At 71.3% G+C, this 57671-nt stretch carries 50 protein-coding genes, 1 other RNA gene and 1 pseudogene (2 of these 52 only partly in view); 26 read left to right on the forward strand and 26 right to left on the reverse strand.

Annotated elements, in window-relative coordinates:
- A protein-coding gene (locus AQJ54_RS09470) for a pyridoxamine 5'-phosphate oxidase family protein (protein WP_062235913.1) crosses the window boundary here: on the forward strand, positions 1-331 show its 3' portion. It extends 119 nt beyond the left edge of the window; only the last 331 of its 450 coding nucleotides appear in the window; the start codon falls outside the window, past its left edge; the stop codon is at positions 329-331.
- A 116-nt stretch (positions 332-447) separates the two neighbouring features.
- Here AQJ54_RS09470 and AQJ54_RS09475 read toward each other — a convergent pair whose 3' ends face one another.
- Positions 448-2724 carry an ATP-binding protein gene (locus AQJ54_RS09475; RefSeq protein WP_062235915.1) on the reverse strand — a complete coding sequence of 759 codons (2277 nt, stop codon included), beginning with the start codon at positions 2722-2724 and terminating at the stop codon, positions 448-450.
- Between the two features lie 104 nt (positions 2725-2828).
- Here AQJ54_RS09475 and AQJ54_RS09480 point away from each other — a divergent pair, with 104 nt between their 5' ends.
- Positions 2829-3662, forward strand: a complete 834-nt coding sequence (locus tag AQJ54_RS09480; protein ID WP_062025195.1) for an alpha/beta fold hydrolase — start codon at positions 2829-2831, stop codon at positions 3660-3662.
- 5 nt (positions 3663-3667) lie between these two features.
- Here AQJ54_RS09480 and AQJ54_RS09485 read toward each other — a convergent pair whose 3' ends face one another.
- Positions 3668-4366: a YoaK family protein gene (locus AQJ54_RS09485; protein ID WP_062025193.1), complete on the reverse strand. Its 699-nt coding sequence runs from the start codon at positions 4364-4366 to the stop codon at positions 3668-3670.
- Between the two features lie 104 nt (positions 4367-4470).
- On the opposite strand from AQJ54_RS09485, the gene AQJ54_RS09490 reads away from it, so the two are divergent.
- Positions 4471-5721, forward strand: coding sequence for an alpha/beta hydrolase family protein (locus tag AQJ54_RS09490; protein ID WP_079069797.1), 1251 nt, complete (start codon positions 4471-4473; stop codon positions 5719-5721).
- Between the two features lie 46 nt (positions 5722-5767).
- Here the strand turns inward: AQJ54_RS09490 and AQJ54_RS09495 are convergent, their stop codons facing one another.
- The 7 genes from AQJ54_RS09495 to AQJ54_RS09525 form a co-directional block, all read right to left on the reverse strand.
- Positions 5768-6187: an aggregation-promoting factor C-terminal-like domain-containing protein gene (locus tag AQJ54_RS09495; RefSeq protein WP_062025190.1), complete on the reverse strand. Its 420-nt coding sequence runs from the start codon at positions 6185-6187 to the stop codon at positions 5768-5770.
- A 285-nt stretch (positions 6188-6472) separates the two neighbouring features.
- Complete coding sequence (locus tag AQJ54_RS09500) at positions 6473-7291, reverse strand: ECF transporter S component (RefSeq protein WP_062235921.1); 819 nt, start codon at positions 7289-7291, stop codon at positions 6473-6475.
- Between the two features lie 47 nt (positions 7292-7338).
- Entirely contained in the window at positions 7339-9069 is a 1731-nt protein-coding gene (locus AQJ54_RS09505) for an ABC transporter ATP-binding protein (RefSeq protein WP_062235924.1), read from the reverse strand.
- Positions 9066-10253: an energy-coupling factor transporter transmembrane component T gene (locus tag AQJ54_RS09510; protein WP_079069835.1), complete on the reverse strand. Its 1188-nt coding sequence runs from the start codon at positions 10251-10253 to the stop codon at positions 9066-9068. The genes AQJ54_RS09505 and AQJ54_RS09510 overlap by 4 nt, the downstream gene beginning before the upstream one ends.
- 187 nt (positions 10254-10440) lie before the next feature.
- A complete protein-coding gene (locus AQJ54_RS09515) occupies positions 10441-11070 on the reverse strand; it encodes an SCO2322 family protein (RefSeq protein WP_062235926.1) in 630 nt (209 codons plus the stop codon).
- The gene (locus AQJ54_RS09520) at positions 11067-12242 is read right to left on the reverse strand and encodes an SCO2321 family membrane protein (protein ID WP_062235929.1); all 1176 of its coding nucleotides are present in this window, start codon (positions 12240-12242) and stop codon (positions 11067-11069) included. The genes AQJ54_RS09515 and AQJ54_RS09520 overlap by 4 nt, the downstream gene beginning before the upstream one ends.
- Before the next feature lie 299 nt (positions 12243-12541).
- Positions 12542-13588, reverse strand: coding sequence for a Strvi_7410 family MBL fold metallo-hydrolase (locus AQJ54_RS09525; RefSeq protein ID WP_062235932.1), 1047 nt, complete (start codon positions 13586-13588; stop codon positions 12542-12544).
- Positions 13589-13764: 176 nt separating this feature from the next.
- Between AQJ54_RS09525 and AQJ54_RS09530 the strand changes: the two genes are divergently transcribed.
- The 3 genes from AQJ54_RS09530 (at position 13765) to AQJ54_RS09540 (ending at position 16466) form a co-directional block, all read left to right on the forward strand.
- Positions 13765-15222: an aldehyde dehydrogenase gene (locus AQJ54_RS09530; RefSeq protein ID WP_062235935.1), complete on the forward strand. Its 1458-nt coding sequence runs from the start codon at positions 13765-13767 to the stop codon at positions 15220-15222.
- Between the two features lie 4 nt (positions 15223-15226).
- A complete protein-coding gene (locus AQJ54_RS09535; protein WP_062235937.1) occupies positions 15227-15460 on the forward strand; it encodes a ferredoxin in 234 nt (77 codons plus the stop codon).
- Between the two features lie 142 nt (positions 15461-15602).
- Positions 15603-16466, forward strand: coding sequence for a tetratricopeptide repeat protein (locus AQJ54_RS09540; RefSeq protein ID WP_062235940.1), 864 nt, complete (start codon positions 15603-15605; stop codon positions 16464-16466).
- Between the two features lie 42 nt (positions 16467-16508).
- On the opposite strand, the gene AQJ54_RS09545 is transcribed toward AQJ54_RS09540, so the two are convergent.
- Entirely contained in the window at positions 16509-17144 is a 636-nt protein-coding gene (locus AQJ54_RS09545) for a TetR family transcriptional regulator (RefSeq protein ID WP_132836328.1), read from the reverse strand.
- A 227-nt stretch (positions 17145-17371) separates the two neighbouring features.
- Between AQJ54_RS09545 and AQJ54_RS09550 the strand changes: the two genes are divergently transcribed.
- Genes AQJ54_RS09550 through AQJ54_RS09560 form a run of 3 tightly spaced genes read left to right on the forward strand, consistent with a single transcriptional unit; the run spans position 17372 to position 20609 of the window.
- Entirely contained in the window at positions 17372-18805 is a 1434-nt protein-coding gene (locus tag AQJ54_RS09550; protein WP_062235946.1) for a glycosyltransferase family 4 protein, read from the forward strand.
- Positions 18799-19542 (forward strand): class I SAM-dependent methyltransferase, encoded by a 744-nt coding sequence (locus AQJ54_RS09555; protein ID WP_062025170.1) that lies wholly within the window; start codon positions 18799-18801, stop codon positions 19540-19542. The genes AQJ54_RS09550 and AQJ54_RS09555 overlap by 7 nt, the downstream gene beginning before the upstream one ends.
- Positions 19539-20609 (forward strand): prenyltransferase/squalene oxidase repeat-containing protein, encoded by a 1071-nt coding sequence (locus tag AQJ54_RS09560; RefSeq protein ID WP_062025168.1) that lies wholly within the window; start codon positions 19539-19541, stop codon positions 20607-20609. Before AQJ54_RS09555 ends, AQJ54_RS09560 begins: the two co-directional genes overlap by 4 nt.
- Positions 20610-20691: 82 nt before the next feature.
- On the opposite strand, the gene AQJ54_RS09565 is transcribed toward AQJ54_RS09560, so the two are convergent.
- The 6 genes from AQJ54_RS09565 to AQJ54_RS09590 all read right to left on the reverse strand — a co-directional run bounded on the left by AQJ54_RS09565 (position 20692) and on the right by AQJ54_RS09590 (position 27200).
- Positions 20692-20985 (reverse strand): hypothetical protein, encoded by a 294-nt coding sequence (locus AQJ54_RS09565; RefSeq protein ID WP_028810033.1) that lies wholly within the window; start codon positions 20983-20985, stop codon positions 20692-20694.
- Between the two features lie 40 nt (positions 20986-21025).
- Positions 21026-22036 (reverse strand): LLM class F420-dependent oxidoreductase, encoded by a 1011-nt coding sequence (locus AQJ54_RS09570; protein ID WP_062235949.1) that lies wholly within the window; start codon positions 22034-22036, stop codon positions 21026-21028.
- A gap of 390 nt (positions 22037-22426) precedes the next feature.
- Entirely contained in the window at positions 22427-23263 is an 837-nt protein-coding gene (locus AQJ54_RS09575; RefSeq protein ID WP_062235951.1) for a DUF5336 domain-containing protein, read from the reverse strand.
- An 86-nt stretch (positions 23264-23349) separates the two neighbouring features.
- Positions 23350-24258 (reverse strand): N-acetylmuramoyl-L-alanine amidase, encoded by a 909-nt coding sequence (locus tag AQJ54_RS09580; RefSeq protein WP_062235954.1) that lies wholly within the window; start codon positions 24256-24258, stop codon positions 23350-23352.
- A 22-nt stretch (positions 24259-24280) separates the two neighbouring features.
- Positions 24281-24934: a class I SAM-dependent methyltransferase gene (locus AQJ54_RS09585; RefSeq protein ID WP_062025161.1), complete on the reverse strand. Its 654-nt coding sequence runs from the start codon at positions 24932-24934 to the stop codon at positions 24281-24283.
- Between the two features lie 532 nt (positions 24935-25466).
- Entirely contained in the window at positions 25467-27200 is a 1734-nt protein-coding gene (locus tag AQJ54_RS09590) for an MFS transporter (protein WP_062235957.1), read from the reverse strand.
- Between the two features lie 136 nt (positions 27201-27336).
- On the opposite strand from AQJ54_RS09590, the gene AQJ54_RS09595 reads away from it, so the two are divergent.
- From AQJ54_RS09595 to AQJ54_RS09605, 3 genes are all read left to right on the forward strand, one after another.
- The gene (locus tag AQJ54_RS09595) at positions 27337-28806 is read left to right on the forward strand and encodes an MFS transporter (protein ID WP_062235960.1); all 1470 of its coding nucleotides are present in this window, start codon (positions 27337-27339) and stop codon (positions 28804-28806) included.
- Between the two features lie 151 nt (positions 28807-28957).
- On the forward strand, positions 28958-29497 hold the full coding sequence (locus tag AQJ54_RS09600; RefSeq protein WP_062025155.1) for a SigE family RNA polymerase sigma factor: 540 nt from the start codon (positions 28958-28960) through the stop codon (positions 29495-29497).
- Positions 29494-30315 carry a hypothetical protein gene (locus AQJ54_RS09605; protein WP_062025154.1) on the forward strand — a complete coding sequence of 274 codons (822 nt, stop codon included), beginning with the start codon at positions 29494-29496 and terminating at the stop codon, positions 30313-30315. The genes AQJ54_RS09600 and AQJ54_RS09605 overlap by 4 nt, the downstream gene beginning before the upstream one ends.
- Before the next feature lie 30 nt (positions 30316-30345).
- On the opposite strand, the gene AQJ54_RS09610 is transcribed toward AQJ54_RS09605, so the two are convergent.
- Together AQJ54_RS09610 and AQJ54_RS09615 are read right to left on the reverse strand one after the other, a co-directional pair.
- Positions 30346-30978, reverse strand: coding sequence for a response regulator transcription factor (locus AQJ54_RS09610; protein ID WP_062237081.1), 633 nt, complete (start codon positions 30976-30978; stop codon positions 30346-30348).
- Positions 30979-31680: 702 nt separating this feature from the next.
- Positions 31681-33135, reverse strand: coding sequence for a sensor histidine kinase (locus tag AQJ54_RS09615; RefSeq protein ID WP_062235963.1), 1455 nt, complete (start codon positions 33133-33135; stop codon positions 31681-31683).
- A gap of 356 nt (positions 33136-33491) precedes the next feature.
- Here AQJ54_RS09615 and AQJ54_RS09620 point away from each other — a divergent pair, with 356 nt between their 5' ends.
- The 3 genes from AQJ54_RS09620 (at position 33492) to AQJ54_RS09630 (ending at position 36501) form a co-directional block, all read left to right on the forward strand.
- Positions 33492-34349 carry a MaoC/PaaZ C-terminal domain-containing protein gene (locus tag AQJ54_RS09620; protein WP_062235966.1) on the forward strand — a complete coding sequence of 286 codons (858 nt, stop codon included), beginning with the start codon at positions 33492-33494 and terminating at the stop codon, positions 34347-34349.
- 115 nt (positions 34350-34464) lie between these two features.
- Entirely contained in the window at positions 34465-35541 is a 1077-nt protein-coding gene (locus tag AQJ54_RS09625; RefSeq protein WP_062235968.1) for a Zn-dependent alcohol dehydrogenase, read from the forward strand.
- A 12-nt stretch (positions 35542-35553) separates the two neighbouring features.
- On the forward strand, positions 35554-36501 hold the full coding sequence (locus tag AQJ54_RS09630) for a 3-oxoacyl-ACP reductase (RefSeq protein ID WP_062235970.1): 948 nt from the start codon (positions 35554-35556) through the stop codon (positions 36499-36501).
- Between the two features lie 78 nt (positions 36502-36579).
- On the opposite strand, the gene AQJ54_RS46055 is transcribed toward AQJ54_RS09630, so the two are convergent.
- Positions 36580-36732: a hypothetical protein gene (locus tag AQJ54_RS46055; protein WP_020140036.1), complete on the reverse strand. Its 153-nt coding sequence runs from the start codon at positions 36730-36732 to the stop codon at positions 36580-36582.
- Positions 36733-36828: 96 nt separating this feature from the next.
- Positions 36829-38250 (reverse strand): hypothetical protein, encoded by a 1422-nt coding sequence (locus AQJ54_RS09635; RefSeq protein ID WP_428843776.1) that lies wholly within the window; start codon positions 38248-38250, stop codon positions 36829-36831.
- A gap of 425 nt (positions 38251-38675) precedes the next feature.
- Here AQJ54_RS09635 and AQJ54_RS09640 point away from each other — a divergent pair, with 425 nt between their 5' ends.
- The 3 genes from AQJ54_RS09640 to AQJ54_RS09650 are packed head-to-tail and all read left to right on the forward strand — an operon-like array spanning position 38676 to position 41482.
- On the forward strand, positions 38676-39533 hold the full coding sequence (locus tag AQJ54_RS09640) for a Nif3-like dinuclear metal center hexameric protein (protein ID WP_062235976.1): 858 nt from the start codon (positions 38676-38678) through the stop codon (positions 39531-39533).
- Entirely contained in the window at positions 39530-40273 is a 744-nt protein-coding gene (locus AQJ54_RS09645; RefSeq protein WP_078616839.1) for a zinc ribbon domain-containing protein, read from the forward strand. Before AQJ54_RS09640 ends, AQJ54_RS09645 begins: the two co-directional genes overlap by 4 nt.
- Positions 40274-40285: 12 nt before the next feature.
- Positions 40286-41482 carry a bifunctional RNase H/acid phosphatase gene (locus AQJ54_RS09650; protein ID WP_062235979.1) on the forward strand — a complete coding sequence of 399 codons (1197 nt, stop codon included), beginning with the start codon at positions 40286-40288 and terminating at the stop codon, positions 41480-41482.
- Here the strand turns inward: AQJ54_RS09650 and AQJ54_RS09655 are convergent.
- Positions 41465-42142 carry a bifunctional 4-hydroxy-2-oxoglutarate aldolase/2-dehydro-3-deoxy-phosphogluconate aldolase gene (locus AQJ54_RS09655; RefSeq protein WP_062235981.1) on the reverse strand — a complete coding sequence of 226 codons (678 nt, stop codon included), beginning with the start codon at positions 42140-42142 and terminating at the stop codon, positions 41465-41467. The genes AQJ54_RS09650 and AQJ54_RS09655 overlap by 18 nt on opposite strands.
- Positions 42143-42173: 31 nt before the next feature.
- Positions 42174-42956: a peroxide stress protein YaaA gene (yaaA, locus tag AQJ54_RS09660; RefSeq protein WP_062235984.1), complete on the reverse strand. Its 783-nt coding sequence runs from the start codon at positions 42954-42956 to the stop codon at positions 42174-42176.
- Between the two features lie 63 nt (positions 42957-43019).
- Here yaaA and AQJ54_RS09665 point away from each other — a divergent pair, with 63 nt between their 5' ends.
- The 5 genes and pseudogenes from AQJ54_RS09665 to rnpB all read left to right on the forward strand — a co-directional run bounded on the left by AQJ54_RS09665 (position 43020) and on the right by rnpB (position 47384).
- Entirely contained in the window at positions 43020-44468 is a 1449-nt protein-coding gene (locus AQJ54_RS09665) for an RNB domain-containing ribonuclease (protein WP_062235987.1), read from the forward strand.
- A gap of 116 nt (positions 44469-44584) precedes the next feature.
- A complete protein-coding gene (locus AQJ54_RS09670; RefSeq protein ID WP_062235990.1) occupies positions 44585-45163 on the forward strand; it encodes a Uma2 family endonuclease in 579 nt (192 codons plus the stop codon).
- A 44-nt stretch (positions 45164-45207) separates the two neighbouring features.
- Entirely contained in the window at positions 45208-46035 is an 828-nt protein-coding gene (locus AQJ54_RS09675; RefSeq protein WP_062235993.1) for an AraC family transcriptional regulator, read from the forward strand.
- Positions 46036-46054: 19 nt separating this feature from the next.
- Positions 46055-46837: pseudogene (locus AQJ54_RS47740) on the forward strand (DMT family transporter); the annotation flags it as partial.
- Positions 46838-46979: 142 nt separating this feature from the next.
- An RNA gene (gene rnpB, locus AQJ54_RS09685) (RNase P RNA component class A) lies at positions 46980-47384 on the forward strand.
- An 87-nt stretch (positions 47385-47471) separates the two neighbouring features.
- Here rnpB and AQJ54_RS09690 read toward each other — a convergent pair.
- Positions 47472-48146 carry a hypothetical protein gene (locus AQJ54_RS09690; RefSeq protein WP_062235999.1) on the reverse strand — a complete coding sequence of 225 codons (675 nt, stop codon included), beginning with the start codon at positions 48144-48146 and terminating at the stop codon, positions 47472-47474.
- 96 nt (positions 48147-48242) lie between these two features.
- Here AQJ54_RS09690 and AQJ54_RS09695 point away from each other — a divergent pair, with 96 nt between their 5' ends.
- The 3 genes from AQJ54_RS09695 to AQJ54_RS09705 all read left to right on the forward strand — a co-directional run bounded on the left by AQJ54_RS09695 (position 48243) and on the right by AQJ54_RS09705 (position 52299).
- Complete coding sequence (locus AQJ54_RS09695) at positions 48243-49199, forward strand: GIY-YIG nuclease family protein (RefSeq protein WP_062236002.1); 957 nt, start codon at positions 48243-48245, stop codon at positions 49197-49199.
- Positions 49200-49270: 71 nt separating this feature from the next.
- Positions 49271-51094, forward strand: coding sequence for a DUF4357 domain-containing protein (locus tag AQJ54_RS09700; protein WP_062236004.1), 1824 nt, complete (start codon positions 49271-49273; stop codon positions 51092-51094).
- A complete protein-coding gene (locus tag AQJ54_RS09705; protein WP_062236007.1) occupies positions 51091-52299 on the forward strand; it encodes an McrC family protein in 1209 nt (402 codons plus the stop codon). The genes AQJ54_RS09700 and AQJ54_RS09705 overlap by 4 nt, the downstream gene beginning before the upstream one ends.
- A gap of 174 nt (positions 52300-52473) precedes the next feature.
- Here the strand turns inward: AQJ54_RS09705 and AQJ54_RS09710 are convergent, their stop codons facing one another.
- The 3 genes from AQJ54_RS09710 to AQJ54_RS09720 all read right to left on the reverse strand — a co-directional run.
- Positions 52474-55938, reverse strand: coding sequence for a type ISP restriction/modification enzyme (locus AQJ54_RS09710; RefSeq protein WP_062236009.1), 3465 nt, complete (start codon positions 55936-55938; stop codon positions 52474-52476).
- A gap of 412 nt (positions 55939-56350) precedes the next feature.
- Positions 56351-56917: a Uma2 family endonuclease gene (locus AQJ54_RS09715; RefSeq protein WP_062025128.1), complete on the reverse strand. Its 567-nt coding sequence runs from the start codon at positions 56915-56917 to the stop codon at positions 56351-56353.
- A 306-nt stretch (positions 56918-57223) separates the two neighbouring features.
- Positions 57224-57671: the final stretch of a serine/threonine-protein kinase gene (locus AQJ54_RS09720; RefSeq protein WP_062236012.1), read on the reverse strand. 1139 nt of this gene lie beyond the right edge of the window; 448 of the gene's 1587 nt are visible here — the last part of the coding sequence; its start codon lies beyond the right edge, outside the window; it ends in the stop codon at positions 57224-57226.

The raw sequence follows: 57671 nt of genomic DNA on the forward strand, positions 1-57671 counted from the left end.
GTGCCGGGAGTTCTTCTGGGTGTCCTCGCCGGACGTCACCCACTCGCGGAACATCGCCGTACGGCCCCGGGTGGGGATCGTCGTCTTCGACTCGTCGGCGGAGATCGGCACCGGGCAGGGGGTGTACATGTCCGCCGTCGCCGAGGAGCTGGTGGACGGGGCCGAGAGGGCGCTGGAGGTGTTCTCGCGGCGGTCGCTGCTGCACGGCGGGCGGGTGTGGACCCTCGACGACGTGCGCGGTGACTCCGGGATGCGGCTCTACCGGGCGGTGGCCGAGGCGCACTCCATGCTGGCGAAGGACGGGCGGCCGGATCACCGGGTGCGGGTGTAGCGGGCTTCACCACGAGGTCCACGGCGGGCTCCGCCACGGGTTCACGACGAGGTCCACGGCGGGCTCCGCCAGGAGGTCCGCCGCGGGTCCGGGAGCCGCCGCTCCAGCCCGTCCCCTCAGTCGGCACCCCCCAGCTCTGCGATCTCCGCCGCCGTCCGCTCCGCGGACAGCACGTCACCCACCGACAGGAACAACCCGTGCGCCCGGCCCAGATGCTCGCGCGCCTCCGTGAGCTCGCCGCAGTGGCGCAGGGCCGTGGCGAGGCCCGTGAGGGACTGGGCCTGGAGGCGGTCGAGGCCGCCGTGGGAGAGGGGCGTGGTGACGGCACGGTAGGCCGCCACCGCCTCGGGCCAGCGCTCCAGGGCCAGCAGGTCGCTCGCTATCTCGTACCGGAGCAGGGCCTCGACGTACGCGTCCAGGCCCGGTACGTCCCCCACGGAGGTGCCGAGCAGCGCCCGGTGCAGGGTCAACGCCTCCGCCGCGCGGCCGGATTCACGCAGCGCCTTGCCGAGGACCCGCTGGGAGACCGCCTTGCCCGCCGAGTCGCCGGTCTTCTCGAACAGCCGGGTGGCCCGCGCCGCCGCCTCCGCCGCCTCCGCGGGCCGGGACAGCCCCATACAGGCCCCGCTGATGTACGACCACGACCAGGCCTGCTGACCGAGGTCACCGGTCTCCGAAGCCAACTCCAGTGCCTGTCGGGCCAGTTGCTCGGCCCGCTCGTACTGGGAGGCGCCCACCGAGTGGGCCCAGGCGAGACAGTTGAGCTGGTGGGCCTCGGCCGCCCGGTCCCCGAGGGCGGCCGCGGACCGGGCGCCGTACGAGAAGAGGGTCCGCCACTCCGGCCACTGGCCCCAGCGGTCGGAGAACCAGTACAGGGTGCGCGAGACATGCAGGATCTCCGCGTGCCGGTCCGCCGCGAACAGCACCGGCAGGGCGCCCGCCCAGTTCGCGCGTTCGGCCGTCAGCCACTCCTCCGCCGCCTGCGCGGACCGGGGCGTGAAGGCCGGGACCTCGCCCGGCCACGGCTGCGGCGCACCCGGCGCCTCGAACCGGCGGCCCGCCGCCGAGGCCGACCGCAACAGCCAGTCCGCCATCCGCAGCCGCACCTCCCGGACCACCGACTCCGGCTCCTCGGCGTCCAGTTGCTCCCGCGCGAAGAGCCGTACGAGATCGTGCAGGGCGTACCGCCCGGGTACCGTCTCCTCCAGCAGGCCCCGGTCGACCAGCAGGTCCAGGGAGTCCTCGGTGGCCGACAACTCCTCACCGGTCAGCACCGAGGCGAGTTCGGGGCCGGTGTCATGGCCCGGGACCAGGGCGAGTCGGCGCAGCAACCGCCGGTGCTCGTCGGTGAGTTGGCCCCAGGAGAGGGCGAGTGCGCTGCGCACGGCGAGGTCGCCCGCCACCAGCCCGCTCAACCGGCGCTCCTCGTCGGCGAGTTGCTCCACCAGGCGGGCCGGGGTCCAACTCGGGCGGCTGGAGAGGCGGTTGCCGACGATCCGCAGGGCCAGCGGGAGATGGCCGCACAGCTCGGTCAGCCGGGTGATCGCCTCGGACTGGCCGTCGGTGCGCGGGGCGCCGAGGATCCGCTCCAGGAGCCGCGCCGACTCCCCGCCGCTGAGTCCGCCGAGCCTGATCCGCCGTACGCCTTCGAGGCCGGCCAGCGGCCGTCTGCTGGTGACCAGCACGAAACTGCCCTCGGCGTCCGGCAGCAGCGGCCGGGTGAGCGCCTCGTCGGCCGCGTCGTCGAGGACGATCAGCGCCCGCCGGCCGGCGAGCGTGGTCCGGTACAGCGCCTCGCGGGCGACCGGGTCCACCGGGATCCGGTCGGGCGGCTGGCCGAGCGCGGTGAGCAGCAGGACCAGCGCCTCGGCGGGCGGCAGCGGGGCCTCGCTCATCCCGTGCAGCTGGACGCAGACGCTGCCGTCCGGGAAGGCGCCGCTCAGCCGCCGTACCGCCTCCGCGGCCAGGGTCGTCTTGCCCTGCCCGCCCGGCCCGAACAGGATCGCGGCCCGCGTGCGGGTGCCGGTGGCGAGCGCCTCCAGGTCCGCCAGTTCCTGCCGCCGGCCGGTGAAGTCCGGGACGGTCCGCAGGAGGTACGGCGGGGCCGGCGCCGCCGCGCGCTCCCGGCCGGTGTCGGCCAGCCGCTGGAGGCGCTCACGCTGCTCGGCGTCGAGGAGGAGGGCGCCGGCGAGTGCCTCGACGGTACGGCGCTGCGGGCCACGGCTGCGGCCGCGCTCCAGGTCACCGAGGGCGCGCACACTCACCCCGGACGCCTCGGACAGCTCCTCCAGGGTCAGCCGGGCGGCCCGGCGCAGGGAGCGCAGCATCACACCGAAAGCGGTGCCGCCCTGGGGCACCTCGGACTGCGGGACTTCGGGAACATGACTGGTCATCACGACAATTAGAACAAGCGCGCGCTACTTCCGCCTGCACTTCTGCCTGGTGACCATGGACGGTTCCTGGTGAGCTGGAACCTCGCCCAAGGGAGAGGAACCCCATGCCGTACATCACCGTCGGTGAAGAGAACAGCGCCCCGATCGAGCTCTACTACGAGGACCACGGCACCGGACAGCCCGTCGTGCTGATCCACGGCTACCCGCTCGACGGCCACTCCTGGGAGAAGCAGCTGCCCGCGCTCCTGGAGGCCGGCCACCGGGTCATCACCTACGACCGCCGCGGCTTCGGCCGCTCCTCGCAGCCCACCACCGGCTACGACTACGACACCTTCGCCGCCGACCTCGACAAGGTCCTCACCACCCTGGACCTGACCGACGCCGTCCTCGTCGGCTTCTCGATGGGCACCGGCGAGGTCGGCCGCTACCTGGGCACCTACGGCTCGCGCCGGGTCGCGAAGGCCGCCTTCCTGGCCTCTCTGGAGCCCTTCCTGCTGAAGACCGACGACAACCCGACCGGCGTGGACCAGTCGGTGTTCGACGGCATCCTGGACGCGGTCACCAAGGACCGGTACGCCTACTTCGACGCCTTCTACCAGGACTTCTACAACCTGGACGAGACGCTCGGCAGCCGGATCAGCGAGGCGGCCGTGCGCGGCAGCTGGAACGTGGCCGCGGGTGCCTCGGCGCACGCCTCGGTGGCCTGCGTGCCGACCTGGATCACCGACTTCCGGGCCGACGTGGCGAAGATCGACGTACCGGCGCTGATCCTGCACGGCACCGGCGACCGCATCCTGCCCATCGACGCCACCGGCCGGCCCTTCCACGCGCTGCTGCCCTCCGCCGAGTACGTCGAGATCGAGGGCGCACCGCACGGCCTCCTGTGGACGCACCACGAGGAGGTCACCTCGGCGCTGCTGGCCTTCCTGGCCAAGTAGGCGGGCTACTCGCGCCCCGAGGCGGCCACCGCCAGCACGGCCACCAGCCCTGCCGCGATCGCCAGCGGCAGGGCCAGGCCTTGGTGGAGCACCAGCCACGCGCCCGCCCCGGCCCCGACGACCATCGCGACCACCGATGCCGTACGGCGCGGGGAGCGGGTGCCGGGGCCGCCGCCCGCGCGCGAGTCGGCGGCGAGTCCGGTCAACGTCATGGTCAGCACGGTCGTCGTCAGGTCAGGGATGCCGAGCCTGCGGACCGTGGCGTTGCGCAGGCCCATCGCGAAGGCCGTGACCGCGATCAGGGTGTAGGCGGTGGCCGTGGCGCCGGGCGCGGCGTACGCGACCACGGCCGAGACGCCCAGCAGGACCGCCTCGGCGGCGAGCGTGAGCCGGGCCCAGGTGCGCCGGGAGCCGGAGCCGAGCCGTACGGCGACCCGGCCGCCCGCCATCGCGCCCACGACGAAGGACCCGAGCGAGGTCAGGGTGTGCGCCACCGAGAAGCCGGGGGCGCCGGCCGCCGCGAACCCGAGCACGACGACGTTGCCGGTCATGTTCGCGGTGAAGACGTGCTCCAGGCCCAGATAGCTGACCGCGTCGATCAGCCCGCTGACCACCGTCAGGCCCAGCAGCACGGGCACCAGCCGCAGTCCGCGCGCCTCGGGGTCGTCGGCCGGCTTCGTGCCGGTGCCGCTCTGTTCGCTCATCGGGTCTCCGGGCAGCCGGACGGTCGGGGTGCACCCAAGTCCACCACGGAAGCGGGGGACTCTCGGATGCCGGGGTGTGCGGCGCGTCCGTAGCGTCGACGGGCATGAGGGATGACACGCGGAAAGACAAGGGAAAAGGGGCGGGCCGGCGGACCCGCAGGGCACTCGCCGCGGCCGCGGCCCTGATGCTGGCCGGGCTCGTCGTGGCCCCGGTGGCGGTCGCCGCGGACGGACGGGCGCGGCCGGCGCCGCGCGGTGGGCTGCTGTCCGTCACGCCGGTCGCCGACCGGGACGCCGGGCAGGTCAGGGCGTTCCTGACGGGGCGGGACGTTGACGCCGACGTGGTGCGGTACGGCGTACGGGCGTACCGGCTGACCTACCGGACCGTCGACCCGCACGGGGCGCCCACCACGGCGACCGGTCTGCTGACGCTGCCGACGGGCGGCCCGCGCCGCCTCGACCTGGTCTCCGACACCCACGGCACGATGGTCGACCGCGACTACGCGCCTTCGGTGAGCGAGGACTTCGGGCGCATACCGTCGTATCTGAACGCGAGCGCGGGGCGCGCGGTCGCCGCCCCCGACTACCTCGGCCTCGGCGAAGGGCCGGGGCCGCACCCGTACATGGACACCGCCTCGTCCGTGACCACCTCCGTCGACATGCTGCGGGCCGCCCGGACCGCCGCGGACCGGCTCGGCCGCCCGCTCACCGGGGACCTGTACGTGACGGGGTTCTCCCAGGGCGGCCAGGTGGCGATGGCGCTGGGGAAGGCGCTGGACGGGGGCGCCGACCGGCACTTCCGGCTCAGGGCGCTCGCCCCGGTCAGCGGCCCGTACGACCTGGAGGGCCAGGAGATGCCCGCGCTGTTCGACGGCCGGGTCAACGACGTCAGCGGGGTCCTGTACACCGCGTACTGGCTGGTCGCGCAGAACCGTCTGCACCCGCTCTACAAGGACCCCTCCGAGGCGTTCCGCGCGCCCTGGGCGAGCCGGGTCGAGCGTCTCCTCGACGGCGGCCACGAGCAGGAGGACGTCGTCAGGGGACTCGCCCCCTCGGTGCGGAAGCTGCTCACGCCTGCCTTCCACGAGCGGCTGCGGCACCCGTCCGGCGCGGTGCTGGACGCGATGCGCGCCGCCGACCACACGTGCGACTGGAAGCCGGAGGTGCCGGTGCGGCTGTACGCCGCGGCCGGGGACACCGACGTGCCCCTCGCCAACACCCGGACATGCGCCCGCACCCTCGCAGGTCAGGGAGCGAGGGTGCGGGTGGTCGATCAGGGGGCCGTGGACCACTTCGGGTCGGTCGTGGTGTCGGCCCCGCAGGTGGTGCGGTTCTTCGACGGGGTACGGCGGTGAGCCTGCCGGTGTTTTCCGGCTCTACGGCGGTGCCGGGCGCGTCGGCTCAGTACCAGCCATTGGCCTGCCAGAAGGCCCAGGCGCCGGTCGGGCTGCCGTAGCGGGAGTTCATGTAGTCGAGACCCCACTTGATCTGGGTCTTGGGGTTGGTCTTCCAGTCGGAGCCGGCGGAGGCCATCTTGGAGCCGGGGAGGGCCTGGACCAGACCGTAGGCACCGGAGGAGGAGTTCGTCGCGTTGACGTTCCAGCCGCTCTCGTGCTCCACGATCTTGCTGAAGGCCGCGTACTGGGCGGCGTTCGGGATCAGCTGGTGCGCGATGGCCTTGGCCTGGGCGGAGGAGCTGGTCGTGGCCGCATGGGCCGGCGCCGCGGTCAGGACCAGGCCGGCGGTGGCGGCGGCCATCGCGGCGGTGGTGATGGCCTTCTTCGGGGAAGCGATGCGGCGGGCGATGCGGGAGACGGACACGGAGAACCTTTTCTTCGGGGACGGTGGCGTCGCTCGCGGTCCCGGGGGACATGCGTCGGCGCCGAGGCCCGTGGGCTTGTCGGCGCCGTGCGACGTCGTCCACAGAAACAGGTTCGAAAGTCGTCCGCAAAGACCCCTTTTACTAGTGGTGGTCGAATCGCCGGGAATGACCGCCTGTGTGATCCGGCTCGCAAAGCGCAGGTCAGAGGGGATGCGTCATGGGCGTTATGTCCGGTATTCACCTACTGTTCCGCTTAGTAAGTGAGCTGCGTCATGTGGGGCGCTTCACCGCTCGGGCCCCTCGAATGTGACCTGGGCCTCGAAGGCGGCCCGGCGGGTGGCCCGGCGCAGCCCCCTGAGGAGGGCCGGGCCGATGGTCAGTGTCAGGACGACGGTGACCAGGGCCCGGCCCAGGTCCCAGCCGAGCGAGGTGGCCAGGCAGTACGCGACGAAGCGGGCCAGGTTGGCGGGGACGCCGGCGTGCGGGTCGAAGGCGATGTTCGAGGCGAGGGCGCCCATGAAGGGCCAGCCGGCCATGTTCATGGCGGTGCCGTAGGCGAAAGCGGCGAAAAAGCCGTACACGGCCAGGATCCCGACCTCGGCGCGGCCCGGGGCGCGGGCGGGCACCGGCAGCAGGCCCGCACCCATCGTGAACCAGCCCATCGCCAGCATCTGGAACGGCATCCACGGGCCGACCCCGCCGGTGAGCAGGGCGGACGCGAACATCGTGACGTTGCCGAGCACGAAGCCGAAGCCGGGGCCGAGGACCCGGCCGCTGAGCACCATCAGGAAGAACATCGGCTCGATACCGGCGGTGCCCGCGCCGACGGGCCTGAGGGCGGCCCCGGTCGCGGCGAGCACGCCGAGCATCGCCACGGCCTTGGGGCCCAGGCCCGACTCTGCGATCGCCGCCGCGACCACCGCGACGAGGAGCACGAGCAGTCCGGCGAAGAGCCAGGGGGCGTCCTGGGTGTGGCTGCCGACCTGCGAGTCGGGCGGGGCGAGGAAGGGCCAGCCGAAGGCCGCGACGCCCACGGCGCTGACGAGGGCGAGGGTGAGGAGGGAGCGGGGGCCGAGGTGGACGGCACGGGGTGTGCGAGACATGCCGGGGGTCGGGTTCGCGGCAGGGCCTTTCCCGCCTGGAGCCCGGGTCATGACAGGGCCTTCCGTACCTGGGCCACCGTGAGCCAGCGCTGCGGGGCGAGGATCTTGCTGACCTGAGGGGCGAAGGACGGCGAGGACGTGATGACCTCCGCCGCCGGACCGTCGGCGATCACCTCGCCCTCGGCCAGCAGGATCACCCGGTGGGCGAGCTCGGCGGCGAGTTCCACGTCATGGGTGGCCAGCATGATCGCGTGGCCGGCGGCGGCCAGGTCCGTCAGCAGGCCGACCAGGCGGGCCTTGGCCGCGTAGTCCAGGCCGCGGGTCGGCTCGTCCAGGAGCAGCAGGGGCGGGCGGGCGGTCAGGACGACGGCGAGGGCGAGGGCGAGACGCTGGCCCTCGGAGAGGTCCCGGGGGTGGGTGTCGTCGCTCACACCCGGGAGCAGGTCGGTCACCAGGGCACGGCAGGTGCCGGGGGCCGCGGCGGCGTCCTTGTCGGCGGCCCGGCACTCGGCGGCGACTGTGTCGGCGTAGAGGAGGTCCCGGGGTTCCTGCGGGACGAGGCCGACTCGGCGGACGAGGTCCCGGGGCGGGGTGCGGTGCGGCGGGGCGCCGCCCACCTGGACCGTGCCGGTGCTCGGTGCCACGAGCCCTACGAGGGTGTTGAGGAGGGTGGACTTCCCGGCGCCGTTGCGGCCCATGAGGGCGATGGTCTCGCCGGGGCGGACGGTGAGGTCGATGTGGCGCAGGGCATGGACGTGGGCTCGGCGGACGGAGAGGGCTGTGACGTCGGCGATGTGAACGGTCGCGGGCGGGGTGGGGCGGGTGCGGAACGCCCGCCTTCGGCGGGGCGTTCCGGGGTTCCCACCCGCACCACCCGTTTCGGTCTCGTGGTCGGGTGCGGGTGGCCCCTGTGGGGCGGGGCCGCCGTCGGCGGCTGCGGGTGCGTTGTCTTTCGGTATCCGTCCGGCCAGTTGGTCCCTCAGGTCCCCCGCCCTGCGGCGGGCGTCCCGCACTGTCAGCGGCAGGGGGTCCCAGCCCGCCAGTCGGCCCAGGTCCACCACCGGCGGGTACACCGGGGACTCGGCCATCATCTCTGCCGGGGTGCCCATGCGCAGGCGGGCGCCCGGGGCCGGGAGGAGGGCGACCTGGTCGGCGTACTGGATGACGCGTTCCAGGCGGTGCTCGGCCATGAGGACCGTGGTGCCGAGGTCGTGGACCAGGCGCTGGAGGACGGCCAGGACCTCCTCGGCCGCCGCGGGGTCCAGGGCCGAGGTCGGTTCGTCCAGGACCAGGACCTCGGGGTGCGGGGTGAGGACCGAGCCGATCGCCACCCGCTGTTGCTGGCCGCCGGAGAGGGTGGCCAGGGAGCGGTCACGGAGCGGGGCGAGGCCCAGCAGGTCGAGCGTCTCCTCCACCCGGCGGCGCATCACCGCCGGCGGCAGGCCCAACGACTCCATGCCGTATGCAAGTTCGTCCTCGACCGTGTCCGTCACGAAGTGCGACAGCGGGTCCTGGCCCACCGTGCCGACCACGTCGGCCAGTTCACGCGGCTTGTGGGTGCGGGTGTCACGGCCGGCCACCGTGACCCGGCCGCGCAGGGTGCCGCCGGTGAAGTGCGGGACCAGTCCGCTGACCGCGCCCAGGACCGTGGACTTGCCGACGCCCGACGGGCCCACGAGCAGCACCAGTTCACCTTCGGGCACCTCGAAGTCGACACCCTGGACGGTGGGTTCGGCGGCCCCGTCGTACGTCACGGAGACGTCCTCGAAGCGGATCACGGCGACGGCTCCTTGGGGGCGGGGGCGAGGAAGGCCGGCAGGAGGCCCAGCAGGACGGCCGCGGCGGGCCACAGCGGGAGGGTGGGCGCGACCAGCGGGACCACACCGGGGTTCAGGGCGGCCGGGTCGGTGACGCCCGCGACGGACATCGCCGCCGCGACGGCCGCGCCGGAACCGGCGACCAGCAGGGAACGGGCGGTCCAGCGGTCCGGCCGGTAGCGCGTGCGCGGGGTGCGGCGGCCGCCCAGACGCAGCCCCGCGAGGGCGGCGGTCAGCCCGGCGAGGAGGACGGGGAGGCCGTACGTGCCGCCTTCGGCGGTGAGCAGCCCGTACGTTCCCGCGCAGACCCCGAGCAGACCGCCGAGGGTGAGGGCCGTGGTCGTACGGCGGACGCCGGGCGGGACCTCGGCGGTGCGGCCGTAGCCGCGGGCGTCCATCGCCGCCGCGAGGGCGACCGAACGCTCCAACGCGCCCTCCAGGACCGGGAGTCCGACCTGGAGGAGGCCCCGCAGACCGGTGTCCGGGCGGCCGCGGAGACGGCGGGCGGCGCGCAGCCGCTGGACGTCGGCGATGAGGTGGGGGGCGAAGGTGAGCGCCACGACGACGGCGACGCCGAGTTCGTACAGCGCGCCGGGGAGGGACTTGAGGAGGCGGTGCGGGTTGGCGAGGGTGTTCGCCGCGCCCACGCAAATGAGGAGCGCGGCCAGTTTCAGACCGTCGTAGAGGGCGAAGACGAGGGACTCCGCGGTCACCCTGCCGCCCAGCCGGATGCCCTGCGCCCAGTCGGGGAGGGGGAGTTCGGGCAGCGTGACGAGGACGTGGGTGCCGGGGATCGGTGAGCCGAGGGTCACGGCGAACAGGAGGCGGACGAGGAGGACCGCGAGGGCGAGCTTGAGGAATGCGGCGTAGGAGCGGGACCAGGGGGAGGGGCGGCGGCAGGTGGCCACCACGTAGGCGGACACGGCGACGAGGAGGGCGAGGAGCAGCGGGTTGCCGGTCCGGGTGGCCGCGACACCGAGCGAGAGGGCCCAGAGCCACCAGGCACCGGGGTGGAGGGCGACGGGGCGGGGGGTCCGGTTGGGGACGGGGCGCGAGGGCTGATTGGCGGCGACGGGGCGAGAGGGCTGATCGGGGTCGGGGCGGGGGGTCCGGTGGGGGGCGGGGCGAGGGGGCTGGTCGGCGATCGCGGGGCGAGAGGCCTGGTCAGCGACGACGGGGCGAGGGGGCTGGTCGGGGATGGGACCATGGGGCTGGTCGGGGTCGGGTTGCGAGGGCTCGTCGGCACCGCTGCCCGGCCGCGCGCCGATTCCTCGAAGCCTCGCGTCGGAGGACGCCCCGGTGCCGTGACCGTGGGGCGAGGGCCCGGCGTGGTCACGCATCGCGGCGGCGCCTCGCCTGCCAGGTCGCCGCCGCAGCCAGGGCCAGCACGGCCGCCGCTCCCGCCCACAGCCCCAGGGACGGCCCGCCGTCGTGCTTCTTCTCGGCGGTGGCCGGCTTCTTCGCCCCGGTCACCGCCTCGCCGCAACCCGCCTGCGGGTACCCCGAGATCGCGCACAGCAAGGCGTTCGTGCCGTACCGGAGCGGTTTCGCCACCGCCGCCAGGGCCTCCGCCGTCGTCGCGTCACGGTCCACCACCGCGCACGCGTCCCGCCGCACCGGGGGCCGCTCGCCGGAGGGCGCGTCCGCGGCCGTGCCGAAGTCGATGACCAGGGCGACGCGCTTGCGGCCCGCCTGGGTCGGCGTGTGCGCGCAGATCGTCGCGAAGGACGCCCTCCCGCGCGGCTTGGTCGCGTCCGACGAGTCCTCGCTCACCGCGAAGCGGAAGCCCTGGACGTCGCCGTCGGAGGGAACCGCGGTCGAGGGCCCCTGCGTGGCGTACGTCCAGGTCGTGCCCGTGCGGTCCCAGAAGGACCAGTAGCGGTAACCGGTGGCGTGAGCCGGGCTCGTGGTGGCGAGGAGCAGCCCCGCGAGGATGGCGAGGAGGGCCGCCCGGCGGATCACGGCCGCTTCCTCTTGTTGCGGCCGCTGATGAGGAAACCGATGCCCGCGCCGGCGGCGAGACCCGCGCCCACCACCCACCACACCGAGGTGCCGGAGTCGTCGTCCTGGGACGCGGCGACCTGCTTCGGGCCGCTCGCGGCCAGCCGCTTCACCAGGTCCGTGCCACCGAAGTCGCTGGGGTCGGCACCGCTCGCCTCGGCGGCGAGGATCAGCTGGGCGTACGCCGCGGGGCCGCTCTGCTCGGCCCACTTCGCGGAGTTCCGCTCCAGCCATTCCAACGGCTTGCGCGCGGCCTCGGCGCCCTGCGCGGCGAGTGCGACGACGGCGTCCGCCGTGTTGCCGTAGTCGGGTTGGTCCTCGGCGCCGGGGAGAGCGGACTTCAGATAGCCGTCCTTCGCGACCGCCTCCGCGAGGAAGGAGGCTCCGTTGGCCGCTGCCCGCGCGGGGGTGAGGGCTGTTGCGTCGGCGCAGGTGGTCTCCCGGCCGGTGTCGGCCCGCGCCGTCACGAAGTTCGTTCCGCGCGCGGCGACGACCGCCGCCGCCGTCGCGTCCGCGTTGGCGCTGAGCTTGCCCTTCTCGTCCGGCTGGTAGGCGAAGGCGCCCTTGTCGGCACACGGCAGGGACAGCTTCAGCAGGGCGTCGTAGGGCGACTTCGTACCTTTGCGGATCGTCGAGACGGGGGTGTGCTGGGTGATGAGCGCGCCGATCACCACCGACGTCGAGTTGGCGTCGCTGGCCCCGCCGGGGGCGAAGCCCCAGCCGCCGTCCTTGTTCTGGACGGACTTCAGCCAGGTCACCGCCTTGGTGACCGCGCCGCCGTGCCCGCCGACCACGGACAGGGCCTGCGCGGCGACGGCCGTGCTGTTGGTGTCGACCATCAGTTTGGCGTCGCAGGCCTTGGCCGGGTTCGCGCGGAAGGCCGGGAATGCCCCGTTCGCGCACTGCTGCCCGGCCAGCCAGTCGACGGCCGCGGCGGGGAGCTGGTCGTGCACCCGGTACAGGGCGATGAGCGCGAGCGACTGCCGCCAGACGCCGTCGTAGGTGGGGTCGCTGCTGCCGTACAGCCCCGAGGGCAGGGACGGCTTCGGGGACGGCGAGGCGGCGACGGCGGGCGCGGCCGTACCGATCACGACGGCGGCGGCCAGGACCGCGGCGCTGCGGTGGACGTTCATGATCGGCGGATGCCCTTCTCCCTGCGGGAGCCGGGCAGCACGGGAGAACCCCCGGGCGGCTCGGCTCCGTGTACCTCGACGGTGCCGCGCGCCGACGGGTTGCCGGTGCGCGCGAGCCGGTCACGAACCGTACGGGGCAGTCCGGCTTGCCGCGGAAGGCGACTTCACGGTTGCGGGTCAGCGCCGGAATTGCACCGGCTTCCCCCCGTACGGGTGTGATACGACCTGGCTACTGTACTCGCCCGTAGGGAACCGCCTGAGAGCCCCCTGTGCGGTGGCCGACGGCTGTGGGCCGCGTCTCAGACCGCCACGTACGTCACCGGCTCGCTCCCCGGCACCGCTTCCGCGCGCCCCAGCTTCACCAGCCGCCGCAGATGCGCCTCGGCCTCCGAGACCGCGATGTTGCGGGAGCCGTAGGGGATCTGGTCCCAGGGCCGGTTCCACTCCATGCGCTCGGCGAGCTGCCAGGGGGTGAGGGGCTCGGCGAGGAGGGAGCGCAGGTCGGTGAGGCGTTCCTCGTGGTGCGCGAGCAGCTCCTCCACCCGGGCGCTCGCGTCGGTGAAGACGTGCTGGTGGGCCGGGAGGACCTCGGCGGGCGAGAGCCGGCCGATCCGCTCCAGGGAGTCGAGGTAGTCGCCGAGCGGGTCGGTGACCGTGGCGTCGTCCGGGTCCTCGTACAGGCCGATGTGCGGGGTGATCTCGGGGAGCAGGTGGTCGCCGGAGAACAGCCGCCCGTGGCCGGGGAGTTGGGCGGGGTGCTCCTCCTCCAGGTGCAGGCAGACATGGCCGGGGGTGTGCCCCGGGGTCCAGATCGCGCGGAGTCTGCGGCCGGGGAGGTCGAGGAGCTCGCCGGGGACGATCTCGCGGTCGGGCAACGCGGGCGAGAAGCCCGGGAGTTGGCGACGGCGTGCGGTGCGCAGCGGCGCCACGTGCTCCTCGGGGGCGCCCGCCGCCTCCAACTTGGCCGTCATATAGGTGAACCAGCGTTCAGCCCGTGTCTCCCGGGTGCGCCGCACGATCGCGGAGTCCGCCGCGTGCATCGCGATCCAGGCGCCGGAAGCCTCCCGGACCCTGCCGGACAGGCCGTGGTGGTCGGGGTGGTGGTGGGTGATGACCACGCCGTGGATCTCGCCGACGCCGGTTCCGCACGCGGTCAGTCCCGCGGCGAGGGTGTCCCAGGAGTCCGGGTCGTCCCACCCGGTGTCGACCAGCACCGGACCCCGGTCGGTCTCGACGACGTACACGAGCGTGTGGCCGAGGGGGTTGTCGGGGATGGGCACCTGGACGGACCGGACGCCGCCGCCATGGTCGTACACCCCGCCGCCATGGTCGTACACCTGCGCCATGAGTTCCCCAATCACCGCGTTCCCGCCACTATAACTAGAACGGGTTTCGACGGTAGCCCGAGGTCACCAATGTGCGCGCTGTGCGGCCCGTGGACTCCTCCGAGTGGAACTGGTATCAGTTCCGTATCGGGGTATCTGATGGATCGTCAGCAAGCCGCCCCTGGGAGGCGTTCGCCATGGCCGAGCTCGTGGAACACGGACAGCTGTTCATCGGCGGGGAGTTGACCGACCCCCTGGGCGAGGACGTCATCGAGGTGATCTCCCCGCACACCCAGGAGGTCATCGGACGGGTCCCGCACGCCTCCCGCGCGGACGTGGACGCGGCCGTCGCCGCCGCCCGCACCGCCTTCGACGAGGGACCCTGGCCGCGGCTCTCCCTCGACGAGCGCATCGAGGTCGTCAGCCGCATCAAGGACGCCATCGCGGTACGGCACGAGGAGATCGCCCGCGTGATCTCCTCCGAGAACGGCTCCCCGTACTCCTGGAGCGTCCTCGCGCAGGCCCTCGGCGCGATGATGGTCTGGGACTCGGCGATCACGGTCGCCCGGAACTTCACCTTCGAGGAGCAGCGCGACGGCGTCCTCGGCCGCCTCCTCGTGCGCCGCGAGCCGGTCGGGGTCGTGGCGGCCGTAGTCCCTTGGAACGTCCCGCAGTTCGTCGCCGCCGCCAAGCTCGCGCCCGCGCTGCTCGCCGGCTGCACGGTGGTGCTCAAGCCGTCGCCCGAGTCGCCGCTGGACGCGTACATCCTGGCCGAGATCACCAAGGAGGCGGGGCTGCCGGAAGGCGTCCTGTCCATCCTCCCGGCCGACCGCGAGGTCAGCGAGTACCTGGTCGGACACCCCGGGATCGACAAGGTCTCCTTCACCGGTTCGGTGGGCGCGGGCAAGCGCGTGATGGAGGTCGCCGCCCGCAACCTCACCCGCGTGACACTGGAGTTGGGCGGCAAGTCGGCGGCGGTCGTCCTCCCGGACGCGGACGTGGAAGCCGCCGTGGCCGGGATCGTCCCCTCCGCCTGGATGAACAACGGCCAGGCCTGCGTGGCCCAGACCCGCATCCTGCTGCCCCGCTCCCGGTACGACGAGTTCGCCGAGGCCCTTGCCGCGGCGGCGAGTTCACTGGTCGTCGGCGACCCGCTCGACCCGGCCACCCAGGTCGGCCCGCTGGTGGCCGAACGCCAGCAGCGCCGCAACCTCGACTACATCAGGATCGGCCAGGAGGAGGGGGCGAAGATCCTCACCGGGGGCGGCCGTCCGGCGGGCCTGGACCGCGGCTGGTACGTCGAGCCGACCCTCTTCGGGGACGTCGACAACTCGATGCGGATCGCACGGGAGGAGATCTTCGGCCCGGTGATCTGCCTGCTGCCGTACGGCGACGAGTCCGAGGCGGTGAAGATCGCCAACGACTCCGACTACGGCCTCTCCGGCAGCGTGTGGACGGCCGACGTCGCGCACGGCATCGAGGTCGCGAAGCAGGTGCGCACCGGCACGTACAACGTCAACACCTTCAGCCTCGACATGCTCGGCCCCTTCGGCGGCTACAAGTCCTCCGGTCTGGGGCGGGAGTTCGGGCCGGAGGGCTTCGGCGAGTACCTGGAGCACAAGATGATCCACCTGCCGGCCGGCTGGGAGGGCTGAGGCGATGGGGGACCGCTGGCACGTCGAGGTCGACCGCTCCCTGTGCATCGGCTCGGCCCAGTGCGTCCACACCGCCCCGGACGGCTTCCACCTCGACACCGCCCGCCAGTCCCACCCCACCGCCCCGGAGACCGACGCCCACGAACGGATCCTGGCCGCCGCCGAGAACTGCCCGGTCGAGGCGATCATGATCACCCTGCTGGGCAGTGGGGAGCCGGTGTTCCCGCCGGAGGAGTAGGGGGTCGGGACGGGGGCGGTCGCGGGTGCTCGTGTCGGTGCGGGTGCGGGTGCCGGTGGGGATGCGGGTGCCGGTCCGGTGTCCGCGCCCCGGGCATGTCCGCGTACGCTCCTGCGGTTGTCGTACAGCAGGGGTGGAACACATGACGAAGTCCGAGGCCAAGAAGTTGATCGAGCAGGCGCGTGCGGCCTGGGACGCCGAGGAGTGGCTGCGGGCCGCCGAGTTGTACGAGCGGGTGCTCGCGCACTTCCCGGACCTCGAGGTGAGCGCGGTGTGGTGGTACGACGCCGCGCTCGCCCACAAGTTCCTGCGGAACTGGGCCAAGGCGTACGAGCTGGGCCGCGAGGCGGCCGCCCGCAGCCCCCGCGGCGAGGGCGACCCGGCGTACTGGAACCTCGGCATCGCGGCCACGATCCAGCGGGACTGGGCGACCGCCCGTGACGCCTGGTCCGGCTTCGGCATCCAACTCCCGGACGGGGAGGGGCAGATCGACGGCCGCTTCGGGCACGCCTGCGTCCGCCTCGACACCGGCGGTGAGCGCGAGGTCGTCTGGATCGAGCGGCTGTGCCCGACGCGCGGCCGGGTCGTCAACGTGCCCGTGACGGGCGGCCGGCGCTACGGCGAGATCGTCGTGCACGACGGCGAGCCCAAGGGTGAGCGGGTGGTCGAGGGCTCGAACTACCCCGTCTTCGACGAGCTGTTGCTCTTCGAGGCCTCCCCGCTGCCCACCCTGGAGGTCACCGTGGCCGCGGGCGAGGCGGCCGACCTGGAGGCACTTGTCGCCCTCTTCACCGACCACGGCTTCGGCGCCGAGCCCGCGAGCGGCGTCCGCATGCTGTGCGCCTGTTGCAGCGAAGGCACCCACGAGCAGCAGCGCACCGCCGACGCCGGCGCCCAGCAGGTCTCCCTCGCCGCCCCCGAGGAGGAGGCCAGGCGGCTCCTGGAGCGCTGGGCGGGGGAGTCGGCGTTCGGGCGAAGCTGGAGCGGACTCGCGACGGTCGGCTAGGCGGTCAGGGGCGGGCGGCGAAGGGGCTCGCCGCCCAACGGCCTACCCCCGCGGCTCCGTCAGGTCGATCAGGCGGCAGACCGTTTCGATGTCGATCTTCACCTGGGCGATGGAGGCGCGGCCCGACAGCCAGGTGATCAGTGCCGAGTGCCAGGTGTGCTCGATCACGCGGACCGCGGAGAGCTGCTCGGGGGTCGGGTCCTGGAGGCCCACCGCGTCCAGGATGATCAGCGTGGTCTGGTGGGAGACCTGGTCGACCTCCGGGCTCACGCTGCGGTCCGCGAAGGTCAGCGCCCTGACCATCGCGTCCGCCAGATGCGGCTCGCGCTGGAGGGCGCGGAAGGCCCGCATCAGCGTCTCCGCGACCCGCTCGGCCGCCGTCTCGCCCTGCGGCGGCTTCTTGCGGAGCGTGCCGTGCATGTGTTCCAGCTGGTCCTGCATGGTGGCGACCAGCAGATGGATCTTGGAGGGGAAGTACCGGTAGAGGGTGCCGAGCGCGACCTGCGAGGACTCCGCGACCTCCCGCATCTGCACCGCGTCGAACCCGCCCCGGCTCGCCAACTGCGCGCTCGCGTGCAGGATGCGGCGGCGCCGCGCCTCCTGCCGCTCGGTCAGCGGCGGCGCGTCGGGTCGCGCGGTACTGGCTTCGACTCTGGGCGGCTTGGCCACCTTGTCCACCTTGGGTTCCGTGACAGTCCGTGAGGGCGTGTGATCACTCAGCATGACAGGGTGCCGGGCCGTGAAGCGGGCGCGGCGTTCGTGGCGTGAATCACCTGATCCACCGCTCACAGGACTCCTACCTGCCGGTAGATTCAGAGCCTCCTGAACGATCAAGTCTGAAACTTGTTCTAGATTACCGTCTCGTCGTAATCTCGCGGGACAGTGCAGGCAGAAGGGGGCCCAGAGTGACCGCTGAGGCCAGTCAGGCGGGGTCTTCCGAGGACCTGGCCGCCGACGGCGAGCGACCGCTCCGTATCGCGCTCCTCACCTATAAGGGGAACCCGTTCTGCGGGGGCCAGGGGGTCTACACCCGGCACCTCTCACGCGAGTTGGCCCGCCTCGGGCACCACGTCGAGGTGATCGGCTCCCAGCCGTACCCCGTCCTCGACGGGGGCGTCCCGCTCACGGAGCTGCCCAGCCTCGACCTGTACCGCTCCCCGGACCCCTTCCGCACCCCGAAACGCGACGAGTACCGGGACTGGATCGACGCCCTGGAAGTCGCCACGATGTGGACCGGCGGCTTCCCCGAGCCGCTCACCTTCTCCCTGCGGGCCCGACGCCATCTCCGGGCCCGCACTGGTGAGTTCGACGTCGTCCACGACAACCAGACGCTCGGCTACGGCCTGTTGGGCGACATCGGCGCGCCGCTGGTGACCACCATCCACCACCCCATCACCGTGGACCGGCAGTTGGAGCTGGACGCGGCCGAGGGCTGGCAGCAGCGGCTCTCCAAGCGCCGCTGGTACGCCTTCACCCGGATGCAGAAGCGGGTGGCCCGCCGGCTGCCCTCCGTGCTCACCGTCTCCGGCACCTCCCGCCAGGAGATCGTCGACCACCTCGGCGTCAGCGACGACCGTATCCACGTCGTCCACATCGGCGCCGACACCAGCCTGTTCAAGCCGGATCCGGCCGTCCCGGTCGTGCCCGGCCGGATCGTGACGACCTCCAGCGCGGACGTCCCCCTCAAGGGCCTGGTCTTCCTCGTCGAGGCGCTCGCGAAAGTGCGCACCGAACACCCCGGCGCGCATGTGGTGGTCGTCGGCAAGCGGCCCACCGAGGGGCCGGTCGCCGTCGCCATCGAGCGCTACGGCCTCGAAGGCGCCGTCGACTTCGTCAAGGGCATCTCGGACGCGGAACTGGTCGACCTGGTCCGCTCCGCGGAGGTCGCCTGCGTGCCCTCGCTCTACGAGGGCTTCTCCCTCCCGGCCGCCGAGGCGATGGCGACCGGCACCCCGCTGGTCGCGACCACGGGCGGCGCGATCCCCGAGGTGGCCGGCCGCGACGGCGAGACGTGCCTCGCGGTACCGCCGGGGGACCCCGGCGCGCTGGCGGTGGCGCTGGGCCGGCTGCTGGCCGACCCGGACCTGCGGGCCCGGCTCGGAGCGGCGGGGCGCGAGCGCGTCCTCGCCCGTTTCACCTGGGCCCGCGCCGCCGAGGGCACGGTGACCCGCTACCGGGACGCGATCGCCGCCGGTGCGGGACGCGCCGCGGTCCCGACCCCGGCTCGTTCCGCGGCTTCCACCACCGCCCCCGCCACCCCGAGCAGCGCCGACCCCGAGAACGCCGCCGCCTCCACCTCCGACACCGGTGTCTATCCCGAAAGCAGGGCCACGTGCTGACCGTCGACTTCTCCCGGTTCCCGCTCGCGCCGGGCGACCGCGTCCTGGACCTCGGCTGCGGGGCCGGCCGGCACGCGTTCGAGTGCTACCGGCGCGGCGCCCAGGTCGTGGCCCTGGACCAGAACGCCGACGAGATCCGCGAGGTCGCCAAGTGGTTCGCGGCGATGAAGGAGGCCGGCGAGGCCCCCGAGGGCGCCACGGCCACCGCGATGGAGGGCGACGCGCTCGCCCTGCCCTTCCCCGACGAGTCCTTCGACGTCGTGATCATCTCCGAGGTCATGGAGCACATCCCCGACGACAAGGGCGTCCTCGCCGAGATGGTCCGGGTGCTCAAGCCCGGCGGCCGGATCGCGATCACCGTCCCGCGCTACGGCCCCGAGAAGGTCTGCTGGGCGCTGTCCGACGCCTACCACGAGGTCGAGGGCGGCCACATCCGCATCTACAAGGCGGACGAACTGCTCGCGAAGATCCGCGAGGCCGGACTGAAGCCGTACGGCACCCACCACGCGCACGCCCTGCACTCCCCGTACTGGTGGCTGAAGTGCGCGTTCGGTGTCGACAACGACAAGGCGCTGCCGGTGAAGGCGTACCACAAGCTCCTGGTCTGGGACATCATGAAGAAGCCGCTGGCGACGCGGGTCGCCGAACAGGCCCTCAACCCCCTGATCGGCAAGAGCTTCGTGGCCTACGCCACCAAGCCGCACCTGCCCGCCGTGTCCTCCGTGGACGCGCGGTGACGACTCCGCGTACCGAACACCTCGTCCTGCCCGGGGTGTTGACCGCCGAGCAGGCCGCCGGAACCGTCGCCGGGATCCTGGCCGTGCAGCGCGAGGACGGGGCGATCCCGTGGTTCCGCGGGCACCACCTCGACCCGTGGGACCACACCGAGGCCGCGATGGCACTGGACGCGGCGGGCGAGCACGAGGCCGCCGAGCGGGCCTACGAGTGGCTCGCCCGGCACCAGAACGAGGACGGTTCCTGGTACGCGGCCTACCAGGACGGCGACTTCGCGGAGGTCACCGACCGAGGGCGCGAGACGAACTTCGTCGCCTACATAGCCGTAGGCGTGTGGCACCACTACCTGTCCACCGGCGACGACACCTTCCTGGACCGGATGTGGCCCGCGGTGTACGCCGCGACGGAGTTCGTGCTGGCGCTCCAGCAGCCGGGCGGGCAGATCGGCTGGAAGCGCGACGAGGACGGTACGGCGGTCGCGGACGGCCTGCTGACCGGGTCGTCGTCGATCCACCACGCGCTGCGGTGCGCGCTCGCGATCGCCGAACAGCGCGAAGAGACGCAGCCGGACTGGGAGTTGGCCCTCGGCGCCCTGCGGCACGCGATCCGTCGCCACCCCGAGCGCTTCCTCGACAAGGACCGCTACTCCATGGACTGGTACTACCCGGTCCTGGGCGGGGCGTTGACCGGTACGGAGGCCAAGTCCCGTATCGAGGAGGGCTGGGAGCGGTTCGTCGTGCCCGGCCTCGGCGTGCGGTGTGTCGTCCCCAACCCGTGGGTGACGGGCGGGGAGTCGGCCGAACTCGCCCTCGCCCTGTGGGCGACCGGCGAGTCCGACCGGGCGCTGGACATCCTCCAGTCCATCCAGCATCTCCGGGACCCGGAGAGCGGGTTGTACTGGACGGGGTACGTGTTCGAGGACCAGGCGATCTGGCCCCGCGAACTCACGACGTGGACGGCGGGCTCGCTGCTGTTGGCTGTCGCCGCGCTCGGGGGGCATGAGGCCACGTGCGCGGTGTTCGGGGGCGACAGGTTGCCGTGCGGGTTGGATCCGGACTGCTGCGCCTAAGAGCTCGCGGGGTTCTGTGTGACGGCGGCTGCGGGTTGTTCGTGGCTTGTCGCGCAGTTCCCCGCGCCCCTGAGGGCGCGTTTCAGTGGCGGTGGGCCCGATTGGCTATGGCGTGGCCGACGAACAGGTAGACCACCGCGGCCAGGCCGTAGCCGGCGACTACTCGGGCCCAGGCCTCGTCGAAGGTGAAGAGGTCGTAGGACCAGCCGGCGAGCCAGCGGGCGGCATCGTGGATGAACTGCACGAAGTCGTTCCCGCGGTTGGCGTCCAGCAGGTACATGAGGATCCACAGGCCCAGGATGAGGGCCATGATGTCGGCGACGACCGCTATGACCGTCCCGGCGGAGTTGGCACCACGGCGCGTATGAGTGGACATGGTGTTCGAATGGCCGGGATTGCTCGAACGAAACCTGGCGTCATTCGTTGAGCTCCGCCAGCACCCGCAGAGTGTGCGCGTCCGGCGCCAGGGCCAGCAGGTCCGTCACCGGCCCCTTGCGCCACAACTCCAGCCGCTCGGCGATCCGTTCACGCGGGCCGACCAGCGAGATCTCGTCGGCGAACGCGTCGGGCACGGCGAGCACCGCCTCCTCGCGCCGCCCCTCCAGGAACAGCCGCTGGATCCTGCGGGCCTCCTCCTCGTACCCCATGCGGGCCATGAGGTCGGCGTGGAAGTTGCGGGCCGCGTGCCCCATCCCGCCGATGTAGAAGCCGAGCATCGTCTTGACGGGCAGCAGCCCTTCGGCCACGTCGTCGCACACCCGCACCTGGGCCATGGGCGCGACGAGGAACCCCTCGGGGGCGTCGGCGAGCGAGGCCTCGTACACCTCGGGCCGGGTCGGCGACCAGTACAGCGGCAGCCAGCCGTCCGCGATCCGGGTCGTCTGGGCGATGTTCTTCGGCCCCTCGGCACCGAGCAGGATCGGCAGGTCGGAGCGGAGGGGATGGGTGATCGGCTTCAGCGCCTTGCCGAGACCCGTCCCGTCCGGTCCCCGGTACGGCAGCGGATGGAACCGCCCCTCCGAGGCGACCGGCGCCTCCCGCCGCAGCACCTGCCGTACGACCTCGACGTACTCCCGGGTCGCGGTCAGCGGCGACTTCGGGAACGGCCTCCCGTACCACCCCTCCACCACCTGCGGGCCGGACAGGCCGAGGCCCAGCATCACCCGGCCGCCGGAGAGGTGGTCCAGGGTGAGGGCGTGCATGGCGGTCGTGGTCGGCGACCGGGCCGCCATCTGCGCAACCGCCGTACCCAGCCCGATCGTCGACGTCCGCGCCGCGATCCAGGTGAGCGGGGTGAACACGTCCGACCCCCACGACTCCGCCGTCCACACCGAGCGGTAGCCGAGCCGCTCGGCCTCCTGGGCCAGCGGCACATGGTCGGGGTTGGGGCCGCGACCCCAGTAACCGAGCGCAAGACCGAGCCGCACGACGCCTCCTGACGGTACGTCAGATCTCGGGGACCGAACGCGAATGTACGGCAACTGGCCTCGGCCCGGAAGGGGCGGTGGCTCCCGAACGGAGGGGGCGGGGTCTTCTAAACGCGGGGCGCGATGGCTCCCGAGCGGAAGGGCATGTGGCGAGGGCTCCCCGCCCAGAAGGGCGCGCGCGGCGACGGACCCTGCCCGGAAGGGCGTGTGCGGCGGGACCCCCGTCCGGAAGGGCGCGCGCGGCGACGGACCCTGCCCGGAAGACATGAACGGCAAGCGGCCCCCGTCCCGAAGGGCATGAACGGCCACCGGCCCCCACCCCGAAGGGTATGAACGGCGACGGCCCCCCGCCCGGAAAGAGCGAGGGGCCGTCGTACGACCTCGAAGGGCTCAGCCGCGCTGGATGCCGCTCGTGTCCTGGAGCACTCCGCGGCGACCGTCCTGCGTCTGGGCGATGAGACCAGGACCGCGCTGCTCCACGGCCAAGTACCAGGTGCCCGGCGCGAGTTCGGCGATCGGCGTCGGCGAACCGTCCTCCGCGAACAGCGGACGCGGCACCGGCACGGCGAACCAGAACGGCGAGAACTCCGCGGCCGGCGGCTGCGGGGCCGAGGCCTGCGGCTGCGCGCCGAAGGGCTGACCGGGCTGCGGCTGACCGCCGTAGGGCTGACCCGGCTGTCCGCCCTGCCCCTGCTGCTGCGCGCCCGGGTAGCCGTAACCACCGGGCGGCTGGGCGCCGTAGGGCTGCGGCTGGGGCGGCTTGGGGGCCGGGACCAGACCGGCCTGGAGGGCGGGGACGAGAGGCGTGGCGACGGCGGCCCCGGCCATGACGAGGGTCGCGACGAGAGCGAGGATCAGACCGATACCGGCGCTGACGCCACTGCCCGAACCGGAGCCGGCGTTGTCGGTGCCGCCCAGCGGGTCGAAGATGTTCCCGAGCGCGGTCCAGGCGGCGAACACGGTGAACGCGACGCCGAACTGGCCGAGATCGAGGCCCGCCACCTTGGGGACCTGCGGCAGGCCGCGCGAGGCGACGACGAGCCCGGCACCGATGATGCCCGCGAGAACGACCCCCATCAGAACCGGGCCACTCTCCCAGGAGTTGGGGAGTTCGGCGTCGTCGGGAGCCCCGTCGACCGCGTAGATGTCGAGGAACGACGCGATGAACAGCAATACCGCTGCTCCGATCACGACGCCGTCGCCTCGAGTGAGGGAGCGGATATTCACTTCAGGTCCTTCGTAGGTCGTCTCGTCGTCGGTAGACCCTATCGTCCGCCCTGGCGGAGCGTACGACGGGTGCAGCGCGCGGATCGTCACCCGTGCAGGAAACTCACGATTCCCTCAGAGATTCCTTGCGCGGCCTTCTGGCGCCAGGCCGCGCTGGTGAGCAACGCCGCGTCCTTGCTGTCGCGCATGTTGCCGCATTCGATGAAGACCTTGGGGACCGTCGACAGATTGAGACCGCCCAGATCGGTGCGGGTGACCATGCCGGTGCCGTTGCCGACGTAGTTGGCGGGCTTGGTGCCCGTCGCGCGTCCGAAGTCCGCCGCGATGCGCTTTCCGAGGGTGGCGGAAGGGGCGACGATACGGCGGGTGTCGGCGATGCCCTTGTGGACGCGGCCCGGCATGATCACGTGGTAGCCGCGCTGGCCCGCGCCCGCGCCGTCCGCGTGGATCGACACCACCGCATCGGCCTTGGCCCTGTTGCCGATCCGGGCCCGCTCGTCCACGCAGGGCCCGTAGGGCCGGTCGGCGTCCTGCGTCAACTTCACCGTGGCGCCCTGCTTCTCCAGCAGCGTGCGCAGCCGGTGGGCCACGTCGAGCGTGAACTTGGCCTCCGCGTAACCGGAGTTGGTGGACGTCCCCGTCGTGTCGCATTCCTTGCGGTTCGTACCGATGTCGACCTTGCGGTTGATCTCGGCTGTGTGCCGGAAGTTGGTGAGGTTGTGACCCGGGTCGATGACGACGACCTTCCCCTTGAGCGGAAGGGGCGGCTTCCTGTCGTCGGCGGTGGTGGAGGAGGTGGTCGGCGGGGCGGTGCTCGTCACCTTGCCCACCGCGACCGTCGTCCCGCCGCCTGAGTCGGCCGCCCCGCCCACCCCCTCGTACAGCAGCCACCCGAGCAGGGCGCCCGGCACCAGCACGGCGAGGGCGAGGGTCAGGGGCCGGCGGCGGGGGCGGCGCGGCTGCGGGGACTCGAATTCAGGGCCTGCGTACGACACGTCTGCGACTCTAACCCGACGCTCAGATCCCTGCCCGCGTCCTCCGCAACACCCGTAGCGAGTCGGTCGCGGAGACCTCCGTGAAGGCGCCGGAGGCGAGGGCCCGGAGGTAGATCCGGTACGGCGCCTGACCGGTGAACTCGTCCTCCGGTTCCGGGAACACGTCGTGGATGACGAGCAGTCCGCCCTCGGCGACGTGGGGGGCCCAGCCCTCGTAGTCGGCGTTCGCGTGCTCGTCGGTGTGGCCGCCGTCGACGAAGACGAGCCCGAGGGGGGTGTTCCATACGAGCGCGATCTGCGGGGAGCGTCCGACGAGCGCGACCACGTGGTCCTCCAGCCCGGCCCGGTACAGGGTCCGCCGGAAGGCCGGCAGCGTGTCCATCACCCCGAGCTCGGCGTCGACGGTCTCCGGGTCGTGGTACTCCCACCCCGGCTGCTGCTCCTCGCTGCCCCGGTGGTGGTCGACGGTCAGTGCGACCACCCCGGCCTCCCGGGCGGCGTCCCCGAGCAGGATGGCCGAGCGGCCGCAGTACGTGCCGACTTCGAGAAGCGGCAGCCCGAGCCGTCCGGCCTCCAGAGCGGCCTCGTACAGGGCCAGCCCTTCGCCCAGGGGCATGAACCCCTTCGCGGCCTCGAAGGAGGCGAGGATCTCGGGCTTGGGTGCGGCCGGGGGCATGGGGTTCCTCTCGGTGGTGCGGGGTCCGTTGGACGGGGTGGGTCTACGGGGCGCTCGTGCGAGTCGGTCGTACGGATCGGTGGATCGGCGGGTCTGCGGATCGGCGGGTCCGCGGATCGGTTGCGTCGGGTCGGTGGATCGGGCGCCGGCGTTGGTCGTGCGGATCGGTCGCCGGCCTTGGTCGTGCGGGTCGGTCGTGCGGGGCGGTCGTACGGGCAGCAGGTGCCGGAGCCCCTGCGACCGCCCATGCTGCCGCACGCCTCGTCGGAGGAGAGACGGGGGGGCGGGTGCCGGTCGTTCTGCGAGGGTGCGACGACTGGACCAGACCCCACCGCACTGGACCCGACCGGACCCCGGTGGACCAGACCCCACCGCACTGGACCCGACCCGACCCCGGTCGAACCGGACCCGACCGGATCGGCCCGGCTTCCAGTCACCGTCTGCGGTCCTACGGCCCCCGGCGCTCCCCTCCCGACGCACCGCACCCCCGTCCCAGGCGCGGAACGGGGGTGCGGTCGGTTGGGCGCGTCGGTCAGGTCGTGACCGTCTCGCCCGGCAGGGACAGGTCCAGGCTCACCGCGCGCTCGTCCCCGGTGTGCGTCGCCGACGACGCGAGCGGACCGTGCCCCACGGCTCGCGCGGCGAGCACATACGCACCGCCGCCCGGCACGCTGAGGGCGTACACCCCGTCCTCGTCGGCGACGGCGGAACCCGCCTGCCGTCCCCGCCGGTCGATCAGCGTGACCTTGGCCCGCGCGACCGGAGCGCCGGCGGCGTCGAGGACCCGGCCCCGGAAGCCCCGAAGGACCTCCTCCGCGTGCTCCAGGTTCGCCTCCTCCTCGCTGCTGGCCCGCAGCTGCGGAGCCCGGTTCGGCTTCGGCAGGAACACCGCCATCAGCAGTCCGATCGCCACCGCACCCGTCGCGATCAGGAACGACACCCGGAAGCCGTGCATCGTCGGGATCGCGACACCCCCGACGTCGTTCGCCGTGTTCGCCAGCACCATCCCGATCACGGCGCTCGACACGGACGTACCGATGGAACGCATCAGCGTGTTGAGGCCGTTCGCCGCGCCCGTCTCCGACGCCGGGACGGCCCCGACGATCAGCGCGGGGAGCGAGGAGTACGCGAGACCGATGCCGGCGCCGAGCACGACCGCGATCACGAGGCTCTGCCAGGCCGCGCTCATGAGGCCGAGGCCCGCGCCGTAGCCGATCGCGATGATCAGCATGCCGAGGATGAGGGTGAACTTGGGGCCGTACTTCGCGGACAGCCGGGCGTACACCGGCGCCGTGACCATCATCGTCAGGCCCAGCGGGGCGACCAGCAGACCCGCGACGACCATCGACTGGCCGAGGCCGTAGCCCGTGGCCTTCGGGAGCTGGAGCAGCTGCGGAAGGACCAGCGAGACGACGTAGAAGGAGACACCCACCATGATCGACGCCAGGTTGGTGAAGAGGACCGCCGGGCGGGCCGTGGTGCGCAGGTCGACCAGGGGGGCCTTCACCCGCAGCTCCATGACGCCCCACAGGACGAGGACGACCGCGGAGGCGGCGAACAGGCCGAGCGTGGTGCCGGAGGTCCAGCCCCAGTCGCTGCCCTTGGTGATCGGCAGGAGGAAGAGGACCAGGCCGGTGGAGAGGCCGATCGCGCCCAGCACGTCGAAGGTGCCTTCGGCGCGCGCCGGGGACTCCGGTACGACGAGGAGGGTGAGGCCGATCGCGAGGGCGCCGAGGCCGGCCGCGCCGTAGAAGAGGGCGTGCCAGTCGGCGTGCTGGGCGACCAGCGCCGCGAGCGGCAGCGCGAGTCCGCCGCCGACGCCGATGGAGGAGCTCATCAGCGCCATCGCCGAGCCGAGCTTCTCGCGGGGCAGCATGTCGCGCATCAGCCCGATGCCGAGGGGGATCGCGCCCATGGCGAAGCCCTGGAGGGTACGGCCGGCGATCATCGTGAGCAGGTCGCTGGTGAGGGCGCTGACCAGCGCGCCGACGACCATCACCGCGAGGCTGAGGATCAGCATGCGGCGCTTGCCGTACAGGTCGCCGAGGCGGCCCATGATCGGGGTGGCGACGGCACCCGAGAGCAGGGTGGACGTCAGGACCCAGGTGGCGTTGCTGGGCTCTGTGTTCAGCAGCTGCGGCAGGTCCTTGATCACCGGGACGAGCAGGGTCTGCATCACCGCGACCACGATGCCCGCGAAGGCGAGCACCGGGACGACAGCGCCGGACGCTCTCCGGTTGGGCTGGTCTGTCGGCGTGTGCGTCATGTGAGGGAGGCCTCCGGGCCTGGAAGATCGGCTTACGTGTGGGATGAACTACGTATGCATGGGCAACTATTCCGATGCTTCGGCGTACTAACGATTTCTTTATATTCTCTTGGGAAAGCGGGCCCCGGTTGAGAGCATGACCGTCATGCTCGAAGCCCCTGACGTCGCTCATGTGTCCGGCCGCTCCCGTCCCGCACCCCCCGCCTGGCTGGTCGTGGCGCTGGCCTGCGCCGGCCAGTTCCTGGTCGTGCTCGACGTGTCCGTCGTCAACGTGGCGCTGCCCTCCATCCGCGCCGACCTGGGCATGAGCGGCACCGGACTCCAGTGGGTCGTGAACGCCTACTCCATCGCCTTCGCCGGGTTCATGCTGCTCGGCGGCCGGGCCGGTGACCTCTACGGGCGCAAGCGGATGTTCCTGGTCGGGCTCGGCCTGTTCACCGGGGCCTCGCTGGCCGGCGGCCTGGCCGAGGGCGGTGGACAGCTGCTGCTCGCCCGCGCGGCGCAGGGTCTCGGCGCGGCGGTGCTGGCGCCCGCGACCCTCACCATCGTGACCTCGGCCGTCCCGGAGGGCCCCGCGCGGGCCCGCGCGATCGCCACCTGGACCGCCGTGGGCGCGGGCGGCGGCGCGGCCGGCGGCTTCTTCGGCGGCCTCCTGGTGGACACCCTGTCCTGGCGCTGGGTGCTGCTGATCAACGTGCCGGTCGGCGCGGTGGTCCTGCTCGGCTCGCTGCTGTGGCTGACCGAGAGCCGCGCCGGCGACGGCCGACGCCTCGACCTGCCCGGCGCCCTGCTGGTCACCGGGGGACTGGCGGTCCTGGCGTACGGCATCTCACAGACCGAGGCCTCGGGCTGGACGGCCGCCGCCACCCTGGTGCCGCTGGCCGTCGGAGCGGCGCTCGTGGCCGCGTTCCTCCTCGTCGAGTCCCGTACGGCGGCTCCGCTGATGCCCCTCGGACTGCTCAGGGTGCGGGCGGTGGCGTCGGCGAACGCGGCGATGTTCCTCAGCGGCTCCGCCCTGTTCTGCACCTGGTACTTCATCACCCTGTACGCCCAGAACGTCCTCGGGTACTCGCCGCTGGACGCCGGACTCTCCATGCTGCCCAGCTCCCTGGCCATCGTGCTCGGCTCCAAGCTCGCGCCCCGTCTGATGCGCCGGCTCGGAGCGCGCCATGTGGCGGTCCTCGGGACCGTCGTCGCGCTCACCGGCTACGCCTGGCAGTCGACGATGACGGCGGACGGCCGGTACGTCACCTCGATCATGATCCCCGGGATCCTGATGATGCTCGGCGCGGGCCTCGCCTCGACCCCGCTCGCCTCCCTGGCCACGTCCGGGGCGGCGCCGGGGGAGGCGGGCCTGGTCTCCGGCCTCATCAACACCTCCCGCACGATGGGCGGCTCACTGGGACTGGCGGTCCTGTCGACGGTCGCGGCGGCGCGCACGGGCGGCGAGATTTCGAGCGTGGCCCTGACGGAGGGGTATGCGCTGGCCTTCCGGGCGGGGACGGTCGTGCTGGCGGGGGCGGTGGTGCTGATGGTGGTGTGGTTGCCGAGGAGGGTGTCGGCGGGTGAGGGAGGCGCCAGTGACCGGGGGACGCCGGGCGGGTGACAGAGGTGGCGGTGACGGGGGAACGCCGGTCCGGTGACGGAAGTAGCGGTGGCGGGGGCGCCGGTCTGGTGAGGCGCTGAAAAAGTTTCCGGTCGGGCGAGGCAACGGTCCGGCGTGCTCATGGACTCCTTCAGGCATCTAGGAGGTGCTCATGGGGGATCGGAAACAGGCCCGGGACGAGGAGTTCCAGGGCTTCGTCATCGGCCGCTGGCCACGGCTGATGCGCACGGCATTTCTTCTCACGGGGGAGCAGCACGCGGCGGAGGACCTGGTCCAGTCGACGCTCGAACAGGTCTACGTGGCCTGGCGGAAGGTCGGCTCGGCCGATGACCCCGAGGCGTACGTACGGCGCGTGATGGTCAACGCCCACGCGCGCAAGCACCGCAGAAAACTCAGGGAGTTTCTGGCAAGGGGCGACGACTCCGGCCTGGTGCGCGAGATCGCCGACACCGGCGACCGCATCGCCCAGGCCGACGACCGCAGCGCCCTGCTGAAGGCGCTGGCCCAACTCCCTCCCCGGCAGCGGGAGGCGGTGGTCCTGCGCTACTGGGAGGACCTGACCGAGACACAGACGGCCGAGGCGATGGGCTGCTCGGTCGGCTCGGTGAAGAGCAACGCGGCCAAGGGGATCGCGAAACTTCGCGCCATACCCGGACTGGCCGACACGGTGACGCAGGGAGGCCGGAAGTGACGAGCGCGGACCGGGAGACGAACCACCACATGAGCGACAGCGACATCGCCCTCCTGCTGGCCGACGCCACCGACGAGGTCGAGATCGGCATAGCCCCCTACGACGCGGTGATCCGCGGTGGCCGCAGGCGCCGGGCCCGCCGCTGGGCGGTGGCCGCGGCCACGGCACTGGTGCTCGCGGGCTCCTCGGCGACGCTCGCCGCGGCGGGGCTGCCGGGCCGGGACAGCGGCGGCGAAGGGGCGGTCGCCACCCAGCCACCGGCCACGGCCACCCGCACGCCCGGCGTGTTCGAGCCCGCCAACCGGGTCACCCTGGCGTCGGGCACGGAGGACGGCAAGGAGTGGCGGGTCACCATCGACACCTGGCCGGCGCCGGTCGACACGGCGGAGGCCCGGGCCACGTTGAACGCGATGCGGGCGCACGGCGAGTACCCGGCCGACATCCGCAAGGCCTCGGATCTGGTGGGCAAGGTGGCGTACTTCGTGCACCGCGACTACGGGGGCGCGTCGACCATGGTCCTGGAGAACGCGGTCCCCGCGTCGGACGTCATGACCCGCTCCGACATCACGTACATCCCCGTCCCACTCGACCCCGGCCGCACCGAGGACATCCGTCTCGTCGTCGGCTCCGTCGCCAAGGTGGCCCCACGCGTCGACTGCGCCTGGACCGATGGCACGGTGACCGTGGTGAAGAGGGCCGTTTCCGGCACCGGCACCGATGTCGAGGCGATCCGGCAAGTCGAGGGCTCGCCCTACGCCTGGTTCGTGTGCCTGGCGCCGAAGGAGGCGCAGTTCAAGTCGGTGGAGGTGATCAAGTAGGGGGCGGTGACACCGCAGGCCGGGGGGTGGTCACAGCCACCCCTGCTGCCGGGCCGCCCGTACCGCCTCCATCCGGTTGCGCGTGCCGGTCTTCCCGATGGCGGCGGAGAGGTAGTTGCGGACGGTGGACTCGGACAGGTGGAGCCTGTCGGCGATGTCGGCCACCGTCGCGCCGTCCGTGGAGGCCTTGAGGACCTCGCACTCGCGGGCGGTGAGCGGGTTCGGGCCGGCGCTGAGGGCGGCCGCGGCGAGGGCGGGGTCGATCACGGTCTCACCGGTCAGCACCCGGCGGATGCACGCGGCCAGCTCCTCCACGGGCCCGTCCTTGACGAGGAAGCCGGCGGCACCCGCCTCCATCGCCCGGCGCAGATAGCCGGGCCGCCCGAAGGTGGTCAGGATCAGCACCCGGCAGTCCGGCACCTGGTCGCGCAGCTCGGCGGCGGCCTCCAGACCGCTCATGCCCGGCAGTTCGATGTCGAGCAGGGCCACGTCGGGGCGGTGCGTGAGGGCCGCGTCCACGATCGCGTCCCCCCTCGCGACCTTGGCCACGACTTGCATGTCCGGCTCCATCCCGAGCAGCAGCGCGAGCGCCCCGCGCATCATGCCCTGATCCTCGGCGAGCAGAACGCGGATCGACTTGGAGGGCCGGTGATCCCGTGGCATCTCGTTCACGACCCAAGCGTAGGGGGCGGGGGGCGACTTGACCTGGGTGCGCTGACGCGCATGGTCCTTGAGAACTGAAGAGTGAGAACTGAAGAGGGAGCGGCTAGGGCGGGGGCTGCGGGGTGCGAGGTGGGGGGCGGCGCGGGGTCAAGGGGCGGCGCGAGGTCAAGGGGCGCGGGGTGGAGGGGCGGCGCGGGGTCAAGGGGCGGCGCGAGGTCAAGGGGCGCGGGGTAGGGGGGGCGGCGCGGGGTGAAGGGGCGCCAGGTGGAGGGGCGCCCGGAGCAACGCGCCGCCGTACATGGTCCCCGACGGTCAGCTCGACGTGGCCTTCGTGCACGGGACCCGGGGAGGCGAAGGGGCTTGCCGTCTTGACCCTTCGGCCCGACGAAGCCGACCCCGGCGGTCGCGCTGTGGGCGGAGGCGCCCGGTGTACGGATCTATGCGCACACCCGAGCGTCGGCCTCTCGCGGTGTACGGACTCAGGCGTTGGCCCTTCCCGGTGCACGAACCCCGGCGTTGGCCCCGCCCGCTGTACGGACCGATGCGTACGCCGTGCGCCGGTCCTCCCTGTGCACGGACCCATGCCCACGCCCGGACACCGGCCCTTCCTGTACGGGCGTCATCGAAGCCCCGCGCGCGAGCCCCCTGACCGCCCCCGGGCTCGCTGACGTTCGGCGTCGATGCACCGGCGACGCCCGTCCGCTAGCCGGCCCGCACCGGCCCACCGGCCCCCGCCGCATCAGCCTGCCGCGCTACCTCGGCCAACTCCGCTGCACCACCCGGCATCTCTCCACCACCCGGCGCCTCTCCACCACTCCACCCCGGCTCCACCGAATCGACCGGCAGCTCGGCCCGTACCACGAACCCGCCCCGTGGTCCGGCCCCGGCCTCCAGCCGCCCTCCGGCCGCGGCCAGCCGCTCGGCGAGGCCCTTGAGCCCGGTCCCGCCGATCCCCGATGTCTGCGCCTCGGCCACCATGTCGGCGGCACAAATCTGCGTAGCCCGCTCAGGCGGCGCAGTCCCGGTGCCGTCGCTCCCCGCAGAGTCGCGCGCCCCCGCGAGCTCTCCCCGGCCGTCGTCCCACACCCGCAGCCGCACCCGTTCCGCCGAGCCGTCCACGGAGATCTCGCACCGGGTCGCCCCACTGTGCCGGACGGTGTTGGTCACCGCCTCGCGGACCACCCAGCCCAGCAACGCCTCGGTCTGGGCGGCCAGCGGCGGGCCGGAGAGATGGACGGTCGGCTCGATGCCCGCGGCGCGCAGTGCAGAGGCAGCTCGGTCGAGGTCGGCGCTGAGGCTGCCCTCGCGATAGCCCGTCACCGCCTCACGGATCTCGACGAGGGCTTGACGGCCGACCGACTCGATGTCGGAGATCTGGACGAGCGCCGCGTCCAGGTTGCCCGGAGCCAGCCGACGGGCCGCCTCCGACTTGACCACGATCACGGACAGGGTGTGGCCGAGAAGATCGTGCAGGTCCCGGGAGAACCGCAGGCGTTCCTCCTCGACCGCGCGCCGGGCCAGTTCCTCACGGGCCTCCCGCAACTGCCGTACCGCCTCGGAGAGGGAGAGAATTGCGGCCGTGACCATCGTGGAGATCCACGTGGCGTAGGCGGTGTCGAGCCCGCCCCAGCCGTCGCGGAGGACGGAGGCCACGCCGGCGACCACCGTCACCACGGCAGCCACCCAGCGCAGGTGCGGCAGCCGCACCACCGCGCCGGTCGCGAGTCCGAACAGGGGGAAGAACAGCAGCCAGTTCCCGCCGTACCCCATCGCCAGCCCGCAGGTCACCAGACCCAGCACCACCAGCGCCAGCCGTGTGGAGAGCGAGTCCCGGGTCTCCCTGCGAAAGGCGCGGAAGGCGACGTAGATGTAGAGCGAGTTGAAGGTGAGCAGCCCGAGACCGGCGATCCAGGGGTCGGCGGCCTCGCCCTGGAAGAGGTTGGAGAACGCGCCCATCCCCAGCAGCAGCCACGGCAGAAGCCCGAAGCCGCTGCCGAGCCCGGCGTTCGTGGGGACGTCACCGGCCTTCTGCGCGGCCTTGTACTCGGCCTTGAGCTGCTTCTTGTTGGCCTCGTAGTACCGCTGGTGCTCCCGCGCCGAGCGCACCTCCCGGCGGAGTTCGCCCACGCGGCACGAGAGCTTGCGCGACCAGGACATGACCGTTCCTCCGCTCCGAGGTTCCCGGCGTGCGGCCGGGACGACGGGAACAACGCTACGGAGCGGCATCCCGGTCCGGGAGATGCGGATGTACGGACTCGGGCAGGACAAATGTCCCGGGTGCCGGAACCGGGAGAACCCGCGAGCCGGGAGAACTCGCGAGCCGGGAGAACCCGCGAGCCAGGGAAAGCCGCGAACCTGACACTCCGTCAGGAGCCTTCACAAGTGCGGTGGGCTCGGCTATACAGAGGGCGCCGGACTGGAACGCGTTCTAGATCGGCCCGCGACGACCTCGGTGCGGCCGACGGTGCGGACGGCCGTACCGAGGTCTTCAATCCGTCACTGTCAGGAGCCGTATGCCCATCGATGCCGCCGCAGCCCTCGCCGCCGAGCCCCGGACCGGCGAGATCTCCTGGACCTCGAAGGACGTCCAGCTCTACCACCTCGGGATCGGCGCGGGCATCCCCGCCACCGACCCCGACGAACTGCGCTACACCCTCGAATCCCGGCTGCACGTCCTGCCGAGCTTCGCCACCGTCGCCGGTTCCGGGTCGCCCGGGGTGATCAGCGGGCTGTCCATGCCGGGCATCGAGGTCGACCTCGCCCGGGTGCTGCACGGCGGGCAGAGTCTCGTCATCCACCGGCCCCTCCCCGTGGCGGGCACCGCCACCGCCACCAACCGGATCGCCGCCGTCTACGACAAGGGCAAGGCGGCCGTCCTGGTCCTGCGGACCGAAGTCGCGGACGCCGAGGGCCCGTTGTGGACCAACGACGCGCAGATCTTCGTCCGGGGAGAGGGCGGCTGGGGCGGCGACCGAGGCCCCTCCGCCCGTCTCGAACCCCCGGCCGGCGAGCCCGACCGGACCGTCGAACGCCCCGTCCGCGAGGACCAGGCACTGCTGTACCGGCTCTCCGGCGACTGGAACCCCCTGCACGCCGACCCGGAGTTCGCCAAGGTGGCGGGCTTCGAGCGGCCCATCCTGCACGGGCTGTGCACCTACGGCATCACGCTCAAGGCGGTCGTGGACACCCTGCTCGGCGGGGACGTGACCCGGGTGCGGTCCTACGACACCCGGTTCGCCGGGGTCGTCTACCCGGGGGAGACCTTGCGGATCCGGATGTGGCACACCCCGGAGTCCACCAGGGTCGCCGTCAGCGCCGTCGAACGCGACGACGCGCCCGTCCTCGCCGACACCATCGTCGAACACGCCTGAGCACCCGCTCCAGAACCCCGCTCCAGAACCCGCCTGAGCACCCGCTCCAGGACACGCCTGAGAGCCCGCTCCAGAACACTCCTGAACCAGCACGCCGTACGAGGGGAGCCGCACCATGCGCGCAGCCGTACTGCACGAGATAGGCCAGGAAAAACTCGAGGTCCTCGACGACGTCGAGGCGGTGGGCTTCGGGCCCGGCCGGGTGCGGATCCGGGTCCGGGCCACCGGCCTGTGCCACTCCGACCTGTCCGCGATGGGCGGGGTCCTGCCGCAGCCGGCGCCCTTCGTCCCCGGGCACGAGGGCGCGGGGGAGATCGTCGAGGTCGGCGAGGGAGTCGGGCACCTGAAGCCCGGTGACCGGGTCGTCGTCTGCTGGCTGCCGGCCTGCGGGGTCTGTCCGGCCTGCAAGCGCGGCCAGACCGAGCTGTGCCTGGCCGGGTTCATGAACGCGGGCACCCCCAACTTCCGGCGCCCCGGCGGAGATGTCTTCGGGTTCGCGGGCACCGGCACCTTCGCCGAGGAGGTCGTCGTCGACGCGGGCTGCGCGGTGCCGATCCCCGACGACGTGCCCTTCGACATAGCCGCCCTGATCGGCTGCGGGGTCACCACCGGGCTCGGAGCCGCGCTCAACACCGCGGACGTGGAGGCCGGTTCGTCGGTCGCCGTCATCGGCTGCGGCGGCGTCGGCATCTCCGCCATCCAGGGGGCCCGCCTCAAGGGCGCCGCCGAGATCGTCGCCGTCGACCCGGTCGCCTCCCGCCGCGAGTCCGCCCTGAAGTTCGGCGCCACCCGGGCCGTCTCCCCGGACGAACTCGCCGACGCCAAGCAGCAGGTCACCGCCGGTGAGGGCTTCGACTACGTCTTCGAGGTCGTCGGCAGGTCGGCGACCGCCCGCACGGCGTACGAGACGACCCGGCGCGGCGGCACCCTGGTGATCGTCGGCGCGGGCGCCATGGACGACTTCCTCCAGCTCAACATGTTCGAGCTGTTCTTCGACGAGAAGCGCATCCTGCCGTCCATGTACGGCGGCGGGGACGTGCTGCGCTCCTACGAGCGGACCATCGCCCTGTGGCGGGCCGGCCGCGTCGACCTGGACGGCCTGATCACCCACCGGGTGCCGCTGAGCGAGATCAACGAGGCGCTCGACCAGATGCGGACGGGGACTTCCCTCCGCACGTGCATCGAGATCTGAGGAACCCCACTGATGTCGCTGCCACTTGAGGGACTGTCGGCCGTCGTCACCGGTGCCGGCCGGGGGCTCGGCCGGGCCGAGGCGCTGGAGTTGGCGCGGCTCGGCGCGGCCGTGGTCGTCAACGACTACGGACAGCCCGGCCGGGACGGCTCCGGCGAGGCCTCCGCGGGCCCCGCCGAGCAGGTCGTCGAGGAGATCCGGGCCGCGGGGGGACAGGCCCGTGCCCACACGGGTGACGTCGGCGACCACCAACAGGCGCGGGAACTGGTCGAGTTGGCGATCGCGGAGTTCGGCAAGCTCGACATCCTCGTCAACAACGCGGGCATCCTGCGCGACCGCATGGTCTTCTCCATGACCGAGGGCGAGTGGGACGCGGTGATCCGGGTCCACCTCAAGGGCCACTTCAACACGACCCGGTTCGCGGCGGCGCACTGGCGTGAGCGGTCCAAGGCGGCCGGTGGGCCGGTGTACGGCCGTATCGTCAACACCTCCTCGGAGGCGTTCCTCGCCGGGTCCGCGGGGCAGCCCAACTACGCGGCCGCCAAAGGGGGAATCGTCGGACTCACCACCTCCACCGCCCTCGCGCTCGCCAAGTACGGCGTCACCGCCAACGCCATCTGCCCGCGCGCCCGCACCCGGATGACCGAGGACGTCTTCGCGGGAGCGGGCTTCGAGCAGCCGGAGTCGGGACTCGACCCGCTCGCCCCCGAGCATGTCGCCCCGCTCGTCGGCTACTTGGCGTCACCGGCCGCCGAGCGCGTCAACGGCCAGTTGCTCGTCGTACACGGAGGGATGATCGCCGTCGTCGAACGACCGCGGGTGCAGGCCAAGTTCGACAGCAAGCAGGACACCTTCACCTACGACGAACTCGACACGCTGCTCACCCCGCACTACGCGCGGCGGCCGACGGGGGAGACCTTCGCGGCGGCCGAAGTGCTGGGGCTGAAACGGGGGGAGTGAACGGGGGGCAGACCGGGCGGTGAACGCGCAACGGCCCGCTCCCCGTGAGAGGAGCGGGCCGTGTGTCGTCGTCCGCCGTCAGGCCGCGGCCTCGGTCTGCTCGACCGACTTGCGGTGCCGCCCACGCGGGGCGGTCTCGCTGTCCTGGACCGAGACCGGACCCCGGTGCTTGCCGTGGCCCGTGGGCTCCTGGACGTCGGCAGTCGACTGCTTCGTGCTGGCGTCGCTCATGGAAGTAATTCACCCCGTCAACATGATCTTTCTTACAGCGGGGCGAGTTTAACCGGCACACCGCGGGGCGAATCCAGGCGGCCGGACCAACCGGCACTACTTCGTTACAAGATTGCTCAACGGGGCCTGCTGCAAGGGCACAGGGCGCAGTGCGACGGGCTCCGGAGGACCCGGTTCGGAGGCCGAGTCGACCCCGCCGTCCGGATCCTCCGGGCCCACGCCCCCGACCCCCGTTTCCCCCACCCCGGGCTCCCCTGACCCCGGGTGCCTGCGGTCGCCCGCCTCCCCTGAGAGAGACCCGGCCGCCGCCCACCGCACCACCCCGCACGGCATCCCCTCCGTGGCGTACGGCAGCAGCAGTTCACCGTTCCCGGTCCACAGCCCGGCACCGGTCAACCACCCCTCGGGCGCCGGGAGATGCTCCACCTGCCGGGCCGCGGGCCGCCACACACCCACCCAACTGCCCGACGGGCCGTCGACCCGCAGCGCCACCCCGCAGCTCTCCGGCATCAGGACCTGCCCCGGCTGGATCGCGAACGGCGTCACCGCGCAGTCGGGCACCCGCAGGCACTCCGGGAAGCGCACCGGCAGTGTGCTGCCCAGGACGCCCCAGCCCAGACGCGGTCGCCCCGGCGACGGCGCGTCCGAGGAGATCAGCAGCAGTCCGCTGTCCGGGTCGGCGAGCAGCAGCCGGTCGTCGCTGCCGTCGGCGATCTGGAGCAGCGGGGAGACCTCACCGCCCCGTTCCAGGTCCACGACGATCGTCTTGGTCCGCCCGCCCACCTCGCGGTCCAGGGCCAGCATCCGCCCCGCCCCGTCCAGCCACACCCCGCCCGAGCAGCGCCCCGGGATCTCCGCGAGATGCTCGGGCCCGAAGGCGCCGCCCGCCACCAGCCACACGGCACTGGAACGCCGGCCCACGGCGAGGGCGTACGCCTTCTCCCCGCCCGGCGCCGGCGGCAACAGTCGTAGGGCCGTCCCCGGGTCCGGGCACTCGACGGCACCGAGCGGCAGCTCGCCCGTCTCGGGGCCGGTCGGGTAGAGCAGCGAGAAGTTGTGCCGCCCGTCGGCGTACCGCCTGATCAGGACCCGCCCGTCGCCCATGGGGTGCACCTCGGTGCCGGGCTCCTCCGGCTGCCGGCCCGGCAGCGGCACCGCGTAGGGCTCGGGCCCGTCCAGCGTCCACCGCTCCGGGAACCAGGAGTCACCGTGCCGGGCGAGCCGGGCGGCGTAGGAACCGTCGACGGTGATCACACAGGCGGCTCGCGCGGCCGGGCCGTAGTCGGCGCCCCCGTACTGGCCATCCCTGTACTCGCCATTCCCGTACTCGGCGCCCTTGTACTCGCCATCGCCGTACTCGGTATCCGCCGCGGCCCCCGGGTGCTCCGTCCACGGAGCTTCCCCGTTCCCGGCCCCCGGGACCTCCGTCCACGGAGCTTCCCCGTTCCCGGCGCCCGGATACCCGGCCCCCAGCGCCTCCCCGTGCCCGGCGCCCGGGTACCCCGCCGGCTCGGCCACCCCGTGGTCGGCATCCCTGTACTCGTCGGCACCCACGGCGCCCGGGTACTCCGCCCGCGGACCTTCCCCGTCCAGGGCGCCCGGGTACTCCGCCCCCAGACCTCCCCGGTCGCCGTCGCCGTCCCCGTCCCCGCCCCCGTCCTCAGCGATCACGTACTCCGTCCGCGGGCTCTCCCCGCCCCCGTCGCCGTCCACGTCCTCGTCCGACGCCGCGGGCTCGATGGCACAGGCCGTCATCGTCTGGTCACCTCCGGCCACGAAAGTAGTTTTCGTACGCACGGGCGTGGGACGGGCGGGCTTCCGCTTCACACAAAGGGGTGGCCCAGGAACGATTCGCCTGAGGGAAACGGGGCGGCTGTGCTGAGCGGGGCCGCCTTGGACGGCTCAGGTTCAACGGGGTGGACCAGGCAGGTAGCCTTTTCCCCGTGCCCCGTCTGTCTGAAGTCATCGCCGCGCTGGAGAACCTGTGGCCCGCCGAGCGGGCCGAGTCCTGGGACGCGGTCGGCACCGTCGTGGGCGACCCCGACCAGGAGGTCGGGCGGGTCCTCTTCGCCGTCGACCCGGTCCAGGAGATCGTCGACGAGGCGGTGAAGCTGGGCGCGGACCTGCTGGTCACCCACCACCCCCTCTATCTGCGCGGTACGACGACGGTCGCCGCGAGCCACTTCAAGGGCCGCGTCGTCCACACCCTCATCAAGAACGACATCGCGCTGCACGTGGCCCACACCAACGCGGACACCGCGGACCCGGGTGTCTCGGACGCCCTCGCGGGCGCGCTGGACCTCCGTGTCGTACGACCGCTGGTGCCGGACCCGTCCGACCCGGAGGGGCGGCGCGGCCTCGGGCGGATCTGCGAGCTGGAGCACCCCCTGACGGTCAGGGAGCTCGCCGCACGGGCCGCCGAACGCCTGCCCGCCACCGCGCAGGGCATCCGCGTGGCCGGCGACCCCGAGGCGACGGTCCGTACGGTCGCCGTCAGCGGCGGCTCCGGCGACAGCCTCTTCGGCCAGGTCCGCGCCGCCGGCGTCGACGCCTTCCTCACCGCCGACCTGCGCCACCACCCGGTGTCCGAGGCGGTCGCCCACAGTCCCCTCGCGCTGCTCGACGCGGCGCACTGGGCCACCGAGTGGCCCTGGTGCGAGCTGGCCGCCGCCCAGCTCGACGAGATCTCCGACCGTCACGGCTGGGACCTGCGCGTGCACGTCTCGAAGACGGTCACCGACCCCTGGACCGCCCACGCGGCGTCCAACCCGACCTCTAGCTCACTGGGAGCCCCCAACTGAACGCCGCGCCCGCCGACCAGATCCGACTCCTCGACGTCCAGGCCCTCGACGTCCGCCTCCAGCAGCTCGCGCACAAGCGCCGGTCGCTCCCCGAGCACGCGGAGATCGAGGCGCTCACCAAGGACGCCACCCAGCTGCGTGACCTGCTCGTCGCCGCGCAGACCGAGGAGAGCGACACCGCCCGTGAACAGACCAAGGCCGAGCAGGACGTGGACCAGGTGCGCCAGCGCGCCGCCCGCGACCAGCAGCGCCTGGACTCCGGTGCCGTGACCTCCCCGAAGGACCTCGAGAACCTCCAGCGCGAGATCACCTCGCTCGCCAAGCGCCAGGGAGACCTGGAGGACGTCGTCCTGGAGGTCATGGAGCGCCGCGAGTCCGCGCAGGAGCGCGTCGCCGAGCTGACCGAGCGCGTCTCCTCCGTCCAGTCGAAGATCGACGACGCGACGGCCCGCCGGGACGCGGCCTTCGAGACGCTGGACGGCGAGATCGCCTCGGTGACCAAGGAGCGCGAGGTCATCGCGGCCGTCGTCCCCGCCGACCTCCTCAAGCTCTACGACAAGCTCCGCGAGCAGCAGGGCGGCATCGGCGCGGCCAAGCTGTACCAGCGCACCTGCCAGGGCTGCCGCCAGGAGCTCTCCATCACGGACTTCAACGAGGTCCGCGCGGCCGCGCCCGACACCGTGGTGCGCTGCGAGAACTGCCGTCGCATCCTGGTGCGCACGTCCGACTCCGGTCTGTAAGGAGCCCTGGACGTGCGGGAGTTCATCGTCGAGGCGGACGGCGGCTCACGGGGCAACCCCGGCCCGGCCGGCTACGGCTCGGTCGTGCTGGACGCGGCGACGGGGGAGACGCTGGTCGAGACGTACGAGTACCTCGGCGTCACGACGAACAACGTCGCCGAGTACCGGGGGTTGTTGGCCGGCCTGCGCGCCGCGCACGACCTGGACCCGGCCGCCCGCGTCCACGTCCGCATGGACTCCAAGCTCGTCGTGGAACAGATGTCGGGCCGCTGGAAGATCAAGCACCCGGACATGAAGCCGCTGGCGCTGGAGGCTGGCCGGGTGTTCCCTCCGGGCCAGGTCACCTACGAGTGGATCCCGCGCGAGCAGAACAAGAGGGCGGACCGGTTGGCGAACGAGGCGATGGACTCGGAGGGTTCGGCGAGTTCGGTACGGAAGCCGACGTCCGGCGAGGCTGGGACTGAGGCTCCGGTTGACGTCCGTGCCGCCAAGGCCGACGCCGACGTACGTACCGCCAAGGCCGACGCAGACGTACATGCCGCCAAGGCCGTCGCCGCCCCCGGCTGGGCCCCGGCCGACATGGGCGCACCGGCCACCTTCGTGCTCCTGCGGCACGGTGAGACTCCGCTGACCCCCCAGAAGCGGTTCTCGGGAAGCGGCGGCACGGATCCCTCCCTCTCCGACATCGGCCGCGAGCAGGCCGAGCGGGCCGCCGAAGCCCTGGCCAGGCGGGGCACGATCCAGCACATCCTCGCCTCGCCGCTGACCCGCACCCGTCAGACCGCAGCCGCGGTCGCCGAGCGGCTCGGTATCGAGGTGACCGTCGAGGACGGCCTCATCGAGACCGACTTCGGCGCCTGGGAGGGCCTCACCTTCGGCGAGGTGCGCGAGCGCTACCCCGACGACCTGACCAAGTGGCTCGCCGACCCGGAGGCCGAACCCACCGGCGGCGGCGAGAGCTTCGCGGCCACGGCGACGAGAATCGCGGCGACCAGGGACAAGCTGGTGGCGGCGTACGCGGGCCGCACGGTCCTGCTCGTCACCCACGTCACCCCGATCAAGACGTTCGTACGCCTGGCCCTGGGCGCCCCGCCGGAGTCCCTGTTCCGCATGGAACTCTCCGCGGCCTCCCTGTCGGCGGTCGCCTACTACGCGGACGGCAACGCGAGCGTACGGCTGCTCAACGACACGTCACACCTGCGGCCGTAGCCGCTCCAGTTGGGACGCCTCGCGGGCCAGCGCCTTGACCCGCCCCCAGTCCCGCGCGGCGATCGCATCGGCGGGCAGCATCCAAGTCCCGCCCACACAGCCGACGTTGGGGAGGTTCAGGTACGCGGGGGCATTCCCGGGCCCGATCCCTCCCGTAGGACAGAACCGCGCCTGCGGCAACGGCCCGCTGAGCGACTTCAGATACGCCGTCCCCCCGGCTGCCTCCGCCGGGAAGAACTTCATCTCCGTCACGCCCCGTTCCAGCAGAGCCACGACCTCCGAGGCGGTCGACACCCCCGGCAGGAACGGCACCCCGGACTCCCGCATGGCCTGAAGGAGTACGTCCGTCCAGCCCGGGCTGACGAGGAAGCGGGCGCCGGCCGCCACCGACTCCTTCACCTGCTGAGGCGTGATGACGGTCCCGGCCCCGACCACCGCGTCCGGCACCTCCCCGGCGATCGCCCGGATCGCGTCGAGCGCGACGGGGGTCCGCAGCGTCACCTCGATCGCGGGGAGCCCACCGCCGACGAGGGCCCGGGCGAGCGGCACGGCGTCGGAAGCGTCCTGGAGCACGACGACGGGGAGAACGGGCGCGAGGCCGAGCGGGGACGTGGTCACGACGCCATCATGGCCAGGTGCCGCACCTAGCGCAAAGGTCATTGCATCCTGTGCAATGCCACGCTGGCTGGGCTCAGTGAATCTCGTCCACCAGCACATCCAGAGCCCAGGGCTGCCCCGCCTTCGACGGCGCCTCCGCCTCCACCACGTACCCGAGCTCCCGCAGCGCCTCCACCAGCTCGGCCGGCCCCTTCGGCGCGACCCCCGCCGACAGCAGACTCCGCACCATCCGCCCCTTCGTCGCCTTGTTGAAGTGGCTGACGACCTTCCGGGTCGGCGCGTGCAGCACCCGCACGGTAGCCGTCCGCCCGGCGACCTCGCCCTTCGGCTTCCAGGCGGCGGCATACGCGGAGGACCGCAGGTCGAGCACGAGCCCGTTCCCGGCGGCTTCGGTGAGCACGGAGGCCATCGGCGCCCGCCAGTGCGTGCCCAGCGCCCCCAGCCCCGGCAGTTTCACCCCCATCGAGCAGCGGTACGACGGAATCCGGTCGGTCACCCGGACCGCTCCCCAAAGCCCCGAGAACACGAGAAGGGAACGCCCTGCACGCCTCTTCGCCGCCGCGTCCAGAGATGCCAGGTCGAGGGCGTCGTAAAGCACTCCTGTGTAGATCTCACCCGCGGGCCGCGCTCCGGCGGTCCGGAGTTCGACGTTCTTCGCGACCTCGCCGCGCAGCCCCTCGCTCAGCCCGAGGACCTCCCGCGCCTTCTCCTCGTCGCCGGCGCACAGCTCGACGAGCGCGTCGAGGACGGCTTCCCGGCTCTCGTTGAGCCCGGGCAGCGACAGCGACTCCAGCTTCAGCGGGGCGCCACGACCGGAGGACGCCTTGCCTTCGGAGGGAGGCAGCAGGACCAGCACGGAGGATCTCCTTCTGTTGAGCTCCGGACAGCGTACGGGGCCCGATCTGCTTACCCTCGCTGTATGCCCCGCCGCCGCATACGTGTGACCGACGACCCGCTGCGGGCCGCCTTCACGGCCCTGCGCACGGAGCTGGACGTGCCGTCGGCCTTCCCGCCGGAGGTGCTTTCCGAGGCCGAGCGGCCCCCTCGTCCAGGGGCTCACGTCGACGCTACCGACATCCCCCTCTTCACCATCGACCCGCTCGCCTCCACCGACCTCGACCAGGCGATGCACCTCGCGCGGCGGGGCACGGGCTATCGCCTGCGGTACGCCATCGCCGACGTCGCCGCCTTCGTCGTACCGGGCGGATCGCTCGACGCGGAGACGCACCGACGGGTGATGACCCTGTACTTCCCGGACACCCGCGTCCCGCTTCACCCGCCGGTGCTGAGCGAGGGTGCCGCGAGTCTTCTTCCGGACCAGGTGCGCCCGGCCGCGCTGTGGACGATCGACCTCGACGCGGAAGGCCGTACGGCGGGGGCCGAGGTCCACCGGGCCCTGGTCCGCAGCCGGGCCAAGCTGAACTACGAGGGCGTGCAGAAGGCGATCGACACGGGCACGGCCGAGGAGCCGCTGCTGCTGTTGAAGGAGATCGGCGAGCTGCGGGAGGCGCTGGAGGTCGAGCGGGGCGGGATCTCGTTGCGGGTCCCGGAGCAGGAGATCGTGGAGCGGGACGGCGGTTATGAGCTGACGTACCGGGCGGGGGTGCCCGCCGACAGCTGGAACGCCCAGATCTCCCTGCTCACGGGCATGGCGGCGGCGGACCTGATGCTGGCGTACGGGGCGGGGGTGCTACGTACGCTGCCGGCGGCCCCGGACGGCGCGGTGGGCCGCCTGCGCCGCACCGCTCTCGCATTGCATATCGACTGGCCGCACCACATGTCGTACGCGGCGCTGATCCGCTCGCTCGATCCCGGGGTGCCGTCGCACGCTGCGTTCCTCCAGGAGTGCACGACGCTGCTGAGGGGGGCGGGTTACACGGTCTTCCGGGACGGTGTGCTCCCGGCCATCACGACCCACGCGGCGGTCGCGGCCCCGTACGCCCAGTGCACGGCCCCGCTGCGACGGCTCGTCGACCGGTACGCGTCGGAGATCTGCCTGGCGGCGGTGGCGGGGGAGGCGGTGGCGGACTGGGTGCTCGCAGCTTTTGATTCCCTGCCCCGCGAGATGTCCGAGGGCGGTCGGCGGGCGGCCGCGGTGGAACGGGCGTGCGTCGATCTGGTCGAGGCGGCGGTGCTGAAGGACCGGGTGGGGGAGGTGTTCGACGGGTGCGTGGTGGACGTGGACGAACACCGGGTGGGGGTGGGGACGGTGCAGTTGGAGTCGCCGGCGGTGATCGGGCGGATTGATGGGGAGGGGTTGGCGTTGGGGGAGCGGGTGCGGGTGAGGGTGGTGGGGGCGGATCCGGGCCAGGGTTCGGGTCCTGCGGCGTCTCCGGGGGGTGCGAAGGTGCGTTTCGCGCCTGCTTGATGGTGCATGACGGTGGCACTGAGGCTGTGCCACGATCGAGGGAACGGTTCCCGATCTCACGGACAGGTGATCTTCGGATGTCCCAGCCTGATGAGCGACAGAAGGAGGGGCGTGACATGAGTGCCGTGGCCCATGAGCCGCTCACGCCGGCTGAGGGACTGCTGGAAATCTTCCTGGCCCTCGATGCCCCGGAGGGTTTCCGGGCTGAACTGATCGAGGGGAAGATCGTTGTGACGCCGCCGCCGGATGGGGATCACGAGGACTACATCGGGCTGATCGTGAACCAGGTGGTCAGGCGGTCACAGACGGACATGCAGTTCTCCGGCAACAAGGGGCTGAAGCTGAGGAGCGGAGGCGGATGCCCGAAGAATTATGTGATCCCGGACGGTACGTTCGCCCCCGCTGAGCGGCGGCTTTTCCGGGGGGCCGACTCCTGGATGCCTTGCGACGGAGTAGCGATGGTCCTGGAGGTGACGTCGACCAAACCGGAGGCGGACCGCGAGGCGAAGCGCCGCTGCTACGCCCGAGGCGGCATCCCCCTCTACCTCCTCGTCGACCGAGAGGCGTCGTCGGTCACGCTGTTCAGCGTCCCGGAGAAGGACGACTACCGAGAACACTGCACCCGCTCCTTCGGCCGGCCGATCGCTCTCCCCGCCCCGTTCGCCTTCGACCTGGAGACCGCGGACTTTCTCTGAGCCCGACGGCGTTGCACCCTTCGTCGGACGGACAGGGGGCGACCGTGGTGGAACAGGCACTGTGGACAAGGGCGAGACTCGGACGCGGCGGGCCTCCGCTAGACCTGCTCACCGCCCGCTTCGACAAGCACGTCTACGCCCCGCACGCCCACGACGAGTACACGATCGGCGTGTGCGTCGGCGGCTCGGAGATCATCGACTACCGGGGCGGCCACATCCGCACGGGCCCGGGATCGATCGTCGTCCTGGCGCCCGGGGAGATGCACACGGGCGGCCCGGGGACCAAGACGGACGGCTACGCCTACCGCGCCCTGTACGCGGAGGTCCCCCTCCTCCAGGACGGCTCGACAGGCCTCCCGCACTTCCGCGAGCCCCTGATAGACGACCCGGAACTCGCCGCCGCCCTCCGCCTCGCGCACACCGAACTCAGCGCCTGCCCCGACCCGTTGGAGACGGAGTCCCGCCTCCCGTGGCTCCTGACGGCCCTGTCCTGCCGCCACTCCACGGCCCGCGTGACGGACTGCGTGATCACAGGAGCCGGTGCGGACGCCGTGGCTCGCGTGGTCCGCGACCGCTTGGCCGACGAACTGCTGGCACCCCCCTCCCTAGCCGACCTCGCCACCGACCTGGGCATGTCCCGCTACCAACTCCTCCGCGCGTTCCGTACGGCGATGGGGATACCGCCGTACGCCTGGCTGGCCCAGTACCGGGTGAACCGGGCGCGGTGCCTGCTGGAGTCGGGCCTGCGGCCGGCCGAGGTCGCGGGGGCGGTGGGCTTCGCGGACCAGGCGCACCTGACGCGCTGGTTCCGCCGGGTGCTGGGGGTGACCCCGGCTGCGTACCGCAACAGCGTTCAAGACGCGAGCCGCTGAGGGCGCCGACGATGGCCGTATGAGTGCACGCGGCTGGTTCCTGTTCTCCCTGATGGGAGTGGTGTGGGGCATCCCCTACCTGATGATCAAAGTGGCGGTGGACGCCCCGCTGTCGGCAGCGATGGTGGTGTTCGTACGCTGCGCCTTGGGCGCCCTGCTCCTGCTGCCGTTTGCGATCAGGCAGGGCGGCCTTCTGGTTGTCGTACGGTCGCACTGGCTGCCCATGCTGGCCTTCGCGGTGATCGAGATCATGGGCCCCTGGTACACGCTGACGGACGCGGAACACCACCTCTCCAGCTCCACGGCGGGCCTGCTGATAGCGGGCGTACCGATAGTCGGCGTGCTGCTGGCCCGCTTCTTCGGAGACACGGAGAGGCTCGGGGCGCGGAGGGTGACGGGCCTGGCGCTGGGACTGGCGGGGGTGGGAGTCCTGACCGTTCCGCACCTCACCGGGGGCGACGCGAAGTCGATGGCGGAGGTGCTGGTGACGGTGGTGGGTTATGCCACGGCCCCGCTGATCGCGGCACGCTGGCTGAAGGACATCCCGTCCCTCCAGCTGACGGCCCCGTGCCTGGCGCTGGCGGCGCTGGTGTACGCGCCGGGGGCGGCGCTGACGTGGCCTTCTTCTCTTCCTTCTACCTCCGTCCTGGTCGCGCTGGCTGGCCTGGGAGTGATCTGCACGGCGGTGGCGTTCGTCGCGTTCCTGGAACTGATCAAGGAGGTCGGCCCGACGAGGGCGACGGTGATCACGTACGTCAACCCGGCGGTGGCGGTGGTGGCGGGGGTGCTGTTCCTCTCCGAGCCGCTGACGGTGGGCGTGGGCGTGGCCTTCGCGCTGATCCTGGCGGGCTCGGTACTGGCGACGGCGGGCCCGGTGCGGGTGACCGCCGAACCGGCCTGCACTGAGGCCCCGGTGTCCCCGGTAACATGGTCCCCACGGCAGACGAGCCGGGCGGACGGCCGCGTGGAATCCCCTCTTGGAGGACTCCCCGAGGAACGTCCGGGCTCCACAGGGCAGGGTGATGGCTAACGGCCACCCGGGGTGACCCGCGGGAAAGTGCCACAGAAAACAAACCGCCGGGGACTTCGGTCCCCGGTAAGGGTGAAACGGCGGTGTAAGAGACCACCAGTGCCCAGGGCGACCTGGGCAGCTAGGTAAACCCCACCCGGAGCAAGGTCAAAAGGGAGCACCCCGGTGCTCCTGCGGGGACGTTCGAGGGCTGCCCGCCCGAGTCCCTGGGTAGACCGCACGAGGCCTACGGCAACGTAGGCCCTAGATGGATGGCCGTCGCCGAGGGGTTCGCGAGACCCCCTCGGAACAGAACCCGGCGTACAGCCCGACTCGTCTGCCAGCAGGGCCCACCTGTTCTTATGTCCTGGCCGGGGCTCCTCTTCGTGTCTGTGGGTGCCCCGCTTCTACCTGCGAACTCTTCCCCCTATCTCCCCAGGTCGCGCCGCCGCTGCTCCAGGCATCGCAGCCAAAGCGCATGTGCCGCGTATGCCTCCCGAAGTGACGCGTGGGCGAACCCCGCATCAGCGAAGCCGGTTTTCGCGACCTCCTGAACGAGGGCGACCAGATGTGCGGCCACGGCCGAGAGACGTTCCCGGTGCGCCAGCTCCCGCCGCGGTGCGAGTTCCTCCCCACGGCCGGCCACCCCCAGAAGGTCGGCGTACTCCGCCTCGTCGCCGTACACGGACGGCACCTTGGGAAGCTGCGCCTCGTGGAGCACAGGTACCTTGGCCGCCGGTATATCGTCCTCAACGACCGTCTCCCGGCCGAGAACCTGGTTCAGCAGCCGCAGCGTCGCCGACGACCGTCGTACCTCCTCGGCGATCTCGTCGAGGGCCGCCAGTTCGGCTGCGACCTCCTCCCGGGCCTCCCGCGCGAGCAGTTCCCGCAGGCGCCTTGCCACCTCCTCGCCACGCACCCCGGCCGCGTCGATCACGCCGTCACAGGCGTCGAGTTCGGCGAATGCCCGCTCCGCCGTGGCGATCGACGCCCGCACCATGGCCGCCGTATCCCCTTCGAAGCGGCCCACTGCACCCCGCAGTTCAGCCACCGTGATCGGCACCGCCCCCAGCAGATCCTCAACGCGAGGCTTGCCGTCCATTCTCAGTCCCCCTCACCCCTGCGGCCGTACGCGAAAGCGTGGCCGGAAATGTGCGAAGCGTGAACCCTCATGTCACGCGCGCCTCAGAATATGCCTGTGATCACACACGACACTGGCTTCGTCTACGTCATGCGGAATCCCGCGATGCCCGGCATGGTGAAGATCGGCCTTACCACGCTCCTGCCGGAGGAACGGGCGTCGAAGATCTCCGGCCATGAGGGCGTTCCCCTGCCGTTCGAGGTCGTCTTCCGGGCTCTGACCATGCGGTGGCCGGAGGTTGAGAAGCTCGTTCACCAGCGTCTGGCCGGGCAGCGGGTCAACCCGCGCCGGGAGTACTTCTCCGTGTCCGTCGACACCGCCGTGGAGACCGTCCGCGAATGCGTACTGGAGATCAACGGCAACGACGCCTGGGAGATCGGGAAGATCCACCCCATCGGCGGCGAGGACCGGGTCGTGCTGTCGCTGGAGGCGGACGAGGTCTTCCTCCTCCTGCGCCAGCCGTCATTGTTCGGCGGCGGATGGGAGCCGCTCGACTTCTGGCAGGCGCACGCCGACGGCGACCAATTGGAGATCTATGCCGCGGACGGGCCGGACGAGGTGGCCGGGTTCAGCGATGGCGACGCCGGTGGTGAGGACGACCCGGTGCCCTATCTCGACGCGGCCGGGAACGCAGCCAACGGGGTGCTCATCGGTAGGGAACGCCTCACACCGGGTGACCGACTCCTCTGGATGCGGGACGGGGAGCAGTCGGGCGTGTGCCGGGGCGTGCTCTTCGAGGCTCGGGAGTACTGCCAGGTCGTCTGCCGCAGCTGGAACCCACAGGTGACCCCCGAGGGCTTTCCGCTCATCCTCAACGCCCTTGTGCGCAAGCCTTCGCCTGCCATGATCGCCGCAGGGCGGGTCGCCGTCCGGCTCCCCGGTCCGCGCTGCTGGGCCCCTCGCCCCGATACCCACGAAGAGCCTGCGCTGCCCCTGCCCGGTCCTGAACGCTGGCTCCCTCAGCTCAGGCCGAAGGAGGACCGTCCTCCTCGCCGAGGCAAGCGTTCAGCCTGAACAGCATGGCTGTCAGTGCCTCCACATAGTCTGCTGCAACGACCTGAGCCGCGGGACACGCGAGGAGACCGATGACCGACGCATACCCGGAGCTCTACCTGAGGCTGCCGAAAGGCGGGCCCGAGGCCCGGGGCCGGCTGCTGGGAGAGAAGGGTGCCAGGGGCAGCCAGAAGTTTGTCGTCGCGGAGGGGTCTCCAGCGCAGGCCGAGGTGGTGCCCTCGTTCCGGGTGCGCAAGCCCGCGTCGTACCGAACCAGGGAGGGGCTCATCGCCGAGGGGGCGCTGCGGAAGTCGGAGCGGTGGCCGGGGTGCCTGGAGGCGGCCCGAGACATCGAGTGCACCTCGCCCTCGGCCGCCGCCGAGATCCTGCGGGGCTGCAGTGTGAACGGCTGGGGCGAGTGGAAGTCCGCCGACGGGCGGCCGCTCGCTCAGCTCGACCAGATGCCGACCACGCCCAACCGTGCATGGCGGATCCGCGGCAGCAACGTCTCCGGCGTCAATCTCGTCCAGCGGCTGTGGCTCGCCGAGGGACTGGTCACCGTCGCCGCCTCCCGGCTTCGGCAGGGCGTCGCGGGGAGCCCGGACCGGGACCTGCTGCGCACGCTCGTGGAAGAGGACTACGAGTCCGCGGCCACCTACAACCAGAAGCAGGAACTGGTCGAGACGCTGCATGTCTTCCTCACCCGGATGAAGCCGGACGACACAGTGTGCACCCTCTCCGACGGGCGTCTCTACGTCGGCAAGGTCAGGGGAACGCCCGAGCAGATTGTCTCGGAGGACGGGCGGTCCAACCTGCGGCGGGCCGTCGACTGGCAGGACACCAGCTACGAGTGGGAGGAACTGCCCGACGAGCTTCAGCAGAAGCTGTCGGTCCAGCATGACGTCGTCGACCTCACCGCCGTACAGGCCCTCATAGATGGGCTGGGACTCACCGACGAGGAACTCGCCGACGAGGCCGATGCCACCGTGAGCGACCCGAGTGCCGAACTGCCAGCCCTCACCGCCCGTCGGCCGCTGGAACTGCCCGAACCGGACCAAGCGCTCACGGATCGCCTCAACGTGCACGAGGTCGCTTGGCTGAGTGAGGTCCGCGACCTGCTGTGGGACGAGAAGCAGCTCATCTTCTACGGGCCGCCGGGAACGGGCAAGACCCATCTCGCCCTGGAACTGGCCAAGTTTCTCGGCGGTGGCCCCGAACAGGTCAAGCTGGTTCAGTTCCACCCTTCCTACTCCTACGAGGACTTCTTCGAGGGCTACCGTCCGAAGGAGGACCAGGAGACCAAGGAGGTCGCCTTCCGTCTCACGGCTGGGCCGCTGCGTGAACTCGCCGACCATGCCAAGGAGGAGGGGAACCGGCACATCCCCCACTTCCTGATCATCGACGAGATCAACCGGGCCAACCTGGCTAAGGTCTTTGGCGAGTTGTACTTCCTGCTGGAGTACCGCAAGGAGTCCCTGCGGCTCACCTACTCCGGTGACGACTTCTCTCTTCCGGACAATCTCTTCATCATCGGGACGATGAACACCGCCGACCGCTCCATCGCTTTGGTGGACGCGGCCATGCGACGCCGCTTCGCGTTCGTCGAACTCTCCCCGCGCACCGAGCCGACGAGCGGCCTGCTGCGCCGCTGGCTGAACGGAAAGGACACGCAACGGGCCGATCTCCTCGACGAACTCAACTCCCGTATCGACGATACTGACTTCCGGATCGGGCCGGCGTACCTGATGAAGCCTGGAGTGGACAGGGACGGTGGTCTGGAGCGCGTCTGGCGGACCAAGATCCTTCCGTTGTTGGAGGAGCACCACTACGGCGAGGGCGTGGACATCGAGAAGCGGTACGGGCTCGCGTCCCTGCGCGCGGCGATCGCGGCCCGCGGGGACGAGCCCGTCGCGTGAGCGCTGTCGTCGAACTCGTCGAGCACGCACGGGTGGTGAGCTGTCCTCTTCCCAACGAGGCGGGCCGGGCGCTCGCCGCCTCGCGAATCGTCGAGGCCACGCCCGACCCTTACGTGACCGGTCACTGGATTCTGAAGGCAGGCAGCAAGGTGGGCGCCGTGACCGTGGCAGCGCCCGGCGTGGAGCCGGTAACGCTCCGGATCACCCCCAAGGTGCCGATCGCGCGGCTGTTCTTCCTGCTGGGCTACAGCCTCGATCCCCGCGGCTGGCGGGACGGCCAGGTGGATGTGGCCGAACACCAGGAGGTGCTGCCGGCGCTGGCGCACGCGTACGAGCGCCAGGCGGAGCGCGCGATTCGCCAAGGACTGCTCCAGGGGTATCGCATGATCGAGGACAGTTCCCTCGTCGTCCGGGGCCGTATCCGCGAGGCCGAGCAGGTCCGCAGACGGTTCGGCGCTCCGCTGCCCGTGGAGATCGCGTATGACGAGTTCACCACCGACATCCCCGAGAACCGCCTGCTGCGCGCGGCCACCGAGCGGCTGCTGCGTCTGCCCGGCGTGCCACGCCCCGTGCGGGCTCGGCTGCTTCATCAGCGGATGCGACTCGCCGATGTCACCCCGCTCGTCCGTGGACAGGAGCTGCCCGAGTGGCGTCCGTCCCGGCTCAACGTGCGCTACCAGCATGCGCTACACCTGGCGCGGGCGATCCTGGATGGGGCCTCGGCCGAGCACAGTCCGGGTGGTCTGCGGATCGACGGGTTCCTCTTCGACATGAACAAGGTCTTCGAAAACTTCGTCTGCGTGGCTCTGCGCGAGGCGCTGCATCCCTATGGCGGGCGCGGCGTGCTACAGGCCACGGGCGTGCACTTGGACGAGGGCGGACGAGTCCGGATGCGACCGGACTTCGTCTGGTACAGGGACGGGGGCCGTCCTCTCGCGGTCGTCGATGCCAAGTACAAGGTGGAGAAGAAGGATGGCTATCCGGACGCTGACTTGTACCAGATGCTGGCGTACTGCATGGCGCTCGGGCTCCCCGAAGGACACCTCGTGTACGCGAAGGGCAACGCCCCACACGCCGGACATCGTGTGCGAGAGGCGGGAACCGTCCTGCACCAGCATGCCCTCGACCTTGACCGGCCGCCGGACGCGCTGCTGGCCGAAGTAGAGGCCCTGGCCAGGCGGATGGCCGCGACCGCGGACGTATGATCGCGGCAGTCCGACTCGTCTGCCATTAGGGCTCTGACCTGGTCCTAGAGCCCGATCAGGGCCAGTGCCATGTCTGTGCGCTTCCAGCTTCCGACTGAGGCGAGCGCGCAAGTGCTCACTGCGCATGTAGGGCAGTCGTTTCGCTGAGTGAGGTGCAGTCGCCCTCTGCGCAGATCAGGCCCGACCGCGGTGCCGTTGGGCATGGGAGCTGGGTCGCACAGGGGAGTGTCGGCCGGGTGCCGCGTCACCCGCGGAGTCGCTTGGCGGCGTTAGAGGCTCGACAGGTCCAGGAGGTTGACCATCGACTGCTTCAAGGCCGGGCAGAAGTGCGTGGTCGGGGCCTGTGCGAGCGTTCTTGGCGCGCTCGGGTACGGGGAGTACGTGGCGTCGATTTAGCTCAGCCACATCGATCAGTGGGGCGGTCACTATGCGGTCGAGTAACTCTGCCTGTCGCGGTTCCAGGGCAGTCAGGTGACTGAGTACGGCGAGGATCTCGACGAGTTCCCGACTCCACTCGTGCTCCCAGTGCTCTGGGCGTTCGCGATCGAGATCGCTGGTCACCTTGCCAGTACTGCGGGTGCTGCGATACGCGAGCCAGCTGTCGAGTACGTTACGCCCGCCGGTGGTGTAGTTGCGCATGCGCGGCGTGACGCCAGTGAAGACGCCCCCCTCGATGATCAGATGCTCGTTTTCGGAGTCGTAGGTGATCGTGGAGGGGAGCCCATCAGGCGCGACTTGTCGGGCGTATCTGATCTCGGGATGCAGGTCTCGCCACCAGTTCGATGTGCCTGCGGGGCGGCCGTCACCTGGGCTGATACTTCGAGTTCCGAAGGTGGAGGCCCACAGAATGTGGTGTCCCAAGTTGACCGCATCCCTCCACAGGCCACTGGCGGCGGTCAAAGGTATGCGTACGCCGAGTGAGTTGAGGTCGTCTGCATAGCGCTCAGTGAAGCCGGGATGGGCGGTGACGGCGGCGATGTAGGCCAGCAGTTCTACTGGGATGACCTCTTGGAGACCGTAGGAGTTGGCGAGGTGATGTAACAGCCCGGGCGCGATATTTGGGGTGCGGTCTGCGTGCAGGAACGGCAGCACACGACCGCCGTTGCCGTTGAAGTAGTGCATGTCAGGGATGAGAGCGGTGAAGAGCAGCGCTGGGCCGGTCTGCAGGCGTTGCGAGTGCTGTTCGACGATGAAGACCTGGCCATCAATGGCGGCTTGCCACAACTCCGGGCGGGAACGGTCGATGACGCGTCCGTCGGGTATGAGCCATTGGCGGTCCAGGGCTCTGCGGGCGACGCGTATCGGAACAGGACAGGGGTTGTGCTCGTCGCGGAGAAGGGTCGGCGGGTGGGGGTGACCGGGTATCTGGAGGGCTTCCTTGTCCAGGGTGCGGTCGTGGGTTTCTTTGAACAGTGCCCTTCGTGTGGCGAGGTCACGTTCCTGGACGAGGCGGTCCCAGCGTCGGCGCAAGGTGGTTTTGGATGGGCTGAAGACCCAGTTCCGGTTGGGCTTTATGCCCGGCTTCCGCCAAGGCATGAGGTCAGTGAGAGCGGGAAACGCATCCCAGCCGCTGTGCGAGGCGGGTGTGAAGGGGGCGTGCTCGACGGGCCGGGAAGTGCGCCAGTCGGAACTGTTGATGTGCAAGTCGTGCAGTTGCTCTTCTTTGTCTCGACGAGTGCCATGGACAGCCGTGTAGTGGATAGGGGCCAGCTGATTGAGCCGCTCGCCTTGCTTGCGGACAAAAATGGCTATGGCTAGTTCCTGCTGGACGCTGGGGAAAAAGCGGCTGTTGAGCGGGGGCCTCTTCGTTTCAGGAGTGAGGTCGATGACCCAGCCTTCGGTGCAAGTGCGGCGCAGGTACGAGCGCATTCCCTGAAAGCCAGCGCTGCGGATGAACCCGCCGGTACTGACGAAGCAGACAACACCATGACGGTGGTCGTCGTACTGGTCGAACACCTTGTGCGTGGCCCAACGCCAGAAGTAGGTGCACAGGCTTTTCAGTTTGTTCTCGTACACTCCTGCCGCACCATGCAGCCGGAAGTCATCCAGCGGTGGAGTGCCTCGGTCTGGTGAGCCATTCTCGATCCATCCCCCCTGGCCTTCGGCCTGTTCGCGGTGGGGAGGGTTGCCGATGACGACAGTGATGCGGCCTTCGCGCTGGATGAAGCTGGCAGCTTCAGCGTCGTCGCGCAAGGGACCCCACAGGGCGCCGTAGCGGGTGAAGAGTTCACTCGGCCGCCAGGGATCGGCAAGGGTGTCGGCCAGATGGAGGCGCATGTCGTGCAGCCGGACCCGGGCGTTGAGAGAGCGCAGCATCTGCCCGACGCGCATCTGTGCAACGGCGAAAGCGCCCATCTGCTTTTCGAAGCCGATTAGTCGGCCTGCGAGTTCTTGGACGGATTCGGCGCGGAAGCCATCGTTGCCGCCCTCGGACTGCTTGCGGGCGACGAGGTCGATGATGCCAGTGAGGAAGGTGCCGGTACCCATGGCCGGGTCGATGATGGACACACCGGGGTCGGCGAAACCGTCTGGGCATCCCAGCGTGGTGATCAATACTTCGTCGACAAGGCGGATCATCTCCTCCATCAGCGGCGCTGGGGTGTAATAGGTGCCGGAGTCCTTACGGAGACCGGGGTCATACTCCTGCAGGAAGTGTTCGTAAAGGTGGATGTGGAAACCGGGTTCGCTGGCCAGGGCGCTCCGCCAGTCGATGGCGTCGATGATGCGAACGAGCATGTCGAGGCTGTCGCGAAATTCTCCCTCGACCTGGTCGGTGAGGATCTGCAGAGCGCGCCCCATGACGGAATGCTCCGCTCCCAGTCGGCGGCCGACTTCATGCAGGCTCATCTTGGTCAGTGAGCTGTCATGGCCATCGCCAGTGTCCGAGCTGGCGAGCAGGAGCGCGAAGGTGACGGATTGGGCGTAGCGGTCGGCGAAGGCTGCGCGTTTGTCTCGGTCATCGGTGGTGGGAAAGAGATCGACTTCGAGAGTGGATGCCAGGTCAGTGAAGGGACGGCGGTGGCGCGGGAGGCCGGCCTCGGCGTCGAGCCGGTCGTGGACAGCATCGCGTAGGAGTGTGCACAGAGGGGCTACCTGAGCGACAACTTCCCGCATCGATGTCAGTGGATGCGGCTGCCAACTGAAGAACGCTGTCAGCATCGATTCGAAGGCGGCTTCGCTGGCTGCCGGTAGCCGCAGGTGGGAGCCGGCAGTACGCAGATCGCCTTCGAGGTGAATGGTGTCGCCGTGTTGCCGCCCTGAGCGATACATGATCCAGGTCTGGCCGTTGGTGTAGATCAAGTTGGGGAGCTTCGCCATGCCCTCCCATTGCCGTCGATCACGTTGGTTCAGCCCGCCAGGATGGATCACGCTTTTGTCCGGGCTCTTCAGCTCGACGTAGCCGACGATGTTGCGAGATAACTTCCCGATCCGCACAGCCAGGTCGGGGCGGATACGGTGCGCGGCGATCGCTACCTCGGCATGCAGGACGGCCTGTAGCCCTAACACGTTCGCCGCATCGACGAGAAGCGTCTCCACGGCGCGACGGATGGCGGCTTCCTTCTGCCCATGGAGTAACGCCTGCTTGCAGGCTGCGCCGAACTCGCTGATGATCCGCCGAAACCCGTCCCTGCGCTGCATCCCGCCCCCAGAGGCCAGCACACTCCCCGGTATCCAACTCAACACACGGTAAGCGCAACATCACCGAACGTCGAGAGGGTCTCAAGGCTGCGATAGCCAAGGGCGGGCCTGCGACAACGCCGCATCCTCCGCGCAGTGCACGGGTTATGGAAAGGGCGAGGCTCTTCCGTGATCTTGGATGGAAGGGCCGCTTAACAGCTATTTGTCTGTGTCGCGGCAGGATTCGAACCCGCGACACCCGCTTTAGGAGGGGGTTCGAATCCCTGCTGAGGGCTGCCTGGCGCTGCCGTACGGCGCTGTTTTCCCTGGTCAGAACCGCGCGGCGAGCCGCTTGATCCGGCTCATGCCGCCCTGTGTCGGGCAGTCCGCTCACTCATCGCTCACGCGTCGCCGACTGCCAAGCAGTGCGTGGTCAGACCTGGCCGAGGTCGACCTCCACCGGGAAGGGGGCCGCGACCTTGAGGACGCCGGTGAAGACGTCTCCGTCCCGGTAGGTCTTCGTCGCGGGGTCGAGAACATACGTGTACACGAGAGGAACGCCTGTCACGGCCTGCTCGATCCGCCAGTAGAAGGCAATGCCTGCCTTGGCGTACTGGTCGACCTTTACGATCCGGTCGGTGGTCTCCGAGCCCGGCGACACCACCTCCGCGACCAGCAGCACGTGCTCAGGGCGAGTGGGGGTGATGTCGATCGTGTCTGCGCGGTACACGACGACGTCCGGGCGGCGATTGGTGAGCGGGACGTCCTGAAGCCGGACATCGAAGTCCGTGTCCGCGTTCCACTCCGGGCCTGCGGCGGCATCCAGGGCGTTCGCCAGAATCCGCGCGAGCCGGTTGTGCCGTTTGGACGCGCTCGGACTCACGACGACCATCCCGTCCACGACCTCGATACCGGCGCACTGCTCCTCGGACCAGGAGTCGTACTCCTCCGCCGTGATCTGCTCATGCATCCATGCCGGGGCCACCATCTCAGCCGTCATGAAGCACCTCCCGGACACTGTGCTGCGGGCCCGATCCCGCTGGATTCAGCGTACTGTCTGCCGTCCTTCCGGCAGGCTGATCTCGCGCACGCTCCCTCCCGTCGGCCGACATCCGACCAGTAAGCCCACGACAAGTGGGAAACCGGCGCGGTGGACTCGCCGCCAGACGATCGGAACACGGCTGGCGGCACCAGTGACCTGGCAGCCACACCGGTGAGCGCTGAACCACCCGGCGACGTGACCGTCGCGAAACCCTCGGCCGCAGAGCAGCATGGTTTTGGCGATGCTGCTTCTGGAGGAAGCGGGTCAGGAAGCCGAACCGTCGAGGTCGAGGCGGATCACGGCGAGCGCCTCGGCGATCTCGACGGTCATCTCGTCCTCCGGGCCGAACACCATGCACATGTCCTGGTGGAGCGGTTCGAGAACCTGCCGCGCCTCGGCGGTCCGGCCCTGCGCGAGCAGCAGCATCCCGATGTTGTGCCGCAGCTCCACGGCTTCCTCGCTCACGTCGCTGTCGACGGCCCGCACGACGTTCAGCACACCCTGGAGCGCGGCCAGCGCGTCGGTGACCTGGCCGAGCTCGGCGCGGCACCGGGCCGCCTGGGCGCGGCAGGCGCGGGCCTGCTCGCCGGTGGGCCCGGCGATGCGGGCGTATGCGTCGGCGAGGGCGTCGAACTCGGGCAGGGCGGCCCGGTAGTCGCCACCGAGGAGGTGGATTGCCGCCCGCTGGCGGCGCAGCGCCAGAACCTGCTTG

The sequence above is a fragment of the Streptomyces griseorubiginosus genome, assembly GCF_001514195.1.
Taxonomy (GTDB): Bacteria; Actinomycetota; Actinomycetes; order Streptomycetales; family Streptomycetaceae; genus Streptomyces; species Streptomyces griseorubiginosus.

Bases quoted from the DNA above. Each gene is read 5' to 3' on its own strand.
- AQJ54_RS09475 (WP_062235915.1), bottom strand. From the start codon at position 2,724: ATGACCAGTCATGTTCCCGAAGTCCCGCAGTCCGAGGTGCCCCAGGGC.
- AQJ54_RS09480 (WP_062025195.1), top strand. From the start codon at position 2,829: ATGCCGTACATCACCGTCGGTGAAGAGAACAGCGCCCCGATCGAGCTC.
- AQJ54_RS09485 (WP_062025193.1), bottom strand. From the start codon at position 4,366: ATGAGCGAACAGAGCGGCACCGGCACGAAGCCGGCCGACGACCCCGAG.
- AQJ54_RS09490 (WP_079069797.1), top strand. From the start codon at position 4,471: ATGAGGGATGACACGCGGAAAGACAAGGGAAAAGGGGCGGGCCGGCGG.
- AQJ54_RS09500 (WP_062235921.1), bottom strand. From the start codon at position 7,291: ATGTCTCGCACACCCCGTGCCGTCCACCTCGGCCCCCGCTCCCTCCTC.
- AQJ54_RS09520 (WP_062235929.1), bottom strand. From the start codon at position 12,242: ATGAACGTCCACCGCAGCGCCGCGGTCCTGGCCGCCGCCGTCGTGATC.
- AQJ54_RS09525 (WP_062235932.1), bottom strand. From the start codon at position 13,588: ATGGCGCAGGTGTACGACCATGGCGGCGGGGTGTACGACCATGGCGGC.
- AQJ54_RS09530 (WP_062235935.1), top strand. From the start codon at position 13,765: ATGGCCGAGCTCGTGGAACACGGACAGCTGTTCATCGGCGGGGAGTTG.
- AQJ54_RS09535 (WP_062235937.1), top strand. From the start codon at position 15,227: ATGGGGGACCGCTGGCACGTCGAGGTCGACCGCTCCCTGTGCATCGGC.
- AQJ54_RS09540 (WP_062235940.1), top strand. From the start codon at position 15,603: ATGACGAAGTCCGAGGCCAAGAAGTTGATCGAGCAGGCGCGTGCGGCC.
- AQJ54_RS09565 (WP_028810033.1), bottom strand. From the start codon at position 20,985: ATGTCCACTCATACGCGCCGTGGTGCCAACTCCGCCGGGACGGTCATA.
- AQJ54_RS09585 (WP_062025161.1), bottom strand. From the start codon at position 24,934: ATGCCCCCGGCCGCACCCAAGCCCGAGATCCTCGCCTCCTTCGAGGCC.
- AQJ54_RS09590 (WP_062235957.1), bottom strand. From the start codon at position 27,200: ATGACGCACACGCCGACAGACCAGCCCAACCGGAGAGCGTCCGGCGCT.
- AQJ54_RS09595 (WP_062235960.1), top strand. From the start codon at position 27,337: ATGACCGTCATGCTCGAAGCCCCTGACGTCGCTCATGTGTCCGGCCGC.
- AQJ54_RS09600 (WP_062025155.1), top strand. From the start codon at position 28,958: ATGGGGGATCGGAAACAGGCCCGGGACGAGGAGTTCCAGGGCTTCGTC.
- AQJ54_RS09610 (WP_062237081.1), bottom strand. From the start codon at position 30,978: ATGCCACGGGATCACCGGCCCTCCAAGTCGATCCGCGTTCTGCTCGCC.
- AQJ54_RS09615 (WP_062235963.1), bottom strand. From the start codon at position 33,135: ATGTCCTGGTCGCGCAAGCTCTCGTGCCGCGTGGGCGAACTCCGCCGG.
- AQJ54_RS09620 (WP_062235966.1), top strand. From the start codon at position 33,492: ATGCCCATCGATGCCGCCGCAGCCCTCGCCGCCGAGCCCCGGACCGGC.
- AQJ54_RS09625 (WP_062235968.1), top strand. From the start codon at position 34,465: ATGCGCGCAGCCGTACTGCACGAGATAGGCCAGGAAAAACTCGAGGTC.
- AQJ54_RS09630 (WP_062235970.1), top strand. From the start codon at position 35,554: ATGTCGCTGCCACTTGAGGGACTGTCGGCCGTCGTCACCGGTGCCGGC.
- AQJ54_RS46055 (WP_020140036.1), bottom strand. From the start codon at position 36,732: ATGAGCGACGCCAGCACGAAGCAGTCGACTGCCGACGTCCAGGAGCCC.
- AQJ54_RS09655 (WP_062235981.1), bottom strand. From the start codon at position 42,142: ATGACCTTTGCGCTAGGTGCGGCACCTGGCCATGATGGCGTCGTGACC.
- AQJ54_RS09665 (WP_062235987.1), top strand. From the start codon at position 43,020: ATGCCCCGCCGCCGCATACGTGTGACCGACGACCCGCTGCGGGCCGCC.
- AQJ54_RS09670 (WP_062235990.1), top strand. From the start codon at position 44,585: ATGAGTGCCGTGGCCCATGAGCCGCTCACGCCGGCTGAGGGACTGCTG.
- AQJ54_RS09690 (WP_062235999.1), bottom strand. From the start codon at position 48,146: ATGGACGGCAAGCCTCGCGTTGAGGATCTGCTGGGGGCGGTGCCGATC.
- AQJ54_RS09700 (WP_062236004.1), top strand. From the start codon at position 49,271: ATGACCGACGCATACCCGGAGCTCTACCTGAGGCTGCCGAAAGGCGGG.
- AQJ54_RS09710 (WP_062236009.1), bottom strand. From the start codon at position 55,938: ATGCAGCGCAGGGACGGGTTTCGGCGGATCATCAGCGAGTTCGGCGCA.
- AQJ54_RS09715 (WP_062025128.1), bottom strand. From the start codon at position 56,917: ATGACGGCTGAGATGGTGGCCCCGGCATGGATGCATGAGCAGATCACG.